45 protein-coding genes, 1 pseudogene and 1 CRISPR repeat array (1 of these 47 running past the window's edge) are annotated in these 57,671 nt (G+C 56.1%); of the genes and pseudogenes, 20 read left to right on the top strand and 26 right to left on the bottom strand.

Features of this window, described 5'->3' with window-relative positions; translation table 11 throughout:
• From cas3f to uvrA, 6 genes are all read right to left on the bottom strand, one after another.
• A protein-coding gene (gene cas3f / locus ABRZ26_RS12340; protein WP_319604434.1) for a type I-F CRISPR-associated helicase Cas3f crosses the window boundary here: on the bottom strand, positions 1–2,018 show its 5' portion. 1,261 nt of this gene lie to the left of the window's left edge; the window shows 2,018 of its 3,279 coding nt (coding positions 1–2,018); it begins with the start codon at positions 2,016–2,018; the stop codon falls past the left edge of the window.
• Positions 2,015–2,995 (bottom strand): type I-F CRISPR-associated endonuclease Cas1f, encoded by a 981-nt coding sequence (gene cas1f, locus ABRZ26_RS12335; protein ID WP_319604433.1) that lies wholly within the window; start codon positions 2,993–2,995, stop codon positions 2,015–2,017. The genes cas3f and cas1f overlap by 4 nt, the downstream gene beginning before the upstream one ends.
• A 123-nt stretch (positions 2,996–3,118) precedes the next feature.
• Positions 3,119–3,337 (bottom strand): hypothetical protein, encoded by a 219-nt coding sequence (locus ABRZ26_RS12330; RefSeq protein WP_319604432.1) that lies wholly within the window; start codon positions 3,335–3,337, stop codon positions 3,119–3,121.
• A 561-nt stretch (positions 3,338–3,898) separates the two neighbouring features.
• Positions 3,899–4,646: direct repeats of the CRISPR family, unit length 28 nt; unit sequence GTTCACTGCCGTACAGGCAGCTTAGAAA.
• Between the two features lie 170 nt (positions 4,647–4,816).
• The gene (locus ABRZ26_RS12325) at positions 4,817–6,490 is read right to left on the bottom strand and encodes a methyl-accepting chemotaxis protein (protein ID WP_319604431.1); all 1,674 of its coding nucleotides are present in this window, start codon (positions 6,488–6,490) and stop codon (positions 4,817–4,819) included.
• 445 nt (positions 6,491–6,935) lie between these two features.
• Entirely contained in the window at positions 6,936–7,355 is a 420-nt protein-coding gene (locus tag ABRZ26_RS12320; protein WP_319604430.1) for a secondary thiamine-phosphate synthase enzyme YjbQ, read from the bottom strand.
• 25 nt (positions 7,356–7,380) lie between these two features.
• Positions 7,381–10,218: an excinuclease ABC subunit UvrA gene (gene uvrA / locus ABRZ26_RS12315; protein WP_319604429.1), complete on the bottom strand. Its 2,838-nt coding sequence runs from the start codon at positions 10,216–10,218 to the stop codon at positions 7,381–7,383.
• A 324-nt stretch (positions 10,219–10,542) separates the two neighbouring features.
• On the opposite strand from uvrA, the gene ssb1 reads away from it, so the two are divergent.
• Complete coding sequence (gene ssb1, locus ABRZ26_RS12310) at positions 10,543–11,079, top strand: single-stranded DNA-binding protein SSB1 (protein WP_319604428.1); 537 nt, start codon at positions 10,543–10,545, stop codon at positions 11,077–11,079.
• A gap of 137 nt (positions 11,080–11,216) precedes the next feature.
• Here ssb1 and ABRZ26_RS12305 read toward each other — a convergent pair whose 3' ends face one another.
• The 8 genes from ABRZ26_RS12305 to ABRZ26_RS12270 all read right to left on the bottom strand — a co-directional run bounded on the left by ABRZ26_RS12305 (position 11,217) and on the right by ABRZ26_RS12270 (position 20,108).
• Positions 11,217–11,678 carry an RES family NAD+ phosphorylase gene (locus tag ABRZ26_RS12305; protein ID WP_319604427.1) on the bottom strand — a complete coding sequence of 154 codons (462 nt, stop codon included), beginning with the start codon at positions 11,676–11,678 and terminating at the stop codon, positions 11,217–11,219.
• Positions 11,675–12,118: a type II RES/Xre toxin-antitoxin system antitoxin gene (gene parS, locus ABRZ26_RS12300; RefSeq protein WP_319604426.1), complete on the bottom strand. Its 444-nt coding sequence runs from the start codon at positions 12,116–12,118 to the stop codon at positions 11,675–11,677. Before parS ends, ABRZ26_RS12305 begins: the two co-directional genes overlap by 4 nt.
• 114 nt (positions 12,119–12,232) lie before the next feature.
• Positions 12,233–13,285 carry a LacI family DNA-binding transcriptional regulator gene (locus ABRZ26_RS12295; protein WP_319604425.1) on the bottom strand — a complete coding sequence of 351 codons (1,053 nt, stop codon included), beginning with the start codon at positions 13,283–13,285 and terminating at the stop codon, positions 12,233–12,235.
• Positions 13,286–13,287: 2 nt separating this feature from the next.
• Positions 13,288–14,340: a carbohydrate ABC transporter permease gene (locus ABRZ26_RS12290; protein ID WP_319604424.1), complete on the bottom strand. Its 1,053-nt coding sequence runs from the start codon at positions 14,338–14,340 to the stop codon at positions 13,288–13,290.
• Positions 14,341–14,348: 8 nt separating this feature from the next.
• Entirely contained in the window at positions 14,349–15,350 is a 1,002-nt protein-coding gene (locus ABRZ26_RS12285; RefSeq protein ID WP_319604423.1) for a carbohydrate ABC transporter permease, read from the bottom strand.
• 51 nt (positions 15,351–15,401) lie between these two features.
• Positions 15,402–16,484, bottom strand: coding sequence for an ABC transporter ATP-binding protein (locus ABRZ26_RS12280; RefSeq protein WP_319604422.1), 1,083 nt, complete (start codon positions 16,482–16,484; stop codon positions 15,402–15,404).
• Between the two features lie 11 nt (positions 16,485–16,495).
• Positions 16,496–17,593 carry a beta-galactosidase BglB gene (gene bglB, locus ABRZ26_RS12275; RefSeq protein WP_319604421.1) on the bottom strand — a complete coding sequence of 366 codons (1,098 nt, stop codon included), beginning with the start codon at positions 17,591–17,593 and terminating at the stop codon, positions 16,496–16,498.
• Between the two features lies 1 nt (position 17,594).
• Positions 17,595–20,108 carry a hypothetical protein gene (locus ABRZ26_RS12270; RefSeq protein ID WP_319604420.1) on the bottom strand — a complete coding sequence of 838 codons (2,514 nt, stop codon included), beginning with the start codon at positions 20,106–20,108 and terminating at the stop codon, positions 17,595–17,597.
• 345 nt (positions 20,109–20,453) lie between these two features.
• Between ABRZ26_RS12270 and ABRZ26_RS12265 the strand changes: the two genes are divergently transcribed.
• The 11 genes from ABRZ26_RS12265 (at position 20,454) to ABRZ26_RS12215 (ending at position 32,873) form a co-directional block, all read left to right on the top strand.
• Positions 20,454–21,761 (top strand): ABC transporter substrate-binding protein, encoded by a 1,308-nt coding sequence (locus ABRZ26_RS12265; RefSeq protein ID WP_319604419.1) that lies wholly within the window; start codon positions 20,454–20,456, stop codon positions 21,759–21,761.
• The gene (locus tag ABRZ26_RS12260) at positions 21,758–22,309 is read left to right on the top strand and encodes a glucosamine kinase (RefSeq protein WP_319604418.1); all 552 of its coding nucleotides are present in this window, start codon (positions 21,758–21,760) and stop codon (positions 22,307–22,309) included. The genes ABRZ26_RS12265 and ABRZ26_RS12260 overlap by 4 nt, the downstream gene beginning before the upstream one ends.
• The gene (locus tag ABRZ26_RS12255; protein ID WP_319604417.1) at positions 22,306–23,217 is read left to right on the top strand and encodes a glucosamine kinase nucleotide-binding domain-containing protein; all 912 of its coding nucleotides are present in this window, start codon (positions 22,306–22,308) and stop codon (positions 23,215–23,217) included. Before ABRZ26_RS12260 ends, ABRZ26_RS12255 begins: the two co-directional genes overlap by 4 nt.
• Positions 23,218–23,238: 21 nt before the next feature.
• Positions 23,239–25,062: a metallophosphoesterase family protein gene (locus ABRZ26_RS12250; RefSeq protein ID WP_319604416.1), complete on the top strand. Its 1,824-nt coding sequence runs from the start codon at positions 23,239–23,241 to the stop codon at positions 25,060–25,062.
• A gap of 432 nt (positions 25,063–25,494) precedes the next feature.
• Positions 25,495–27,096 carry an ABC transporter substrate-binding protein gene (locus tag ABRZ26_RS12245; RefSeq protein WP_319604415.1) on the top strand — a complete coding sequence of 534 codons (1,602 nt, stop codon included), beginning with the start codon at positions 25,495–25,497 and terminating at the stop codon, positions 27,094–27,096.
• A gap of 267 nt (positions 27,097–27,363) precedes the next feature.
• On the top strand, positions 27,364–28,068 hold the full coding sequence (locus tag ABRZ26_RS12240) for a metal ABC transporter ATP-binding protein (RefSeq protein ID WP_319604414.1): 705 nt from the start codon (positions 27,364–27,366) through the stop codon (positions 28,066–28,068).
• Entirely contained in the window at positions 28,065–28,919 is an 855-nt protein-coding gene (locus tag ABRZ26_RS12235) for a metal ABC transporter permease (RefSeq protein WP_319604413.1), read from the top strand. The genes ABRZ26_RS12240 and ABRZ26_RS12235 overlap by 4 nt, the downstream gene beginning before the upstream one ends.
• Positions 28,920–29,040: 121 nt before the next feature.
• Positions 29,041–29,919, top strand: coding sequence for a metal ABC transporter substrate-binding protein (locus ABRZ26_RS12230; RefSeq protein WP_319604412.1), 879 nt, complete (start codon positions 29,041–29,043; stop codon positions 29,917–29,919).
• Positions 29,920–30,065: 146 nt separating this feature from the next.
• Positions 30,066–30,680, top strand: coding sequence for a TetR/AcrR family transcriptional regulator (locus ABRZ26_RS12225; protein ID WP_319604411.1), 615 nt, complete (start codon positions 30,066–30,068; stop codon positions 30,678–30,680).
• Between the two features lie 47 nt (positions 30,681–30,727).
• Positions 30,728–31,405: a type 1 glutamine amidotransferase domain-containing protein gene (locus ABRZ26_RS12220; RefSeq protein WP_319604410.1), complete on the top strand. Its 678-nt coding sequence runs from the start codon at positions 30,728–30,730 to the stop codon at positions 31,403–31,405.
• Positions 31,406–31,445: 40 nt separating this feature from the next.
• Positions 31,446–32,873 (top strand): coniferyl aldehyde dehydrogenase, encoded by a 1,428-nt coding sequence (locus tag ABRZ26_RS12215; RefSeq protein WP_319604409.1) that lies wholly within the window; start codon positions 31,446–31,448, stop codon positions 32,871–32,873.
• A 54-nt stretch (positions 32,874–32,927) separates the two neighbouring features.
• Here ABRZ26_RS12215 and ABRZ26_RS12210 read toward each other — a convergent pair whose 3' ends face one another.
• From ABRZ26_RS12210 to ABRZ26_RS12190, 5 genes are all read right to left on the bottom strand, one after another.
• Positions 32,928–34,010 carry an ABC transporter ATP-binding protein gene (locus tag ABRZ26_RS12210; RefSeq protein ID WP_319604408.1) on the bottom strand — a complete coding sequence of 361 codons (1,083 nt, stop codon included), beginning with the start codon at positions 34,008–34,010 and terminating at the stop codon, positions 32,928–32,930.
• 115 nt (positions 34,011–34,125) lie between these two features.
• The gene (locus ABRZ26_RS12205; RefSeq protein ID WP_319604407.1) at positions 34,126–34,965 is read right to left on the bottom strand and encodes a carbohydrate ABC transporter permease; all 840 of its coding nucleotides are present in this window, start codon (positions 34,963–34,965) and stop codon (positions 34,126–34,128) included.
• A gap of 36 nt (positions 34,966–35,001) precedes the next feature.
• Positions 35,002–35,886, bottom strand: a complete 885-nt coding sequence (locus tag ABRZ26_RS12200) for a carbohydrate ABC transporter permease (RefSeq protein WP_319604406.1) — start codon at positions 35,884–35,886, stop codon at positions 35,002–35,004.
• 151 nt (positions 35,887–36,037) lie between these two features.
• Positions 36,038–37,324, bottom strand: coding sequence for an ABC transporter substrate-binding protein (locus tag ABRZ26_RS12195; protein WP_319604404.1), 1,287 nt, complete (start codon positions 37,322–37,324; stop codon positions 36,038–36,040).
• 282 nt (positions 37,325–37,606) lie between these two features.
• Entirely contained in the window at positions 37,607–40,732 is a 3,126-nt protein-coding gene (locus ABRZ26_RS12190; protein WP_319604403.1) for an alpha-mannosidase, read from the bottom strand.
• A gap of 448 nt (positions 40,733–41,180) precedes the next feature.
• Between ABRZ26_RS12190 and ABRZ26_RS12185 the strand changes: the two genes are divergently transcribed.
• The 3 genes from ABRZ26_RS12185 to ABRZ26_RS12175 are packed head-to-tail and all read left to right on the top strand — an operon-like array spanning position 41,181 to position 44,197.
• Positions 41,181–42,137, top strand: a complete 957-nt coding sequence (locus ABRZ26_RS12185) for an ROK family protein (protein WP_319604571.1) — start codon at positions 41,181–41,183, stop codon at positions 42,135–42,137.
• A gap of 26 nt (positions 42,138–42,163) precedes the next feature.
• Entirely contained in the window at positions 42,164–43,192 is a 1,029-nt protein-coding gene (locus ABRZ26_RS12180; protein WP_319604402.1) for a LacI family DNA-binding transcriptional regulator, read from the top strand.
• Between the two features lie 21 nt (positions 43,193–43,213).
• Positions 43,214–44,197 carry an aldose epimerase family protein gene (locus tag ABRZ26_RS12175; protein ID WP_319604401.1) on the top strand — a complete coding sequence of 328 codons (984 nt, stop codon included), beginning with the start codon at positions 43,214–43,216 and terminating at the stop codon, positions 44,195–44,197.
• Here ABRZ26_RS12175 and ABRZ26_RS12170 read toward each other — a convergent pair.
• Positions 44,190–44,316: pseudogene (locus ABRZ26_RS12170) on the bottom strand (DeoR/GlpR transcriptional regulator); the annotation flags it as partial. The gene ABRZ26_RS12175 and the pseudogene ABRZ26_RS12170 overlap by 8 nt on opposite strands.
• A 335-nt stretch (positions 44,317–44,651) precedes the next feature.
• Here ABRZ26_RS12170 and ABRZ26_RS12165 point away from each other — a divergent pair.
• Together ABRZ26_RS12165 and ABRZ26_RS12160 are read left to right on the top strand one after the other, a co-directional pair.
• A complete protein-coding gene (locus ABRZ26_RS12165; protein ID WP_319604400.1) occupies positions 44,652–44,954 on the top strand; it encodes a type II toxin-antitoxin system HigB family toxin in 303 nt (100 codons plus the stop codon).
• A gap of 4 nt (positions 44,955–44,958) precedes the next feature.
• A complete protein-coding gene (locus ABRZ26_RS12160; RefSeq protein WP_319604570.1) occupies positions 44,959–45,339 on the top strand; it encodes a helix-turn-helix domain-containing protein in 381 nt (126 codons plus the stop codon).
• Positions 45,340–45,378: 39 nt separating this feature from the next.
• On the opposite strand, the gene yacL is transcribed toward ABRZ26_RS12160, so the two are convergent.
• The 5 genes from yacL to ABRZ26_RS12135 all read right to left on the bottom strand — a co-directional run bounded on the left by yacL (position 45,379) and on the right by ABRZ26_RS12135 (position 50,942).
• Entirely contained in the window at positions 45,379–45,741 is a 363-nt protein-coding gene (gene yacL / locus ABRZ26_RS12155; RefSeq protein ID WP_319604399.1) for a protein YacL, read from the bottom strand.
• Between the two features lie 258 nt (positions 45,742–45,999).
• Positions 46,000–47,397, bottom strand: a complete 1,398-nt coding sequence (lpdA, locus tag ABRZ26_RS12150; RefSeq protein ID WP_319604398.1) for a dihydrolipoyl dehydrogenase — start codon at positions 47,395–47,397, stop codon at positions 46,000–46,002.
• A gap of 8 nt (positions 47,398–47,405) precedes the next feature.
• Entirely contained in the window at positions 47,406–48,947 is a 1,542-nt protein-coding gene (locus ABRZ26_RS12145; protein ID WP_319604397.1) for a dihydrolipoamide acetyltransferase family protein, read from the bottom strand.
• A gap of 2 nt (positions 48,948–48,949) precedes the next feature.
• Positions 48,950–49,969, bottom strand: a complete 1,020-nt coding sequence (locus tag ABRZ26_RS12140; protein WP_319604396.1) for an alpha-ketoacid dehydrogenase subunit beta — start codon at positions 49,967–49,969, stop codon at positions 48,950–48,952.
• Between the two features lie 10 nt (positions 49,970–49,979).
• Complete coding sequence (locus ABRZ26_RS12135) at positions 49,980–50,942, bottom strand: thiamine pyrophosphate-dependent dehydrogenase E1 component subunit alpha (protein ID WP_319604395.1); 963 nt, start codon at positions 50,940–50,942, stop codon at positions 49,980–49,982.
• 213 nt (positions 50,943–51,155) lie between these two features.
• On the opposite strand from ABRZ26_RS12135, the gene ABRZ26_RS12130 reads away from it, so the two are divergent.
• The 3 genes from ABRZ26_RS12130 (at position 51,156) to ABRZ26_RS12120 (ending at position 56,977) form a co-directional block, all read left to right on the top strand.
• Positions 51,156–53,912 carry a winged helix-turn-helix domain-containing protein gene (locus tag ABRZ26_RS12130; RefSeq protein ID WP_319604394.1) on the top strand — a complete coding sequence of 919 codons (2,757 nt, stop codon included), beginning with the start codon at positions 51,156–51,158 and terminating at the stop codon, positions 53,910–53,912.
• A 318-nt stretch (positions 53,913–54,230) separates the two neighbouring features.
• The gene (locus tag ABRZ26_RS12125; RefSeq protein ID WP_319604393.1) at positions 54,231–54,695 is read left to right on the top strand and encodes a MarR family winged helix-turn-helix transcriptional regulator; all 465 of its coding nucleotides are present in this window, start codon (positions 54,231–54,233) and stop codon (positions 54,693–54,695) included.
• The gene (locus tag ABRZ26_RS12120) at positions 54,692–56,977 is read left to right on the top strand and encodes an ATP-binding cassette domain-containing protein (protein ID WP_319604392.1); all 2,286 of its coding nucleotides are present in this window, start codon (positions 54,692–54,694) and stop codon (positions 56,975–56,977) included. The genes ABRZ26_RS12125 and ABRZ26_RS12120 overlap by 4 nt, the downstream gene beginning before the upstream one ends.
• 44 nt (positions 56,978–57,021) lie before the next feature.
• Here the strand turns inward: ABRZ26_RS12120 and ABRZ26_RS12115 are convergent.
• Positions 57,022–57,671 (bottom strand): Rpn family recombination-promoting nuclease/putative transposase (locus ABRZ26_RS12115; RefSeq protein WP_319604391.1); only part of this gene is annotated, 650 nt, incomplete at its 5' end.

Raw genomic sequence — 57,671 nt, 5'->3', positions numbered from 1 at the left:
TTAAAGGTCTTGCCCGTCTGGTGATCGCTTTGCTGTGCGCCATGCTCATCAAACCAGGCGCAGCAAACGTTAACGGGCGTATCCGGCTGGCCCCATGCCTGCTGAAAGTCGGCCCGCCCGCTGCGATAGGCGTTAAATAGCGTTTGAATCAATGTCGGAGGCAAGGTAGCGGATGAGAGCAGTACGCGGGAACCGAGCATTCCGGCCCAGTTCACTAATCGACATAAAGCAGGCAGATCGTTAATGTCAAAGTCATCCGGTTCATCCAGCACCAGATCGGACGTTAACAACCGCAACATGGGCGCAATCTGTTTGCCGCCGCGCACGCCTTCCGTGGCGGGGATCAAATGATCGATCGTCGACACCAATACCGGCGCGCTCAACAATTTATGCAGCTTCGGACTTTTGTTTAGCCAGGCGCTGAGACGGCCATCATCCAGACTACCGTCATAGCTGACGTACTGATGCTCGGCGAACAAGGCATCGGCGGACTCACTCCCCGACCGTTCGGCGATATTGGCGGCGTCGCGGTTCAGTGTATGCAGTTGCGTCACGGACTGCGAACCAATCAGTACCGCTAAATCGTCATCCTGGAGCGTCAATTTTTCCCGTAGCGCATCGCCGGTTTGCAGCGTCAAGGTTCGCAGCCCCAGCGCGACGGAAAAACGGCAGCCCTGCTTTTCATCCGCTAACCCATACATAATGCGGGCATTGGCAAAGGTCTTGCCGCAACCGGTCGAGGCCATGTTTACCCCGAAAAAACCCTGATGCGCGGAACGCTCGCGCAGCGCGCCGGCCACGTCAAATGCGCGATCCTGCCAACGATATTTGGCGTGGGAACTACGCTGTTTAAACCCCTTATGCCGGGTAATGGACGGCAAGGTTTTTCTCAACTGCGGCAGGCTACGCCCCAGCAGCAAGGCATTTTGCCCGACGCCGATACAATGCTCGTCCAGCTTCTGTTTCATTTCTCCGCTCTGGCGATCGGTGTTGGCAATCGCGGCATAGCCGATATCCTGCCAACCCGCAACCGGGGTTAGTGAAGAGTAGTGATGGTCGGCCAGCATCAGGGTCAGGCGCGCCAGATGGCTGGAAAAACGCTGGCTGAGCAAACCGTAGTGCGTCAGCGATCCCAATTGTCTTGCGCGATCAGCAAATTTGCGTGCTTTGCCGCGCCATATCTTGCTGCGTATCGGCGTACCGTACGGAAAGCGCCAAACCGACTGTTTGTCCCGCTCGTTCCACACTTCCTTATCCACATTGATGGAGTTCCATAAGGCGGTAAGCTGCTGCGTGAGCCAGCTATCAGCCGCTTTCAGTTGCGGAGGAACGGTATAATTTTTTGTCGCCGGATAAGCAGGCAAACGATGATGCGACACGATCAGCCAGGCGACGGTAGCGGCCAGCGGCGGCAACGTTTTAAAAGGATTGCTGAACGGTTCAAGACCGTCTTTTTGCAGACGCGCCAGCAGCCGGGCTTCATCCGCAATATCAATCTGGCTAAGGGCCGTCAGCCAGCCGGCATCATCACGATCGCCGACAAACGCCTGAAACAGGCGCAGAGAGACCCACTCATGCCGATAGGGCTGGAAGGTTTTTCCCTTGCCGGACAGCCCTTGCTGAAATAACGCATTGGCTTTGCCAAAGTCATGAAACAACCCGGCAATCGCGGCCAGCAGACTAATCGCTTCAATGCTGTGCCACTGATTTTCATCCTGCGATTTCAAAATATCGCGTTCAGTGGCGTTCGTCGGCACGACGCCTTGCGCATTAAAACGACGCAGATTACCGACAATCCACAGTAATTCCGTTCGGTTGGCGCTTTTTATCCAGTGACAGGCAACGGCTGTATTACGCCGGGCCGTTTTACGCAACAGTTTACGTAACGTATTCAACCCTTCCAGCGTAATCGCCGTCTGCCAGGTACGTTCACCTTTGCGTTCGGCAAACTGATCCAATACGCGTCGGGTTTCGGTCAGCGCTCGTTTATTGCATTGGGAAACCAGCAGAATATTCATCGCCCGACCTGACTTAATTGCCCGGCAACCGTTTGCAGCGCATCGATCATGACATCCAGCGCCTCCGCCTGCTGAAAACTATTCAGGCAACGCTGGCGGAACTCTTGTTCGTCATCCCCGGCCATTGCCGCAATAAACGCCTGCGGCAATATCAGCGCATCTTTAATCAGATCCGCCACATCAAATACCAGTCCGCCGCGACGCGTTTTACCATGCAAAACGGCCAGCCCGTGCGGCAGGCCAATAACCCAGGTGGCAACCGCCGCCAACCCATAAGCCAGATAGTTGCCATGATCGAGAAAACGGTTCGCCAGATCGACGCCGCCACCCCGTTTCGCACGAACAAACTCGCCATAATTAACAGCATTGGCTGCCAGTTTATACAGCGCTTTGGTCATCACCGCCTCCTGCGCCAGAAGATCGTTGCTGTTGGTACACTGCGGCAAGCTGTGTTCATAACGGTCAAGCAAAGCCAGTAGCCTGTCGTTACTCAGCGTGAATCCCTGTTCTCTTTCCATACGGCTATTCAGCCAGTGACGACGGATCTGGGTAATTCGCACCTTTTGAAAAGCCACCGCCGCAGCCAGCCGTTTTTCATCATCAAACCAGAAACTCACCCAGTCCTGTAAATATTCTGTCGGTCGGTATTCACTCTGCGGCGTCAGCCATGAAACATCGACTTCCATTTCATTAGCCGAAAATAACGGCGTTCCGCCTCCGCCGCAAAAACCGATCATCACGCCGGCGCGAGCAAATTCACGCATGGCCGCCTGAGTAATTGATGTCCCGGTTCCCAACATAATAACGCTGGTATTGGCGATAGGGATATTCCAATATAGCGACTGCTTCCCTTCATCAGTAACATATTCAACCCGCCCGCCGTTGACTAAAATACGACAATATTGCAGGTAATAAATATTAGAGCGTTTGGAATGCAGAATAGTTTTTAGATCAGAGGGGCTAAATGCGTTGTCCATATGCAACAATCCTGAAAAATATATTTCACAAATAGAGTTTTTTATAGGTTAGGCGTTATTTATGAACAAAAATTTACGCCAACATTTAATATAGAAAAGAAAATATTTATAGCAATGATTTAATTAAAATAGAGAGAGCGGGTTCTGAATTTTATCGAAGAATGAAATGTCTAACATCGCAAAACCGCGCTCCAGCCCTTCCTTTTTGCTAACAAAGGGCAGGATAAGATCACGTACATAAATTAACCATTCGGTTATCAATACTTTGATATTACGTTCAAATATGACCTGATACTCGCTTTTAGGGGGCATCCCCGCCATATCCCCCATCGTCTGCGCCATAACCCCGTCATCCCCGCGACAGTAGGCGGGGATCTCCCACTGAAACCGTAAATAGTCATTGAGTGATTCCCGCCTGCGCGAGAATGACACAGAAGAGTACCCGTCATCCCCGCGGCAGTAGGCGGGGATCTCCTGCTGAAACCGTAATTATAGTCATTGAGTGATTCCCGCCTGCGCGAGAATGACACAGAAGAGTACCCGTCATCCCCGCGGCAGTAGGCGGGGATCTCCTGCTGAAACCGTAAATAGTCATTGACTGATTCCCGCCTGCGCGAGAATGACACAGAAGAGTACCCGTGATCCCCGCGGCAGTAGGCGGGGATCTCCTGCTGAAACGGTAATTATAGTCATTGAGTGATTCCCGCCTGCCTAGGGAATGACCAAGAATCAACACTCGTGCGGTCGCCCTGTAACAAAAGGAGTCCGTGTAACCCTTTTTCACGACACATTTCATATATCAATTAAATTCAATAGGTTATGTGTAGTGAAATAAAAAAGGGTATAGCGAGAACATTAACGATTGTTCTTTTGAAATCAATCAACTACTGTTGATTGACAACGGTTCACTGCCGTACAGGCAGCTTAGAAAAATACTGACGGCAGTCTCAATCATCTTGAGGTGTTCACTGCCGTACAGGCAGCTTAGAAACACGGGACTGCAAATCAGAGACGAGAGTTATCGTTCACTGCCGTACAGGCAGCTTAGAAATGAGAAAATCATGCCGGGCATGTATTTATTGCGTTCACTGCCGTACAGGCAGCTTAGAAAATGCAATCATATCCAGAAAAGACTGAAGGTTTGTTCACTGCCGTACAGGCAGCTTAGAAAGTCCGAGGATGTGCAGAGAGCATTTCAGGGACGTTCACTGCCGTACAGGCAGCTTAGAAAAAACCGCGTTCGGTCGAACAGCCGATGCATACGTTCACTGCCGTACAGGCAGCTTAGAAAAGAACGCGCCAGCGCTGATTTTCTCGCCGTTAGTTCACTGCCGTACAGGCAGCTTAGAAACCTGGTGCTGGGCCAGCGGTCTTATCGAAATTGTTCACTGCCGTACAGGCAGCTTAGAAACGTTGGGGCGGTCCATTCGGCAGCCGGCAGGAGTTCACTGCCGTACAGGCAGCTTAGAAAGGCAAACGCTGGCCGAGAAAAAAGAAGAGATCGTTCACTGCCGTACAGGCAGCTTAGAAAACATCAGGCCGGAGCGACAGCGCTGCCTGAACGTTCACTGCCGTACAGGCAGCTTAGAAATCCGCTGGCCAGACGATGTTGCCGGTGTCCGGGTTCACTGCCGTACAGGCAGCTTAGAAAGCCGGCAGCTTTCCGGAATTACCGGATAGTTGGTTCACTGCCGTGCAGGCAGATAACTGTAAGGCAAAGCTTCACCTTTGCAGTGAAACTTTGCCCGTTTTAATGGCGTGATTGAGTTGAAAAGAAAAACAGCGAAGCCATCCTCCAGCGGAGAATGGCTTCGGGCAGGGTTAGAACGAGGTCCAGTCCTGTGAACTATCCGCCGGTTTGTTCGCGGTCGGCGCTAACTTGCCGGCCGCCGGCAACGCGGAGGATTGCGAGAAGCTGCTCGCATCGGCGGGACGCATTAATGCAGGCGCGTCGCCCAGCTTAAACGTACGCACCGATTCGGCCAATATCGACGCCTGAGATTGCAACGAAAGCGCCGCTGAAGCCGATTCCTCCACCAGCGCGGCGTTTTGCTGCGTGGTGCTATCGATCTGACCGACGGCGATATTAATCTGATTAACGCCGTCGCTCTGTTCATTGCTGGCCTGGGCGATTTCGCTGATGATATCATTCACGTCCTGAACGTTAGTCGTCAGGTCGCTGATATTTCCTTCGGCATTATCCACCAACTGCATCCCTTCTTGGATTTTTCCGACGGAGTCATCGATCAGTTCCTTGATTTCTTTGGCGGCCGTGGCGCTACGCTGCGCCAGAGAACGCACTTCGCCCGCCACCACGGCGAAACCGCGCCCTTGTTCGCCGGCGCGAGCCGCTTCAACCGCCGCATTCAACGCCAGAATATTGGTCTGGAAGGCAATGCCGTCGATTACGCTGATAATTTCCGCCATTCGCTGGGAAGAATCGCGAATTCCACGCATTTTTTGCGTCACGGAGGTCATTACCTCGCTGCTGCGCTGTGCGGAATCCGACGCTTTGTTGGCGATCGACGTGGCATGGTGAGTATTGTCGGCGGTGTTTTTAATGGTCGAGGTCAACTCTTCCATCGAAGACGCCGTTTGTTCCAGCGAGCTGGCCTGCTCTTCCGTACGCGCCGACAGATCCTGGTTACCCGCCGCGATCTGGGAAGAGGCGGTGGTGATGGACTCCGCCCCTTCACGCACCTGGCTGACGATTTCCCGCAGACTGACATTCATATACTCCAGCGCCTGTAGCAATTGATTGCTTTCGTCTTTACCCTGCGCTTCGATTTTTGACGTCAGATCGCCTTTCGCCACGCGATTAGCCACCTGCAACGCCTGATTAATCGGTACGGTTATGCTGCGCGTCATCACTAGCGCAATCACGCCGCCAAACAGGATACAACCGAATAATATCCCCAGCAGCAACCAGCGGCTAAAGCTATAGGTTTGCGCCATATCGCTAACCGTATCGCCCATGGCGTCATCCTGATGATCGATCAGTTTGTTGATAGCCTGACGATATTTGCTCTGAGCGATATCCGTGTGGGTATTGAACTCATTAATAGCGGCGTCCTGATCGCCTGCCGCAACCAGATCGATGATTTTTTGTCCCGAATTTTTAAAATCAGTCCGATATTGTTTAATCTCATCCATAATGCGTTGAGATGTCGGGTCGGTCGCCGTGGTTTCGATTTTATTCATTAATGCGACAATATCGGCGGATACGTTAACAATCTCATCCAGTACCGCCTTGGTTTTATCCTCGCCTTTTACCACCAACAGTTTTTGATAGGCCAAAACCCCGGCATTCACATTATCAATCAGTCGATTTGACTCCACGGTCTGTGGATAGACATCTTCAACGATGCCGCGCGCATCATCATAAAAGTCGGATAATCGCGAAATCGAGATCAGGCTGATAAGACAAATCATAACAACAAGAAGAATAAACCAGGCCACCAAACGTGTGCCGATTTTCCAGTCGGATAAACGCATATCTCCCCCTTAACTACATAAAAAAACAAACTATTCCAGAGAACGACACGAGAGAGATGTCAACAAGATGTGCAGCTATGAAGGAGAGGGGTCACTATGAATAACATAAACAAATGCAAAAACAGCAACTCAGACAAAATCACTACCGCCGAGATTCAAAAACAATGCTTACAGCCTGAAGAAAATAGCTTAAACCAGATTCCTATATAGAAACGAAGGTAAGAAACATCCAGCCAGAAACACCTATCGGATATCAGTATCCTTTCTCAAATCCATCCGCAACAGTCACTCTCACTGTGCTAACTGTTCTATCGGCCTGACCGGATATATCTTTACTGCCCAATCGCTAAAACATGCGAAACAACGCATGGGATAACCCATAAATCCATATCATCAATGGGTTTGAATCAAAAAATTTTAAGGCCCAGAGAGACTGACTTTGACGCTACTCCCCTTGCAGGGTAACAACCAGTGTGCGGCCGCCGCCGTGATTGCGGTGTTCGCATAAATAAATGCCCTGCCAGATGCCGACGTTAAGACGTCCGTTGCTGATGGGGAGCGTCAGACTGCTCCCTAACAGACTGCCCTTCAGATGGGCGGGCATATCGTCGCTGCCCTCATCGACATGCCGATAATAGGGCTCATCCTCCGGCACCAGACGATTGAAGAAACGCTCGAAATCCTGCCGCACGGTAGGATCGGCGTTTTCATTCAGCGTCAGGGACGCCGAGGTATGTTGGATAAAAACATGCATTAGACCGACCCTGATGCGCCGCAGTTCGCTGACCTGAGCGAGCACTTCATCGGTAATCAAATGGAAGCCTCTGGCTTTAGGCTTCAGGCGAATTTCATGTTGTATCCACATAGCTACCTCAGCTTATCGGTGAAGGTTACGCAGGTTGACGCGCCAGCATCGGTTTCAGGAAACGCGCCGTATGCGACTGTTCGCACTCGGCGACCGTCTCCGGCGTCCCGGATACCAGAATTTCCCCGCCGCCGCTGCCGCCCTCCGGTCCCAGATCGACAATCCAGTCCGCGGTTTTAATCACATCCAGATTATGTTCGATCACCACGATGGTATTGCCCTGATCGCGCAGTTGGTGCAGCACCGCCAGCAATTGCTGGATATCGGCAAAGTGCAGACCGGTGGTCGGTTCATCCAGGATATACAGCGTCTGCCCGGTGCCGCGTTTCGACAGCTCGCGCGCCAGCTTGACGCGCTGCGCCTCGCCGCCGGACAGCGTGGTGGCGGATTGGCCCAGACGAATATACGACAGGCCGACGTCAATCAGGGTTTGCAGCTTGCGCGCCAGCGCCGGGATCGCATCAAAGAACTCGCGGGCTTCTTCAATGGTCATATCCAGTACTTCATGAATGCCCTTGCCTTTGTACTTAATTTCCAGCGTTTCGCGGTTATAACGTTTGCCCTTGCACTGGTCGCACGGCACGTAGATATCCGGCAGGAAGTGCATTTCGACTTTGATGACCCCATCGCCCTGACAGGCTTCGCAGCGGCCGCCGCGGACGTTAAAGCTGAAGCGGCCGGGATTATAGCCGCGCGCGCGCGACTCCGGCACGCCGGCGAACAGCTCGCGAATCGGCGTAAAGATGCCGGTATAGGTCGCCGGATTGGAGCGCGGCGTGCGGCCGATCGGACTTTGATCGATGTCGATGACCTTATCGAAATGCTCCAGCCCCTGAATGTCGCGGTAGGCCGCCGGTTCGGCCAACGTGGCGCCGTTAAGCTGACGCTGCGCCAGCGGGAATAAGGTGTCGTTAATCAGCGTGGATTTACCCGAACCGGACACCCCGGTGATGCAGGTAAAAAGCCCCACCGGCAGCGTCAGCGTCACGTCTTTCAGATTATTGCCCTTCGCGCCGATCAGTTTCAGCACTTTGGTCGGGTCGGCCGGCACCCGATGTTCGGGTACCTCAATCTTGCGTTTTCCGCTGAGGAACTGGCCGGTGAGCGATTCCGGCACCGCCATAATCTGTTGCATCGTCCCTTCCGCGACCACCTTGCCGCCATGCACGCCCGCGCCGGGGCCGATATCAATCACATGGTCGGCGGCGCGAATCGCGTCTTCGTCATGTTCAACCACAATCACGGTATTGCCCAGATTGCGCAAATGAATCAGCGTTTCCAGCAGGCGTTCATTATCACGCTGATGCAGGCCGATGGACGGTTCGTCCAGCACGTACATCACCCCGACCAGGCCCGCGCCGATCTGACTTGCCAGACGGATACGCTGCGCTTCGCCGCCGGACAGGGTTTCCGCCGAACGCGACAGCGACAGATAGTTCAGCCCGACATTCACCAGAAACTTCAGCCGATCGCCGATTTCCTTCAGCACCTTTTCGGCGATTTTGGCCCGCTGGCCGCTCAGTTTCATATTCTGAAAAAAGCTCATCGCATGGCCGATGCTCATATCGGAAATTTCCGGCAGCGTGGTCTGCTCAACGAACACATGGCGCGCCTCTTCGCGCAGCCGCGTGCCGCCGCAGCTGGCGCAAGGACGATTGCTGATGAATTTCGCCAGTTCTTCGCGCACCGCCGTGGATTCCGTCTCTTTATAGCGGCGCTCCATATTATGCAGCACCCCTTCAAACGGGTGACGACGCACCGAGGTATCCCCCCGGTCATTTATATATTTAAACTCGACGTTTTCCTTGCCTGAACCGTACAGGATCAGCTTCTGGACTGATTCGCCCAGGCTGTCGAACGGCGCATCGACATCGAACTTGTAGTGCTCCGCCAGCGAGCGCAGCATCTGGAAATAATAGAAGTTACGCCGATCCCAGCCGCGGATCGCGCCGCCCGCCAGCGACAGTTCCCCGTTCTGTATCACGCGCGCCGGATCGAAAAACTGCTGCACGCCCAGGCCATCGCAGCTTGGGCAGGCGCCCGCCGGGTTGTTGAACGAAAACATGCGCGGTTCCAGCTCATGCATGCTGTAGCCACATATCGGGCAGGCGAAATTCGCGGAAAACAGCAGCTCGGGTACCGTCGGGTCGTCCATATCCGCCACCACCGCGCTGCCGCCGGACAATTCGAGCGTCGTTTCGAACGACTCCGCCAGGCGCTGCGCCAGATCGTCGCGCACTTTGAAGCGATCGACGACGACTTCGATGGTGTGCTTTTTCTGCAACTCCAGCTTCGGCGGATCGGACAGATCGCACACTTCGCCGTCAATACGCGCCCGGATGTAACCCTGCGTCGCCAGATTTTCCAGCGTCTTGCTGTGCTCGCCCTTGCGATCTTTCACCACCGGCGCCAGCAGCATCAGCCGTTTGCCCTCCGGCTGAGACAGTACGTTATCCACCATCTGGCTGACGGTCTGCGCATCCAGCGGAACGTCATGCTCCGGGCAGCGCGGCTCGCCGACGCGGGCAAACAGCAGGCGCAGGTAATCGTGAATTTCGGTAATGGTGCCGACGGTGGAGCGCGGGTTATGGGAGGTCGATTTCTGCTCAATGGAAATCGCGGGCGACAACCCTTCGATATGATCGACGTCCGGCTTCTCCATCAGCGACAAAAACTGGCGCGCGTAGGCGGAGAGAGATTCAACGTAACGCCGCTGCCCTTCGGCATATAACGTGTCAAACGCCAGCGATGACTTGCCTGATCCGGATAATCCGGTGATCACAATCAGCTTGTCGCGTGGAATTATCAGGTTGATATTTTTGAGATTATGAGTACGGGCACCACGAACTTCGATCTTATCCATTCACACACTTCCCGGAATAAATACTGTTTTGCATTATCTCGTGGACGGAGACAACCGGTACGAAACATGCAATTATGGCACAAAAAAAACGTCAGGCGCGTTTTTAACGTTGACGGAAACAGCCGGTAAAGGCACCGAACCGGAATAGCCTACCACCAAAAAGACTGAATGGATATCCAGTTATTGGGGCGTTTTTTATGCAAGTGCTGTAATCAGCATTTTCATTGCTGAAGCTATTTCGCAGGTATGATAGAAATTCGTATCATGCTAAAATTGATCGTTTAGACTTAAGCTAAATTAAGTGATTCATCAGGAGAGACGAGCATGGCCAGCAGAGGCGTTAATAAAGTGATTCTTGTCGGCAATCTGGGGCAGGACCCGGAAGTCCGCTATATGCCGAACGGTGGTGCTGTCGCCAACATCACGCTGGCTACGTCGGAAAGCTGGCGTGACAAGCAAACTGGCGAGCAGAAAGAGAAAACCGAATGGCACCGCGTGGTACTGTTCGGCAAGCTGGCCGAAGTCGCGGGCGAATACCTGCGCAAAGGCTCTCAGGTTTATATCGAAGGTTCGCTGCAAACCCGTAAATGGACCGATCAGTCCGGCGTGGACAAATACACTACCGAAGTGGTGGTCAATATCGGCGGCACCATGCAGATGCTGGGCGGCCGTCAGGGCGGCGGCGGCGCGCCGGCCGGCGGACAGCAGTCCGGCGGTTGGGGACAACCGCAGCAGCCGCAGGGCGGCAACCAGTTCAGCGGCGGCGCACAGGCTCAGCCTGCTGCACGCCCGGCGCAGAACAACTCGCCGGCGGCAAGCAACGAACCGCCGATGGACTTTGACGACGATATTCCGTTCTGATCCGGCATTAAAATATCTTTAGTCATCTCAATAAAGCCCCGTAAATTCGGGGCTTTATTGTTTTATTCAGTAGATTGACAGCGACTTTTACTACCGGCATACCTTTCAGCGCCGGCGCATGGATAGCGCAATATCGACTATTTCATTAATCGCCGGTCAAAGAAGAATGGCAATTCTCTTGTACTGTTCAGGCATGGCGTAAAACCGGAATGGTTCGGATTAAGTATGGCGTTATTTTCGGCTGGAATGATGCTGGACGGTATAATCAGCGCCACCCCCTCAGCGGATTGCAACCACCCCGTTCCAATGTCCATCGTCGATACGGGCGCGGGATCCTGTCGCCAGTTATCAGGAAAAAATTCTGGCGCGAGGGAAGCCACCTCATCGTCAGGAATATCAATACTGAACAACGAATACTGCTCCAGAATGGCTTCTTTGGATACGTGTACCAGTATTTCCAGCGCGGCAAGCGAAATCGATGTGGAAACATAGATGGCCGGATATCCTTTATGGTTCCAGCGTCCGCCATATTGTTTGGCGCCATATCCGGTCCAGGCTTCTGAGGCATAAGCGGTTTTTATCAGCCGATAAAAAATCATGAAAAGACGCCGTGTTCCAGCCTGCCGATCAGATCCAAAACTTCCAGAGCGCCGCTCTCTGTGGAAATCAGAGAAATGGGGGCGACATGGCCTAAACCTTTAACCGGGAGGCTGAGCCAGCAGTATGCGTCTTCTTTATTCCCGTCAAAAAGCTGTACCGCCGCATCCATTACGCGAACAAAACGCGCGACCCGCTCGCTTTCATCGGGAGAGAGGTTTTTGCCCGCGTTCTTACGCCGCGCAACGTTACGCTCGTTGATGCCGGTGACTCTCATAATGTCTGCTTTGGACATTGCCGACCAGTGGCGAATATTGTCCAGCACATCGACAGGCAGACCGACTTTCAGTAGACGGGTGAGTTCAAGCCCGCGCGCCGGCAGGCCCGCATAGCGCCAGAGCGCATTATCATGCGATCGACTTTCAGGCACATAGGTTCTCATCGCTCCCCCTTCATTACTGACATTTGTCAGTATTCATTATGGACAATTGTCGGTTCTTTTCAAGGGCAAATGCTGAGCACATGCGGCGCCGTTTTCTCCTTCTTTAGTACAGTTCTATCCTGTAGCCGGCAATCCAATCGTCCGCACCGAATCGCGGACCACCACGCGCCCCGCCAGCTCGGTGCGCTGAGCAATCCCCAGCGCTTGTGATGGCGTCAATTGCTGCGTCAGCAGTTGCAGTGAAGCTCGGGCGATGGCCTCAAAGGGCAGATTTACGGTCGTGAGGGAAACGGGCAGCATGTCGATCGGCAAAATGTCGTCCATGCCCATAACGGAAATATCTTCCGGCACGCGTAGTCCATACTGATACAGGGCATCCACCACGCCGATAGCCTGATTATCCGCCGCACAAAACACGGCCGTTACGCCCATCCTGTCGGGATGGGCGGTCAACCAGCGTAATAAGGCATCCCGCGCGGTGCGCGGATGGAAGTCAGGCAGCGACAGAATCAGATCGTCATCCACCGCAATTCCCGCCTGGCATAACGCCTCACGGTAGCCCCGCTCGCGCTGTTTGATGGTTATGCGGGAAGTCCAGGTAAGATGAAGAATACGCCGATGACCCTGTTCAATGAGATAGCGCACGGCGGCGGCGGCCGAATAATGGTTGGCAGGCATCACGCAATTCAACCGCATAGCGGGGTCTTCCCCATTGATCAGCACCGCCGGAATGCCGCTTTCCGCAACGGCATTCAGCAACGTAGGATGATCATCGTTCACGATCAGAATGCCGCTTTCACGCCCGCCCTGTAGCTCACCCAACAGTTGTTGTTCGTTAATGGTATCGTGCTCTCCCAGGAAAGGACGCAGTTGGATATTGCGTTGCTGGCAGAGGTTTTTCAACGCGTTAATCAGCGTCAGCGAGACCAGGTTATAATCATTTTCCAGCATCAGATTGCGCGGCGTGGCCAGCATAATATGGCGCAGCGGCTCAGTATAAGGCGCCGCCGCTTTGCCCACCTTATGCAAGGGATAACCTTGCTCGGTCGCAATCGCCATAATCTGTCGTCTGACTTTGGCGCTGATGGGCGCTGTTCCGTTCAATGCGCGGGATACCGTGCTGATGGAAACGCCGGCAAGGTCGGCAATATCTTTGAGCGTCGACATCGTTATTTCATCCCCGTATTGGCAATACCCGTGGTGATGTATTTTTGCAAGAAGACAAATACCGCCGTCACCGGCAACAAAGAAAGCATGGTCATTGCCAATATATAGTGCCATTGCACGGAGAACTGCCCCTGGAACGCATTCAGACCTATTTGCAGCGTAAAATTATCCTGACTGGACAAGACAATCAGCGGCCAAAGGAAATCGTTCCAGCGCCAGATCACGGAAAAGATGGCTAAAACCGCCAGCGCGGGCGCCGTCAGCGGCAGAATGATCTTCCAGTAAATGCGAAATTCGCTCGCGGCATCAATACGCGCCGCTTCAATCAGTTCATCCGGGATAGTCAGCATATACTGACGCAGCAGGAAGACGCCCGTCGGCGTCGCCACGGTAGGAATAATGACGCCCCACAGGTTATCGCCCATATTCAGGCCGATCACCACCAGAAAGGTCGGCACCATCACCACCGACAGCGGAATCATCATGGTGGAGAGAAACATCGTTAATACCGTTCCCCGCCCGCGAAACTGGTATTTCGCCAGCGCAAAGGCCGCCATGGAACTCAATACCAAAGTCAACAGCGTCGCCATAACCGTTACGAATACGGTATTTTTCAGATAGGTGGTGAAATGGAACTTCGTCATCGGCGTGGTGTAATTTTCCATTTCCAGATGCAGCGTTTTCATCGGCACCAGATCCCGGGTCGGCACACGAACTTTCTCCTCCGGCGCATCAGGATTGACCAACTGGGCAATCAGACCGATACGACGCACCAGCGCCATGGTTTTATTACTGCCGTCCTCCTGTTTGACCTGCCACAACTCCAACGGTTTTGGGTAATCCGGCAAGGTGACGACGTCCGCCGCCTGCGGTAAAAAGCTGGGAGGGAAACGGTTGATCTCCGCAGGCGTTTTAAAAGACGACATCGCCGCCCACATCACCGGGATCAAAACCAACAGCGTACCCACCACCAGCCAGACCCAGCTCATGATATCCGTGATATGAACCCGTCCCGGATAGCGGGTGCGGGTGAGAAAGGTGATTATTTTCATCATGGCTCCCGTTATTTTTTACCTTCGAGACGTCGCGTCAGCAGGAATTGCAGCGCCGTCAGAATCATCAATACCACGCCCATCAATACAGACGCCGCTGACGCCAGCCCGTACAAAGACGCATTGGAAGCAAACGCCGTTTGATAAATGTACTGAACAATAAAGCTATTGGCCGTTCCAGGGCCGCCGCCGTTGGTCAGCACCCAGGCCTCATCAAAGATTTGTACGCTATTGATGGTCAACAGGATCACCACGACCAGAATATTCGGCGCCAGCAACGGCAACGTCAGACGATAAAAACCGCGCCAGCGCGATGTCCCATCGACGGCGGCGGCTTCATAAATATCACGGGGAATGCCCTGCAATCCCGCCAGCAATATCAAGGTATAAAACCCAACGTGAAACCAGACCGAGACAAAGACCACCCAGAAACGGGAAAACGTAGGATCGAGCAGAAAGGTAATCGGCTGTCCTCCTAATGAGGACAACACCAGATTCAGCAAACCGTTACGATTAAGAAACCACTGCCAGATCAGACCAACCACCACCGGCGACAGTAGCACCGGATAGAAAAACATGGCGCGAAAAAAGCCGCGGGCGATGATCTTCCGATTGAGGATCAGTGCGGTCACCAGCGCCACGCCTAAGGTACACGTCACGTTGAAGAAGGTGAACGAGACCGTGTTGTAGACCCCGGTCCAGAAGAGATCTTGTTCACAGCTGGCTGGCTGCGCATAGTTATCGCAGCTAAGCAGCGTGGTAAAATTCGCCACTCCGACATAAGGACGTTCCCACAGCAGAATATTGGTGCCGCCCGTAAAGGCGTAGCATACCGCCAGCAGGATCGGGATAAAGACAAAGACGGCGAACAGCAGCATATTGGGCGCGATGAAAAACCACGGCATGATCTTTCTGCCGCCCAGTTTTTGCAGCACGTTAACCGCTTTCTCCACTGGCGTCACCAGCATATCCACCAGTGAAAATGCGGACCGAGAGGCGAAATGTCTGGCCATGTTCTTTTCTCCATTAACGGATTAATTAACGCTCGTTATCGCTTTCATCTTTCAAATACGAGACAGGGCGTCATCCGTATCCGCATCAAACAAATGACAGTACGCGGCGGGAAAACGCACATGCACCAACGCGCCCGCAGCAAATTCGCGGTGTTCGGGCAAATGAACAATCATCTCTTCATCAATGCCATGCATACGTCCGTAGATAAAGGTTTCATGCCCCATCATTTCGCAACGATCGACACTGAGTGCAATCCCCTCCCCCTCAGGCACGATTTCACAATGCGACGGGCGAATCCCCAGCGTGACCTTCTGTCCAATCCGACCGATAAACGGCAACGTCAGAATATTGCCGGATGGACAGCGCACCGCCGCGCTTTCAGCCGTGGTCTCCGCAATCTCGGCGGGAAACATGTTCATTCGCGGCGAACCAATAAACCCGGCGACAAATTTATTTTTCGGTCGATTAAACAGCGTCAGCGGCGTGCCAACCTGCTCAATGCGTCCCGCATTCAGCACCACAATGCGCTGCGCCATGGTCATCGCCTCAATCTGGTCGTGGGTAACGTAGATCATGGTGGTGCGAAGTTTCTGATGCAGACGGGAAAGTTCGCCGCGCGTTTGCACGCGTAGCTTGGCATCGAGATTGGAAAGAGGTTCATCAAACAGGAATAAATCCGGATCGCGTACAATCGCCCGCCCTATCGCAACGCGTTGCTGCTGCCCGCCCGACAAGGCGCGAGGTTTGCGATCCAGATACGGCTCCAGCCCGAGCATACGCGCCGCTTCATTAATACGCTCAGCGATCTCCGCCTGCGGAAAGTGAAGATTTTCCAACCCAAAAGCCAGATTCTTGCGCACGGAGAGATGGGGATACAACGCGTAAGACTGAAATACCATGGCGATTTTTCGTTCCGCGGGCATCAGATCATTCACTTTACGATCGTTAATCCACAGTTCGCCGCTGCTGATGTCTTCCAGACCGGCAATCATCCGCAGCAACGTTGATTTTCCGCAGCCCGATGGCCCGACGAATACCATAAACTCGCCGTCGTGAATCGATAAGTCCACGCCTTTAATGATGCTGACCGCACCATAGTTCTTGTGGACGTTTTTCAGTTCCAGACTCGCCATTGCCAACCCCTTCAAACAGAATGTAATTGCGCCAATAACATCAGCATGACCAGTGCTTGTCCGTAAGGCACGGCAACATTGGGAATATCGCGATAAAACTGTAAGTCATGCCCCATGGCGGTGCCGTCAGAGACGCCGAGCACCACGCCCGCCTCGTCAATCTGTGCGACGACGGCGGCAAAACCTTTATCCAACTGCGCCTGCGGGAAGTTGCTCAGCATGCCGAGCCGTCGCGCCGTCAGAATCCCGGCGATAAAGCCCGCGCTGGCGGAGGTTTCGAGCGGGGAGTCAGGATCGTCGAGCAAGGTATGCCACAAACCGGAGTCGTGCTGACAGCGAGCCAAGGTCTGCGTTTGCTGTTCAAGAATGGCTTCCAGCGTGCGCAGCACGGGCGCGGACAGTTGATCCCGCGCCAGTACGCGCATCTCCGGCAGCACCAGCGTGATCCAGGCATTGCCGCGTCCCCAGAAAGCATTGGCGTAATGGTGTCGTCCGCTGAATGTCCAGCCGTGATACCACAGCCCGCTGCGGGCGTCCGCCAGATAACGGGCATGGGTTAACAGCTGATACTCCGCCTCTTCAATCAAATCGCGGCGTGACAACAATCGCCCCGCCGCCACCAGAAAGAGACCCGCCATAAAGAGCGTGTCATCCCACAACTGCCCGGTATTGGGACGTTCTTTCACCGTGTGCTGAAAGCCGCCATCTTCCGTTTTTGGCAACGCATGCAGCAACCAGTCGGCCCATTCGCTCACCGCCTGTCGCCATTGCGACGGGGCCTGCGGGTTATCCAGGCAGAGCAGCGCCAGCACCAGCATCGGGGCGGTGGAATTAATCTGACGCGGCGGCAGGCCCGCGCCCAGTTTCTGCTGATACCACTGCTCCAACGCCCGCACCATATCGCCGTCCTGCTTCAGGCGCGCCAGCTTCCAAAAACCGTATAGCCCGACGCCGACTTCCCAATCCCACTCTTCGAACTGAATCGTCAGTTCATTGGCCGGATCGGTTTCCTGCGTCACGCTGTCGATGGCCTTCAGGCGGCAGAATGCCCGCGCCACCCGCTCCAGCAACGCCTCGGTTTGTAATTGATCGAGCGAATCCGTCTGCATCTTATGCACTCCCTGTGGGTTGCGGGGGAAAGGGTTGTAATGGAGTGGCCGGTGAAGCGGCCGTTTGTTGCGGAACCACCGAAACGGATTCAGGGAAAATAAACCGCTGTCGTTGAATAAAAAATTCACCGGCCGGACTGCAAGCGAGTTCGCCGTAATCCGGATCGTCGATGCGCCAATGGCCGCTACCCGCCTCGCTATTCAGTTGCAATGACTGAAAACGCGCCACAAACGCGGCGAAACCGTCTGCGCCCTCTCCGCTGTCCACCGCGATAAACCAGACATTGCGCTCACCGTATGCCCGCAGTTCCCCCTCTGCCTGATGCCCTGTGACGGAAAAAGGCTGCAAACCAGCCGGGTTATGGAAAGCGGCATAGCCATTTCCTCCCCGGACAAAGCACCACGCCGCCATGATGATCGTCTCATCCAACGCCGTTTTTGGCAGGTAAAGGTGTGTCCACGGGCGAACATCCTGTTGCAGGTCAAATACCATCAGCGCACGGTTGCGATATTGCATCAGGTGCGGCAAACGCCCATTCCCGGCCCAATAGGAAGGACGATGAACACCATCAGGACGATCTTCGCCCGGATGATTCACCCATAGGCGCGCGGCATAATGACCGCCAAGGCGCACATCCAGCAGATGTTGCTGATGCCCCGGCTGGCCAGGGTGGTGGTCAAACACGGAGGAAAAAGCCACATCGGGCTGTTTCCAGGCAATGATCTTGGCGCTGCGGTTCAGCCCCTGAACCCAGCGAGCCTCCGCGCCCTGCGCCGACCGCCAGCGGGCAATGTGATTGGCCTCTTCCGGCGGCCGATAATCGCTCAGGCATAACAGCGGCAATGCGGCGCAGTGCGGGATCAGCCAACCTTCTCCCCACATCAGCGCGCACAGACCGGAAAGTTCGGTCAGCATGCCGGAACGGAGCTCCTTATCGTAAGCCCGCCCCATGGTGCCGACCGCGACGCCATGCTGATGAACCCATGCCGTCATCAGCATGATACGGTCAATGACGATGCGGGCCTTTGCGCGCAAATCGCTGTCTCCAGCCAGTTCATACAGCGCGACCAGCCCGATGAGATCGATGGGGTAATAGGCCGCCGAGTTCCACTCCACCAGGCCGTGCTCAAGAATGGAATCAAACCAGCGGGTCAGCCGTTCATGGGCGATACGCTGTTGTTCGTAACCGCGTCGTCCGCTGCATGGGAAAGTGTCGTCAGGGAAGTTTTGCCCGGCAAGATACTGAGCCACATGGAAGCACAGGCAGTGATTTTCACTCCAGAACCACATGGTGTCGTTGCCCGGCTCATCGATCCAATAGCGAAAGCCGAGAATGGCGCTGCGGATGCGTCGCCAGTCCTGTCTGGCAAGCACCTGGCCCTGATAGCGTTGCCAAAGCCAGATCAGCGGCACCTGTTGGAAATCCGCACAATCTTCCCGACGGCTAATTTTACGTAGCGCGCTGTCCAGAATAGCGGGAATGGCGGCTTGCCCTTCTCCCGACGCCACAATCGCCAGCAAGCGTCCCGTCCGTTCAAAACCATGTTGCGCGGTATGACGCAGCACATGACGGCGGCGGGCGGATAACGAGGGTAAATCCGGCATGGTTTGTCCCGGCAAACGGCCGAAACTCATGGTGCGCGTCAGCGTTACGCCGGCGCAAACCGCCGTACAGACCAGATCGTAATACCCGACCAATGACGGCGGCAGTCTGACCTGCCACCCCAGATTACCCGCGGACAGCGCTTGCGTTTGCCGCCACGCGGGGACGGATTCGTTGACATTGCCAATCAAATGGTGAGACATCGTTACCGATTCAGGCAGCGCCTCCCCGCTGCTCAGCGCCAGCGTCACCTCGCTAATCAAATTCTTTTCCAGCGACAGTCGATTGATCCATCCCTCCAGCGCGGTCAGTCGGGCGCTGCGCGCCTCATCTTCGTCAAGCCGCCAGGATAATTCGCGTTCGCCCTGATAACACAGGCTGAAAAGGTAATCCGTATCGCGTTCGCACAGTTCCTCGCTATGCACCACCAGCGTATTCAGTCCGGCTCTTAACGGAATGCTCACCTGACAAGACTGCTCGGTATTACGGGTAAACGGCGTAAAACGAGCGATGCGCTCGCCGTTAATCCACAGCGTCGCGCCGCCGCACGTACTGAGCAAGAAGGGGGCGTCTTGAGCGCTGTCGCTATGAATAATGCAACGAGAAAATCGCTGCGCATGAACGGGAGAAGGCCAGAAATCGCTGAAGCTCACGCTGCGGCATTCATCTCCGCCGCTCCACATTTCCGCAAACGTCAACCCTTCGGGCAGCGAGACGTCGCGTTCGGCATCTTCTTTCAGGAAACGGACGCGACAGGGTAATACGCCGACATCGACAAAACCGTTAATAAAACGGTAATTCACCTTATCCGGCAACGTAGCCGGTTCAGATAAATAACGTTTCTCAATTAACGAGGTAATCAGAAATCGATTAATGACGCCATTCTTCTTTAATATCCAACCGATATTCATGCTGAATCCTGTCAACAACATTCGTGAATTAAATAAACAACGCTTATCGTCAATTAATGCAAAATTTGCATTAACATCAATTTGCATTCAAATTTTGACAATTCACATTAATAAATAAGATTGTCGCACATTTATATGTGATGAATATCGCATAACCATTTTATTCGAATAAATATTTAAATTTTATTTAACCAGCTTCACATAAATAAAACCTTTTCCTAGCCATCATGACAGCGAAAAATAACAAAATAATGCAAATTTGCATGATTAAAATCCAATTTGATTACAGTAGCGGTTTTCCAGGAAATCTGCGAATTACGCGACATCTCACGATGGAGAAGTCTCATGATAGGTTCAAAAATCACGTTATTTATTTCTGTCATCCTACTGGGATTATTCAGCAACAGCGCTCTTGCGGCAAAAACACAAATAACGTTTTTGTATAGCGATGACGATCCTGAATTAGTGCATTTTATGGAGCAAAAAGTTAAATCCTTTTCGCAAAGTCACGATCATATCGAGGTGAATTTTGTCAGTACGGGTTATAACGCCCTACAAACACAGCTTCCCATGCAATTAGCCGCCGGGTTAGGGCCGGATATCGCGAAAACCACTCAGATGGGGTTGTTGTCTTATACGCTCGATTTGCGTCCTTACCTGACAGATGCCGCCGCGTTTGAAAAACGCTACCGCGCCGGTATCGAAAAAATCATGCGCGTCAAAGGGGTACATAAAGACGATGCGCTGCCGGGATTTGTGGCGTCATGGACAGCCGATCTGCCTTTTATCAACGTGACGCTATTTGAACAGGCGGGTGTTCCCGTACCTCAACCCGGCTATACCATTGATGACCTGATGACCGCGTCCAAACTGGTGGCGGAAAAAACCGGCGTACACATTCCCTTCACTATCGATCGCAGCGGCTTTCGTTTCTCAGGCCCGGCTTATTCCTACGGTGCGCGTTACGATAAAGACGGCCTGATTAATTTTCCGGATGCCGCCGCCCAACAGTGGATAAAAGATCTCAAACGCTGGTCGGATGAGGGCGTATTTCCACGTGAAATGTGGGGCGCGGCCGGCGGGGGTCAGTATAAAAGCATGGCGGACGACTTCGTTAATGGCAATATCGTGACCTATTTCTCCGGCAACTGGCTGTTGAACCAGTTCAGTAAGCAGATCGGCGATGGTTTTGACTGGCAGGTTCTGCCGGCGCCCTGTAAAGAAAAATGCATCTCCATGGGCGGCGCGACCTTTATCATGCCGTTCAACACCACCAAACATCCGCGGGAAGTGGCTGAATTTATGGCCTGGCTGGGCAGCGAACCGCTACAGCGCGAGATTGCCGAACGCTTTAATATTATTGTCGGCGCAGATATTCAGGACCTGCATTATCAAACCGAAGACCCCCACGTGATCGACGGCCTGAACACCGCACGAGAAGAGATCGGCAAAATACCCGCCTATGTTTTCGAGTGGGAGCGGATGGAAAGCCTGGGCGCCAACGAGCTATACCCGATTATCCTGACGCGTTTCACGCAATATCTGAACGATCAGGTCTCTTTTGATGAATATCTGCGTTTGACGTCCAATGATGTGAAACGGCTAAATGAAACCATCAGCGCCAATCAGCAGAAGCGGAAGATCGCGCCGTGAAATGCGTGCTGAAGGACATGCCGATTGATGCGGACCAACCGTTTGACGAGGCAAGGGAAAGCGGCCTGTGTCAGCAGCTTTGGCCCGGTCAAAGCCGGTTTATGATCGTAACCGGCGGTTTTACCCGCGTCCTCTACTGGCACGACGGCAAGCTCGCTTGTCGGGGCGGCGAGTGTTTTCCTATCGGCAATCCGGCCAGTTTGTCTCGACTCGGCCTGTGGGCAATACAGGAAATGCTACAAGCGGTAGAAAATATTATGCCGCTGAGCCCGCTCAGCGAATCGCTATTTGCCCATTTTAATAACAGCATTGAACAGGTGATCGACTGGTCGAAACAGGCTCGGCCGGAAGACTATACCCGCCAGGCGAAACGGCTGTTGGCTCGGCCGTATGACGTCTTGTCAATGCAACTGCTCAGGCGCTGTGCCGGTGAATTGAATGAACTACTATCTCATCCCCCCGTATCCCGGCCCGATACGGTCTGGCTGAGCGGAGAACTGGCCGCCGCCTGTTTCCCTTATCTTGACCCAGGGGGTCGGGCGCCATGACGATATTATGGTATGCGGGCGTCGATGGAGGCGGCAGCGGATGCCGGGCGCGCATTTATCAGGCGGATGGCGCGCCGTTGGGCCAGGGACACGGCGGCCGGGCCAACCTGTTGCTCGGCGTGGAAAGGGTACGTCGCTCGGTGGATGAGGCCATCGCCCAGGCGCTTAGTCACAGCGGTCTATCAGCCAACGACGCCGCCCGGCTGAAAGTAGGGCTGGCGCTGGCCAGTGCCGAGCATCGCCCTGCCTATGATGCTTTCCTTGCCCTGCCGCATCCTTATGCCGCTCAGGTGCTGAACACCGATGCGTTGGGAGCCTGTCTGGCCGTCAATCATGGACGGGATGCCGGCGTGGTCATCGCCGGTACCGGTTCATGCGGGTTGTTATGGCGCAATAAAACCATCACCGCCTATGGCGGCCATGAGTTTCCCATCTCCGATCAGGGCAGCGGCGCGCAATTGGGATTAGCCGCGCTACAGCATGCTTATCAGGTTGTGCAGGGATGGCGCGCCCTGTCGCCACTCAGCCAACAGCTCACTGCTCGGCTACATGATGACATCACGGACAGCCCGGTACCCCTGGATGACGCCGCAATCTTCCGGCATTGGAGCCTACAGGCCAAACCGGGAGATTACGCGCGTTTCGCGCCGTTGGTGTTCGATTGCGCTCGGCATGGAGACGAAACTGCCATCGCGCTGTTGCGGCAAACCGCCGCCGATATCAGCCGCCTGCTTCATGTCATCGCCCGCCATACGCCGCCGAAGCTGGCGTTGATGGGCAGCATTGGTTTGCATATTCGCCCCTGGCTACCCACGGTATGGCAACAACGTTTGTCCTCCCCGTCCGGCGACGCGCTGGATGGGGCGCGATTGATTGCCTGTCATGATTACGCGTTATATATCCAATAAATAATGCTTACGGAGATACCGATGACAACCCTCACCCGCAGAACGTTCGTCAAACTGGGCGCTGGCAGCGCCATCACGCTGGCCGGCGGCTTTTTTCACGCCAACGCGGCGCAACCTCGGACACAGCCGCTACGTATCGCCATCATTTCCGATGTCCACGTCCATAACATCTACGGCCACTATGATTTCGACGGGCTACCCGACGCGCAAACCGGGAAAAAGCTGACGATCCGCACGCTGAAAGATTCGGTGAACTCTACCCGTATCTTCAATGAATCTTACTTCGCCCTGTTTGCCGCGCTGGATGAGCTGGCAAAACAGCAGGTGAAATACGTCGTGCTGTCAGGCGACTATTCGGATGACGGTCAGCAGCCGACGGTTGAAGGTATTGCAGCCATCCTCGACCAGTATGAACAACAACAGGGTATGCGTTTTTTCGCCACGGTCGGAAATCATGACATTAACCGCCCACAGGGGGATGACTCGTCGGAAAGAATGCTTAACGCCGACGGCGGCAGCACCATGCTGAGCAGCAAATCGAACGTCAAACCGGGCGACGCCCAATCGCTGATCGTCACGCCGACCATGCAGGCGCTGGGTTATGACCGCGGTTTACCGCTGATGAAACGCTTTGGCTTTTTCAAGCGTGAAGATTTTCTGCATTGGGAAACCCCGTTTGGCGACAGCGACGCACTGGAAAAGCGCCAGTACCCGGCGCACTCACCGGACGGCGCCAAGCAGTGGGACATTGTGGATGCATCCTATCTGGTGGAGCCGGAGCCGGGTTTATGGCTGCTATCCATTGACGCCAACGTCTATCAGATCAAAAACGGCCCGGATACACGAGACAGCATCGGCGGGTACTCCACCAGCAGCGATACCGGCTGGAATGCCCTGCTGACGGAAAAACCCTTTATGCTGCCGTGGGTGAAATCGGTGGTGCGGCGGGCAAAAGAACAGCATAAACAGCTGCTGATTTTTTCACATTATCCGCTGGTGGATTTCCTTGACGGCACGGTGGAAAACGAAAAGCAGCTGTTTGGCACCAACAGTTTTATCAAACGCACGCCACGGCCGGACGTGGCCGAACACGCGCTGGATGCGGGTATTCGATTACACTTCAGCGGGCATCTGCATGTCAACGACACCGGCGTATATCAGGGGGCGCAGGGAACACTGGTCAACGTGGCGGTGCCATCGCTGGCGGCCTACCCGCCCGCAATGAAACTGGCGACGTTGCATGCCGATCGGGTTGATATCGATACGCTGGTATTGCGCGACGTACCCAATTTTGATCGTCTGTTCCCGTTCTACCGTAAAGAACTGGCACGCAGCGGTGAACCTCTGGGCGATATTCTCAATACCCGGGATTATTACGATTTCCTTTACCACCATCTGGCCCTGCTGGTGCGTCAGCGCTTTCTGAAAAAAGACTGGCCGGAAGATTTGGCCAACCTGATCAATTCGCTCAGTTGCGCCGATGTCATGTGGATAGCCCAGCAAACCGCCCCCCTCAGCGCGCAGACATTGCCTGACGCCGCAAATCGCAGGCTGGCCGACACGCCTGAAAACAACGCGTTACGGGCGCTCCCTCTGCTGACGCTGATCACCGACTGGTACTGCCTGCGCAACGGCAGCGATCTGGCATGGAAAGACATTCCCTCCGAACGAGTGCAATGCTATCGCGCCTTGCTCAGCGCTTATACGTCGGCATCCAGGCTACCCGAGGACAGCCTGCAATATCGTTTCGGGCTAATGATGAAAATTCTCGCCGGCTATATCAACGATCGGCCCGCCACCCGTTTTACCGTAAATATGCAGGGAGAACTTTCCGTCATCTCCTGATGGGTAGAGGGCTGCGTCAGCACGCGATACGCGCGTAGCCCATTTTTTTAATAACGATATGAATAATTGATATGGCAACGAAGATTCCATCGTTATCCGTGTCGTTATACACTGAAGTATTATTTCATTTAAATAACGACATAACGTTATCAATATAAATAATCACCACACTCCCCGTATTAACGGTTATTTCCATCTCGTTATTCATACTGCGCCAACAATCGACAACGATGCTAAAAATACCCGGCGTCGACACCGAATAAACTTATTTCTTTTGACGCTCATTTTATTGATCTAACTCAGGATTCCATTTTCATCATCTATGGGATAGTGCATATTCAACAATAACGTACAGCCTACGTGAATACGCAGCGGACTCGCCTTTCCGTGCATGACGATATCTTTTTCTGATATTTAACCGGGATATTTAATATGAAAAACTTAACCAGACTCCTGCCGGCGGCAATAATGCTGGCGCTGGCTTTCCCCGCCTTTGCGGCTAAAACGCTGGTGTTCTGCTCCGAGGGATCGCCCGGCAGTTTTAATCCATCGCTGGGCGCGGATAGCACCACATTCGACGCCACGTCCGCCACCGTTTACGAACGTCTGACCGAATTTAAACCCGGCACCACGGAAATTCAGCCCGCGCTGGCGCAAAGCTGGGAAATCAGCGAAGACGGCAAGGTCTACACCTTTCATCTGCGTCCGAATATTAAATTTCACAGCAATAAACAGTTTCAACCTTCACGCGCATTGAATGCGGACGACGTCATCTTTTCATTTATGCGCCAGCAGGATCGTCAGCACCGGTTTTATGGCGTATCCAAAATAGGTTACCCGCTTTATCACACCTATTTCGAAGCCGGTGAGAAAAACCTGATTGCCCGCATTGAACGGTTAGATGATTTAACCGTGCGCTTTACGCTGAACAGCCCGCGCGCCGCGTTCCTGTCGCTGCTGACGTTACCGCTGACGTCGATATATTCCGCCGAATATGCGGAAAAAATGCAGGCGGCCGGTAAACCGGAGCAAATCGACCTTATTCCAGTCGGCACCGGTTCCTTCCAGTTCGTCAACTATAATAAAGACGCCCAGATCCAATATAAAACCTTTGCCGATTACTGGCGGGAAAAACCGGGAATCGATCGGCTGGTATTTTCCATCACGCCGGACGCGTCGATTCGCTATGCGAAATTAAGAAAAAACGAGTGCCAGGTTATGGCCTTCCCCAATCTGGCCGAGCTGGATGATATTAAAAAGAATCCGCAGGTGACATTGCTGGAAAAATCCAGCCTCAACGTGGGTTATCTGGCGTTCAATGTGGAAAAAGCGCCTTTCGATAACCTGAAAGTCAGGCAGGCGCTGTCGATGGCGATCAATAAGCCGGATATTTTAGCGGCGATTTATCAAGGCCATGCGGTCAACGCCACGACGCTGATCCCGCCGGCCCTATGGTCGCACAACGCCGCGGTGAAGGACGCGCCTTATGATATTGCGCGGGCGAAAGCCCTACTGGCCGAAGCGGGCTATGCCGACGGCCTGACAGTTGAACTGTGGGCGATGCCTATCCAGCGACCTTATAACCCGAACGCTCGCCGTATGGCGGAAATGATCCAGAGCGACTGGGGAAAGCTGGGGGTAAAAACCACCGTAGTCAGCTATGAATGGGGGGAATATCTGGCGCGATCCGGCCGGGGGGAACATCAGGCCATGCTATACGGCGGCACCAATATCATGGGCGATCCCGACAATACCTTTTCCGCCCTGGCAAGCTGCGCGGCGGTGAAATCGGGAACCAACCGGGCTCGCTGGTGTGATGAGGACTTCGATCGGCTGATCCTCAAAGCCGGACAGGTTTCCGAGCAGTCGGCGCGCAGCGAGTTGTATCAACAGGCGCAGGCGACCATGCGCCAACAGATCCCGTTCTTACCGATCGCCCATTCGATCATTTATGAAGTCACCCGCAATAACGTCGCCGGTTATCGCGTCGATCCGTTGGGTTTACACCACTTCAACCACGTTGATCTCAAGTAATTCCCCCCTCTGAGCGTCCCTGCACGATAGCCGTTGCGGGGGCCGCCCCATCACGGATCCGCCATCCCGATCGCCAACGGCAATTGAAAAACTTTTTTACCTCTTTCTTTTTCACCTTTACTTGATATGTTATATCATAACATTTTTAATCAATAAGCCGATGATAATGACCAGTCTATACTCCCTCTCCACCGCCAAACGCGTACTGCTGGTATTCGCGCTGCTGTCGCTGCTGTGGCTACTGGTTGGCTGGGCGGTGATGTTGCCATGATCGCATTGCGGGAACTTTCTTTTGGCTATCAACGCCAGTCGCCGCTGGCAACCTTGAATGGATGTTTTCACGCCGGATCGCTGACGGCGATTATCGGCGCTAACGGCAGCGGAAAATCGACGCTGCTGAAAACGCTGGCCGGCCTGTTGCCGCCGCTCGCCGGCGCCTTCAGCATCAATAACGCGGGCAAAAACGCGATTGGCTATCTGCCGCAGCTCTCCGAGTTTGACCGACAATTTCCCGTCAGCGTCTGCGATCTGGTGCTGATGGGTACGCTGCCCCATCGCGGCATACTGCGCGGCATTGGCGCCGAGTGGCAGGACAAGGCGATGCGGGCGCTTGACGCGGTTTCCATGGCGGAATACGCCCATCAGCACATCGGCAAACTGTCCGGCGGACAGTTGCAGCGCATCCTGTTCGCCCGCCTGTTGCTTACCCAATCGCCGATCATTTTGCTTGATGAGCCTTTTACCGGCATCGATAGCCAGACAACGCAGGCGTTACTGAAGATTATCCGCCAGTTGCATGACGAAGGCTGCACCATTCTGGCGGTGCTGCACGATCTGGATCTGGTTGCCGCGCATTTCCCGCAGGTCTTGCAATTAGCCAACGGCGGCTACCGCTGGGGTACGAGCCGGTCGATTCTGTCTGACGCGCCGGCAGACCACGCCTTCCCCGCCTTGCGGAGCGTGGCCTTATGACGATCTTCGATATCGTCGCAACGCCTTTTGCCGATTTTGGCTTTATGCGCCGGGCGTTGATCGGCTGTTTTTCACTGACGCTAAGCGCGGCGCCGTTAGGCTGTTTTCTGCTGCTGAGAAGAATGAGTTTGATCGGCGACGCGCTTTCGCATGCGGTATTGCCCGGCGTGGCGATCGGTTATCTGGTTTCCGGCATGTCGCTGCTGGCGATGGGGATCGGCGGATTTATCGCCGGACTGGCCGTCGCCATGCTGTCCGGGCTGGTAAGCCGCCGCACGGAACTCAAAGAGGACGCCAGCTTCGCCGGTTTCTATCTGGGATCGCTGGCGCTGGGCGTCACGCTGGTCTCGCTGCGCGGCTCCAGTATCGATTTGCTGCATGTGCTGTTCGGCTCCATTCTGGCCATCGATCGATCCGCGCTGATCGATATCGCGCTTATCGGCTCCGGTTCGCTGGTCGCGCTGGCCGTCATTTATCGGGCGCTGGTGATCGAATCCTTTGATATCACCTTTTTGCGTATCGCCTCCGGCCGCTCGCGCGCGGCGATCCACGGATTGTTTCTGTCGCTGGTGGTGCTGAATCTGGTGGCGGGCTTCCAGCTTCTTGGCACGCTGATGGCCGTCGGCATGATGATGCTGCCGGCCGCCTGCGCCCGCTTCTGGACCCAGAGGCTGCCCGTGATGCTGGCGACGGCGATGGTTCTCGGCTTGCTGTCCAGCCTGATTGGCCTGCTGTGGTCATACTACGCCGACCTGCCCGCCGGCCCGGCCATTATTCTGACCATTACGCTGTTTTTTTGTTTCTCGGTTTGTTTCGGCCAAAACGGCGGCATGTTACGCGCCCGCCGCTGACGGTTATACCCAATAGATTTCGAGTTGCAGGAAGGCGGCCAACGCACCAGCAACTTGAAAGATGACGGGTATATTTATATCAGGGCTTGATGCCCGACAATGATGGGGATATGAGGGAAAAATGAAACGTTCAATAATCGCAATGGCTTTATCCGGCTTGCTGTTAAGTCCGCTGGCGATGGCCAGAAATCTTGATGTCGTCGCCAGTTTCTCGGTGTTGGGCGATATGGTGAGCCACATCGGCGGCGATCGCGTCACGGTAACCGATTTGGTTAAGCCGAACGGCGATCCGCATGAATTCGAGCCTTCGCCGCAAGACAGTAAAACGCTGGCCAAAGCCGACGTCGTTTTCGTCAGCGGCCTGGGGCTGGAAGGGTGGATGGATCGCTTGATTACCGCCTCCGGCTATCAGGGGAAAACGATCGTCGCCTCTGAGGGGATCGCGGCGCTGCATATGGAAGAAGACGGGAAAATCGTCACCGATCCCCACGCCTGGAACAGCATGGGCAACGGGGTTATTTATGCGCATAACATCGTGGAGGCATTGGCCGCCGCCGATCCCCAAAACGCCGACTATTTTCGCCGACAGGGCGAGGCCTATATTCAGCAGTTACAGGAATTGGATCGCTATGCGAAAAAAACCTTTGCCGCAATTCCCGCGGAAAAACGCAAGGTGCTGACCAGCCACGATGCTTTCGGCTATTTCAGCCAGGCTTACGGCGTGACGTTTTTATCGCCGATGGGCTATTCCACCGAGTCTGAAGCCAGCAGTAAAAAAGTGGCTGCGCTGATCACGCAGATAAAAAAAGAGAAGATAAAAGTGTACTTCATTGAAAACCAGACCGATCCGCGCCTGGTTAAACAGATTGCCAACGCCAGCGGCGCGCAGCCTGGCGGAGAGCTGTACCCGGAAGCGTTGACCGATGCCTCCGGCCCCGCCGCCACCTACGCCGCGGCCTTTAAGCACAATGTCGATACCCTCGCCGCCAGTATGCGGTAAACCGCTGCGCCGGCCCGTGAAAGGGCCGGCGCGCTCCCGCTCCTTCCCCATGCCTTTCAGACAAACGCCACGCGCCGATCGCAGGCGGATAAATTTTACCAGCTCGCAACTAGACGACCGGTCTATTCTGATCTACACTGCAAGACATGAACACAACAGACAAAGGCGAACTCACTCGCCGACACATTCTGGACACCGGCCGCAACCTTGTGCTGCACAAGGGCTTTGTCGGTGTCGGACTCAAAGAAATTCTTGATGCCAGCGGCGTGCCGAAAGGCTCGTTCTACCACTATTTTTCATCCAAGGAGAACTTCGGCTGCGTACTGCTGGAACAGTACGTCGACGACTACCAACAACGCCTGGATACCTTGCTGCGCGCCGAAGACGGCAGTGGACGTGAACGACTCATGCGTTACTGGAAAGCCTGGATTGACGATCCGGTGCTGGGCGGCTGGGCCGAACACTGTCTGGTGGTCAAGCTGGCCGCGGAAGTGGCGGATCTGTCCGAGAACATGCGCCTGATACTGTGCGAGGGCGTCGTCCAACTGGTGTCCCGCATCGCGGAAACGGTGGCGGACGGTCAACGTGACGGTTCATTGCCTGCCGCGCTGCAAGCTCAGTCTCTGGCTCAGACTCTCTATCAACTGTGGTTGGGCGCCGCGCTGTTGTCCAAATTGGCGCGCGACAAAGCGCCGCTGCATCAGGCGCTGGCGACGACCGAACATTTACTGTCCCCGCTGGGGACGCAGGCGGACGTCTGATCCGCTAAGCATGATTTTTCATTTACACTGAAAAAGGAATCCGCAATATGAACGTCCTGATTGTACTGACTTCGCACGATCGCCTTGGCGACACCGGTAAGAAGACCGGTTTCTGGCTCGAAGAATTCGCCGCGCCTTACTACGTTTTCAAAGACGCCGGCGCGCGCATCACGCTGGCCTCGCCGGCCGGCGGTCAACCGCCGCTCGACCCGAAAAGCGACGAGCCCGACGCCCAGACCGCCGCCACCGAACGCTTTCGTCACGATCCGCAAGCACAGGATGCGCTGGCCCGCACCGAAAAATTGTCGGCGCTCAATCCGGCCGATTTCGACGCGGTGTTCTACGCCGGCGGTCACGGCCCGCTGTGGGATCTGGCTAACGATCCAGCCTCCATTCGTCTGATCGAAACCTTTGATCGCGCAGGCAAACCGCTGGGGCTGGTCTGCCATGCGCCCGGCGCGCTGCGTAACGCCAAAAGCGCCGACGGTCAGCCGCTGGTCAACGGCCGCAAAGTCACCGGCTTTTCCAACAGCGAAGAAGATGCGGTACAGCTAAGCGACGTGGTGCCGTTCCTGATCGAGGATGAATTCAAACGGCAGGGCGGCCGGTATGAAAAAGGCGCCGACTGGCATCCCCATGTGGTCATCGACCAACATCTGGTCACCGGCCAGAACCCGGCCAGTTCCGAAGGCGTGGCCGAAGCCTTGCTTAAACAACTGGCTTGAGTTGCCGCTCAGACCGTCTCAGTTTATTTCGGAGCCTATAATGAATACGCCTGTTACATTACAAACGCTGGCGACGACCGTCGCCGCCATGAAGCGCGCCCATATACAAGAGGGGCCGGCCAGCCTTGAGCTGCGTCACGACCGTCTGGAACGCGCCGCGCAACTGCTCACCCGCCACCATCAGGCGCTGGCCGCCGCGGTCAGCGCCGACTACGGCCACCGCAGCGCCTACCAGACTCTGCTGGCCGACGTGCTGTCTTCCGTCGGCGCGTTGCGCCACGCGCAGGAAAACCTGGCGCAATGGATGCGGCCGGAAGAACTGCCGGCGCCGGTTGCCGGCATGCAGACGCGGGTGGAATATCAACCGCTCGGCGTGGTCGGCATTATCAGCCCGTGGAACTTCCCGCTCAATCTGGCATTCAGTCCGCTGTCCGGAGTACTCGCCGCCGGCAACCGCGCGCTGCTCAAACCGTCCGAACTGACGCCGCGCACCGCCGAACTGCTGGCGGAGCTGATCGGACGCTATTTCGATCCGCTGGAGCTGAATACGGTGCTGGGCGAAGCCGAAGTCGGCGCGGCCTTTAGCGCTCAGGCGTTCGACCATCTGGTCTTCACCGGCAGCACCGGCGTAGGCCGCCACGTGATGCGCGCCGCCGCCGAGAATCTGGTGCCGGTAACGCTGGAGCTGGGCGGGAAATCCCCGGTTCTGATCGACAGCGACGCCGATGTGAAAACGGCCGCCGAGCGCGTGCTGACGGTGAAAACCTTCAACGTCGGTCAAATCTGTATTTCGCCGGACTATGTGCTGATAGAGGAATCTTCCCGCGATGCGTTTGTGGCGCAGGCGCGCCAGTTTATCGCCGGCGCGTTCCCTACCATACAGACCAACCCGGACTACACCGCCATCGTCAGCGATCGTCATTTCCAACGCTTGCTGGCGCTGCTGGACGACGCCAAAGCCAAAGGCGCCACGCTGGTCGAACTACAGCCGGAAGGCGAACCCCGTGCGGATGCGGCCACCCGCAAGCTGGCGCCGACGCTGGTGCTGGACGTCACCGATGACATGAAACTGATGCAGGAAGAGATCTTCGGGCCGATTCTGCCGATCAAAACTTATCGCAGCCGCGATGAAGCGCTGGCCTACATCAATGACCATCCGCGCCCGCTGGCCGCCTACTACTTCGGTCAGGATCCGGCGCGCCAGCAGTGGTTTAGCCAACACACCACGTCCGGAGCGCTGGTGGTCAACGACGTCATGACCCATGCGATCGTCGAAAGTCTGCCGTTCGGCGGCGTCGGCCCCTCCGGCATCGGCGCCTACCACGGCATCCACGGGTTCCGTCGTTTCAGCCATGCCAAAGCCGTCGTGGTGCAAAGCCAGAATGGCGAGCTCAACCTGAGCATGCGCGCGCCGTACGCCAAGGGAATGACCGAGGTCGAGTCTTTGCTGGCCGCCGATAATAAATAACGTCAAAGAGCCGGCCGGATAGCGGCCGGCTCCCTTTATTGCGATGTCACCCGCCTACGGGTTCAAGCGTTTGCCGCTGGCCTGATCGAAAATATGCACCGACAGCGGTTTGGGACGCAGATAGATCTCATCGCCGACCTTAATCGGCAAACGGCTTTTCAGGCTGAGGGTGATGCGTAAGCGTCCCCCCAGTTGACAGAAGATATGCAAATCGCTGCCGGTATTTTCAATGATCTCCACGCGTACTTTAATCGCCTGTTCCGGACTGTCGACGATATCAAACTGTTCCGGCCGTACCGCATAAACAATCTGCTGTCCGGTTTGTACGCTGACATCGCCCGGCAATGGCATCACGGTATGTTCATCAAGCTGCGCCACCAGTTCCCCTTGCTGCTCCACCACCCACGAAGAGAGCTGGTTGATTTCCGGCGATCCGATAAATCCGGCGACAAAACGGTTCGCCGGACGATCGTAGAGATCCAGCGGCGTGCCCGCCTGTTCGATGATCCCGTCGCGCAACACCACGATCATTTCACCCATCGTCATCGCTTCGATCTGATCGTGCGTCACATAAACCGACGTGGTGCGCAGACGCTGGTGCAACTCGCGGATCTCGGCCCTGACCTGGGTGCGCAGCTTGGCGTCAAGGTTAGAGAGCGGCTCGTCGAACAGGAACACCCGCGGATTGCGCACAATGGCGCGTCCCATCGCCACCCGCTGACGCTGTCCGCCCGACAACTCTTTCGGCAAACGGTCAAGCAGTTTCTCCAGCCCCAACAGCGCCGCGACTTCCTCCACTTTCCGGTTGATTTCTTTTTTGGGCATTTTCGCCAGCTTCAGCGCAAAGCCCATATTTTCTTTCACCGTCATTTGCGGATACAGGGCGTAGCTTTGAAACACCATCGCAATGTCGCGTAACTTTGGCTCCTGATCGGTCACGTTCTGATCGTTGATGTAGACCTCGCCGCTGGTCACCTCTTCCAGACCGGCAATCAACCGCAGCAGCGTCGATTTCCCACAGCCGCTCGGCCCGACCAGCACACAAAATTTGCCTTCCGGGATCGCCAGCGAGACATCCCGGATAATCTTCGTGTCGTCAAAGGACTTACTGACGTTTTTCAGCATGACAGAACCCATAGTAACCCTCAGTATTCTATTCCTTCATGCAGCGCCAGCGCGCTGCCGAGGTAGATGACAACCCCATTGAGCGCCCCGGCGATTCTCCCGGCGACGCTCTGGATATTGGCCGGTCTCAGCCTTTTACCGCGCCGGACATAATTCCGCGGTTGAAGTATTTTTGCAGGCCAAGGTACACAATGGCGCTTGGCAGCATGGCCAGTAACGTGATGGCGATAAATACGTTCGGCGAACTGTTTTCATCAGAACTGAGCACGCGCAGCATGACCTGAATGGTGTACATGTCCTCCTGATTAATGACGATCAGCGGCAGCAGGTACTGGTCCCAAATCATAATGAAACCAAATATCACCACCGTTCCCAGCGCCGGACGAACCAGCGGCAGGATGACGTGGAAAAAGATTTGCCATTCGGATGCGCCATCCATTCTGGCGGCATCTTCCAGATCTTTGGGGATGGCGGACATAAACTCGCTCAGCACGAAAATGGAAAACGCCCAGCCGACTATCGGCAAAATCATGCCCAGATAGGTATCGGAGATAGAGGCATCGACAATCGGCAGTTTCCAGTTGATGATCACGTACAGCGGAATGGCGATCACCTCTTCCGGCAGCATCATGGTGGAAAGGATGATCAGCCCGACAATCGCCGCCCCGCGGAATTTCTTGCGCGACAGCGAATAAGCCGCCAGCGCGCTAACCGACACCTGCAATATCAGCCCGAACGCCACCACCACCAGCGAGTTGAATAGATATTTCCACACGCCGACGCTAAACCAGGCCTGGCGGAAATTTTCCAGCGTCAGATGCGCCGGCCATAGCAACAGCTCGCCGGGTTTAACCGTTTCGCCGCTGAATGCCGTCATTACAATCCCCAGAAACGGGCCGACGAAAATAATCAGTACGGCGGCGTAAATAATGACGCTGCCGATACGATCCCCTAGTTTCATTTTCATATTTATTACCCTGCTTAATGGTTTCTGACGCCCGGTTTAATACTTCACATAGCGTTTCTTCACGGCGAAATGAATAAGCGTGAGCAAGACGGTAAAAATAAATAAAACGAACGACACCGCGGAGGCATAGCCATAATCGAACTGAATAAATCCGGCTTTATATATCTGCGTCATGATCATTTCCGTCGCGTCGGACGGCCCGCCGCCGGTAGAGGCATAGACCTCGGCGAAGACGCGGAAGCCGCGGATAAACGACAGCATGATGATGACGGAAATCGCCGGGATCAGGCCGGGCAGCGTGACATAGCGCAAACGCTGCCAGCGGCTGGCGCCGTCCACGTTCGCGGCGTCATACAGTTCGCGGTTAATCCCTGCCAGACCGGCGATGAAAATCACCATGTTATAAGGCACCGCTTTCCAGATTTGCAGCAGCATCACGGTCATCAGCGCCTGATTGGGATCGGTCAAAAAGCCCTGCGGCGCAATATCAAACCAGGAAAGAATATGGTTCATCACCCCGTTATCGGTGGGATTGAACAGAATTTTCCACATTTCCGCCACAATGGCGGCGCTGGTGATGGCCGGCAGAAAGATCGCCGTACGGATGAAACGCAAATGTCTGGCCGGCCCTTCCAGCGCAATAGCCAGAAAAAACGCGATAAACGCCGATGCCAGCGATGTGACCACCACATTGATCAAGGTATTTATCGTGGCATGATGTAAATCGCCGTCGGAAAATAAACGCGAGAAATTGTCCAGCCCTACCCAGTCATTCGGCTGACCGAAATTAACCTGATAAAAGCTCATGATCATTCCCTGAATCATGGGAATAAATTTAAACCAGGTGAAAACAATTAATGCCGGCGCCAGAAATAGCCAAGGCGTTAATAATCGTTTCGCTCTTGGGTTAATAATACGCATAGTAACCGCCCTGAGTTAACACAACGCAATATGCCGTGACGGCAATCCCACCGCAGGCAGGTCCGGGGCGAAGTATCCCCACGGAAAACGCCTCCCCGAACTTGCCGTCATCCCGCCACGGTTATTCCGTCATTTCAGCCTTGCCGAAGAACTAATTGACCAACACCTTCTGTTTACGCAATTCGAGATTCACTTTCGCGTCGAGCTTTTTCAGTTCGGCCGGAATATCGGATGAGCAGTCGGAGAGGATTTTATTGAACCCGTCGGCGGTCACCTGACGAATTGGCGTCCAGTTGGGAACGGCGGGAACATAATGTCCGTTATTGGCGTATTGCTCGGCAAAGACCTGCCAGCGTTCATCGTTATACACCGCGTTGGCATCCACCTTTTTGTTAACCGGCAAACGGACAATCGGTTCATTCGGCGTACCGACGGCGGTGCCGATCTTTTGCCCCTGCTCTGAAATCATGAAGTCAATGAACTTCGCGGCCTGCGCTTTCTGCTTACCGCTTTTCACCAGATAGATGGCTTCGCCTTCCGCCATGCTGTCTTGCCCTACCGGGCCGCGCGGCGGCTTCACCACTTCAAACTTATCCGGACCGGGTTCATCGGAGAATACCGGCATGCTGTAGGGGCCGGAAAGCACCATACCGACCTGACCGGAACGAAACGCATTGGAAATATCGGACGTCACCGCGTTGATGGCGCCGGGTTGGACGAATTTCGCGCATACCAGGCCGCGCATAAAGTCCAGCGCATCCGCCACGCCCTTTTCGCTCACCGTGGATTTGAATCCTTCATCGACCGGGCGAACAAACTCCCCACCCGCCTGCCAGACAAAGGAGGCCAGAATCCAACTGGTGTAGCCCCGGGTTGAAGAACCGGGCAGACCAAAACCGTAGGTATCATTTTTCTGGTTGCCGTCCGGATCTTTCAGCGTAAAGGCTTCGGCCAGCGCTTTCAGATCCTCCCAGGTTTTTGGCTGCGGCAGCCCCAGCTTTTCCCGCCAGTCTTTGCGGATATACAGTGCGGAAGCCTGCACCGAGGTCGGAATACCGTAGTATTTCCCATCGCGATATTTCAGGCTGTTCAGCGCCGTCGGCTGTAAATCCTTACCGTTATCCAGCGATGCGGGGTCGATTTCATCGACGATGCCCAGTTGGATCAACTGCCCCATATAAGCCGCGTCGTTAATGATTAAATCAGGCAGCGTATTGCCCACCGCCGCCCGAGCCAGACGTTGTTCGAAGTCGGTACTGGCGCTGAAGTAGCTGATTTTAATACCGGTGTTCTTTTCAAACGCCGCCGCTTCCTGCTCATAAATCACACGCGCATTGTTGTTGGCGCGGATCCATACGTTAAGCGTATCCGCCGCCTGAACGGCCAGCGTACTGCCGGCCAATAGAGTGGTAATGATGGCCCTGGTTAATATTTTCATTTTTGTTGTTCCTCGTTTCCTGTCTGGCCCTGGTGTTGGCAAAAAGTCCACTTGCAGCAAAAACCGTGTAGAAACTGTAATTCAACTCTTGATTACTAAACATGTGTTTTTATAGTAAACAAAATGCGATATCAGTAAATCGTCCGGCATTCGATTTGTGATAGAGATCGTGATGTATACGCCAAATAATTCGAGTTGCAGGGTAAAACATGGTCGTTTTCAACAACGCAAAGCGTTGGCCTCTGATGGCCAACGCGCAGGCAACCTGGATCATTTGTCTGATCATTCCCCGGCCAGACACAGGGCGAGGGTTTTAATCTCATAAGGCGTGAACGTCAGCACGATCGGCCCCGCCGCAGCCTGCGTTTTCCGCTCTACGGTTTCCATCAGATCGCATTCGGCCCACCAGCTCAGCGGGAGTCCGGTATCCAGCGTCACGGTCTGTCGCCCGCCGGCAAACTCATGCAGGCGGACAATGATCCAGTTTTCCTGTTCGGCCTTTTTAATGGCGTCCAGTTGAATAAACGGATGATCGACGGTGACGATGCCCCGTTCGGATCCCAGCCAGACTCCCGGCATCACGCTCAGCGGCTCATTGAGATAAAACGCCTGCTGAACGACGGCGGCGTCGCGCCAGTCCCCCGCATGCGGCAGCAGCGAATAGGTAAAGACGTGTTCCCCGCGATCGGCATGGGCATCCGGGCTGACGGCGGATTTAATCAGCGTCAGTTGCATAACGTTGTCTTTAATGGCATGACCGTATTTGCAATTGTTAAGTAAACTCACGCCATAACCATATTCCGAGAGATCGGCCCATTGGTGCGCCACGCTTTCAAAACGGGCGTAATCCCAACTGGTGTTCCAGGTGGTCGGGCGCTTAACATTGCCGAACTGCACATCATAGGTGGCTTCCGTGGCGCGAACGGCGACGGGGAATGCCACTTTCAGCAGTTGGTTATAGTCCTGCCAGTCGACGCGGGTATGGAAATCGATACGCCGCAGCCGGCTGTAGAGCCGGAGCTGCTGCGTAATCCGGCTGTGCTGATAACGCCAGACAAACTCAATCACACAGCGCAGTTCGCCCTGTTCCACCACCCTGACCGACTCAAGCTGCGTTAGCGGCTGCCGCTTCTGGTAGTAAAAGATCTCAATATCCCAGGCATCGTACTTAAGCGGTTTATCTTCATAGACGGTCAGCACATTGCCGCAGTCCACCAGCACGTCACGCTGATGCTGGCGGTCATAAATGCGCGTCAGGTGGCCGTGCTCATTCCAGCTAATGAGATAAAACGGCGTTTCCAGTTGATTGGCGCCGAGCGAAAAAGGAGAGGTATCGGCCGGTAACGCCGACGTACTGTCGTGGAACAGCGTAACGCCGGTCAGCGGCGGCACGTCTTGCAGCGCAACCAGCCAACCGTCGGCGATACGCTGCGCGGTTACGGGCTCGCCGCCGGCGCTGCGCCAACCGCCCACGCCGTCGCCGGGAATAAACGCCATATCGCTGCGCGCCCAGGACGCGCTATTCATCACGCTGACCGCATCGTGACGATGCTGCACCAGATGGCGGCGGCTTTCCGTCAGAATGTCTTCGGCAATCTGTTGCGCCTGCCGATATTCACGCTCCGCATCGCGATAGACTTCCGCAATGGACGAACCGGGAATGATATCGTGGAACTGATTTCGCAACAGAATCTTCCAGCCCTCGGTCAGCGCCTGCTGCGGATACAGCGCCCAGTCCCCCTGTCGCAGGGCCGCTAGCAGTTGCAACCACTCGATGCGGCGATACAGCAGTTCCGCCCGGCGGTTTGCCTTTTTCACCTGCGCCTGGCTGGTGTAAGTGCCGCGGTGGCTTTCAAAGTAGAGTTCGCCGTCCCAGGTGTGTTGATAGCCATCGCTGGCTTGCAGCCGCGCCTCCAGACGTTCAAAGAAGTCATCAACGCGTCCCATGCGAATTTGCGGCAACGCGGGCATTTTTTCAAAACGGCGCAACAATTCGAGCATCTCTTCCGTCGGGCCGCCGCCGCCATCGCCAAAACCATAGGCCAGCAGCAGTTCCTGATTCAGCGGCTTATCCTTGTAGTTATCCCACAGCCCCTGAACCGACATGGCGTCGACCATCCCGTTATAGGTATAGCGCGGGTGTCCTTCCTCCGGCGTGGTAATGAAATGCGCCAGCACTTCGCTGCCGTCGATGCCGCGCCAGGTAAAGGTGTCGTGCGGCATCTGGTTAAATTCATTCCAACTGATTTTGGTGGTCATAAAATAGCGGATGCCGCTTTTTTGCAGAATCTGCGGTAACGCCCAGGCGTAACCGAAAACGTCCGGCAACCACAGGCAGCGGGGTTTTACCCCGAACTCATCCTGCATAAAGCGACTGCCCAGCAGTATCTGCCGGACGAAAGATTCGCCGGAAGGCAGGTTGCAGTCGGCCTCGATCCACATGGCGCCGTCCACTTCCCAGCGCCCTTCTTGAACCCGCTGTTTTATCTGCCGGTAGATAGCCGGGTAATCCTGTTTGATGTAGTCATACAACTGCGGCTGGGACTGGAAAAACGTGTATTCGGGATAGCGCTCCATCAACCGCAATACGGTGGAAAAAGAGCGGGCGCACTTCTCGCGCGTATGTTTGAGCTGCCATAGAAACGCCACATCGATATGGGTATGCCCCACGCAGTGTACCGTTACCGGGTGCGCCTTATCCGCCAGCGGATACTCGCGTTCCAGTTGGTCAGCCGCGGCGGCGATGGATTGGTAAAAGCTCTCGCTGCCGGGATCCCGCCAGTCAATCAGACCATAGGCGCGGTCTGTCTGCGTCAGTAAACGTACGCGGTAGGGATCGTTTTGCGGCAGAATCGTCAGCGTTTGCAGAATCGCCTTCGTGGTGTAGCAGAGGTTGTTTGTCGGGCCGTCAAGCAGCGCAAACGACACGCTGTCAAACGCATTGCCGACATGAAAAGCCTGGAAATGTTTGCGCACCTTCCCTTCCAGAATCCCCGACCAGATGCGGAAACAGAACTCGACGCGCTTTCCTGCATACTCCGCCGGGATCGTCACCTGCGCGTGGTTTTGATCGATGCCGTGAAACGGTTGACCGTCGATAAACATCAGCGCTTCAAAATCCTGCCGCTGCGACCCCAGGCTGAAATTAAATCGGCCAACGATGGTGTGCTTACGCCATTGCGCCGGGAAGAGGTAACTCAGCTTCAGCCAAACATAGATATCCCGCTCCTGCCAGCGAACCCCTTGCGTACAAGGCCGCCAATCCGCCGATGCCGGCGGCGGCGATGCGCCATTCAACCCTTCACGGTCAAAGCAGAGCTCGGCCTGTTGCACCTGATGCGCCTCGCGCAGCCGGTATTGGGCCACTTCGTCTAAACGCTGACTGAGCTTTTCCTCGGTAAAAAACATCGTTTTCTCACTCTGACGGCGGGAAGAATGGCGCCGGGCGACAAGGGTTCCGCACGGCTATCATCCCTCTCCTGGTTCGCTGACAACGGCCTGGGTTTATGTACTGCGACCGGAATAATCGCTATGTAATAGCACTCGTCATATGTTTAGTAAACAAATCCATATTTATTCGTACAGGTTGCGTGACAACCTTCACATTCCTGATTTGTTTTTTCTTTCCGCTTCAACCGAATTATTTTATTTCCATGAAATACCTAGAGAAAAACAAACATTGCCTGATAGAAAAAACGAACAAATAAAATTGAGTTTAGTAAACAAAAAGAAGTAAACTTCCGCAACGTCCGATGCCGAAAATGGACATAGCATGACTTCCCAGGCAGCTTCCCGCCTGCGCGGGAATGACCAGTGGGCGGGGATGACCGTAGCGTTTTTAGCAGGAGCGATAAATATGTTAAGTCTGGGTATTGATATCGGTGGGTCAAAAATCGAGGCTGTCGTGCTTAATCCCCAGGGAGAAGTGGCGTACAAGCAGCGTTACCCCACGGAAAAACAAAGCTATACGGCCTTTTTCGGCGAGCTATGCCACGTCATCGACGACGTCCGCCAGGCGCTGTCATCCCCATTCAGCATTGGCATCTGCCTGCCGGGAACGGTGGAAGCCAGCAACGGCAAAATCAAAAACTCCAATATTCTGGTGATTAACCAACAGCCGTTGCCCGCCATGCTGGAAGCCCACTGCCGACAACCGGTCGCGATCAGCAATGATGCGAACTGCTTCACGCTTTCAGAAGCCATTGACGGCGCCGGGCAAGGCTACGACAGCGTATTCGGCGTGATCCTCGGCACCGGTTGCGGCGGCGGCATCGCCATCCGTCAACAGGTTCTGGATGGGCGCAATCGCTGCGCCGGAGAGTGGGGGCATAACAGCCTGCCGCGCTATACGCCGGAACGGGACGGCCCGTCCGTAGCCTGCTACTGCGGCCAAACCAACTGTATCGAATCCTTTATTTCCGGCACCGGGTTAGCGGAACGCTATAACCTGCGCTATCATCGGAAATTGACCTCGAAAGCGATCATGGATGCCGTCGAAGCGGGCGACGTTGAAGCCTGCGAGCATTTCACCCTGTTTCAGGATCAGTTGGCGCGTTCGCTGGCCGGCGCGATCAACCTGATCGATCCCGACGTGATCGTCATCGGCGGCGGATTGTCGAACCGTAAGGCGCTGTATCAGGGCCTGGAGGCGCAGATCGCCCGCTATATCTTCAGCAATACCTTCACGACCCCGATTGTTCAGGCGCGACATGGCGATAGCAGCGGCGTGCGCGGCGCCGCCTGGCTGGGCAAAAAACTGTTATCGACATCCTGCGGGAAACCGCTTTGTGATAGCATTTCCAGACATCGTTGAACCGCGAACAGGAACCAGGGTAACGCATGACCAAGCGTATAAGGATAAGAGATATTGCCGTTGAAGCCGGCGTTTCAGCGGGCGCCGTTTCCCGCGCGCTTAAAGGACAGCCGGGTCTGAAGGACGAAACGCGCCAGCGTATTCTCGGCATCGCCCAGCAGCAGGGATACGACTTTACCCGGTTGCGTAACGATAAAATCCGCCGGGTTCTGTTTTTACTGCACCGCCAGCACAACATTTCCAGCGCGCTGTCGTTCTATTCTCCTTTACTGCTCGGCGTGGAAAACGCCTGCCGCGAAGCTGGCGTCGCCCTGAGCTTTCTGGCGATCGGCCCTACCGATGCCGTAGAAGAGCAGGTTCGGCTGCACGATCCCGATGCCCTACTGTGCGCGGGTTTTTTCGAGCCTGAGCTGCTCGCCGTGTTGCAAAACACGCAACGGCCGCTGGCGCTGGTTGATCTGTGGTCGCCGCATCTTCCCTGCATTAACCCGGATAACTTCCAGGGCGGCTATCTGGCGACCCGGCACCTGATCCGCCAGGGAAGAACGCGCATTGCGTTTCTCGCCAGCAGCCTTGCCCATTACAGTATTCGCCTGCGGGAAAAAGGTTATCGTCAGGCGCTGTATGAGGCCAAGCTACTCACGCCGCCGGAGTATGAAGCCATTGCCCCGCCCATTCTCGATACGGCCGCGTCGCTCACCAATGCCGTGGAAGAATTGCTGGGGTTGCCGCAGCCTCCCGACGCCATTTTTGCCTACAATGATTCCGCGGCGCTGATCGCCATGCGCGTCTGTCAGGAACATGGCTTGAACGTACCGCAGGATATCGCCATCGTGGGGTTCGATGATATCGAGGGCGCGGCGGTGTCCAACCCGCCGCTGACGACGATCGCCGTTGATAAAGCGGCCCTGGGACGGCAGGCATTGCAGCTATTGCTGGCGCCGCAAGGGGAAAACGAGCAACAGCAGCTTGCCGTCAAGCTGGTGAAAAGAAAAAGCGCCGGTGAAGGCGAAACCAAAAAGCCAATAGCAAATCCGGAACCGATAAACCCGTAACCTAACGCAGCAGGAGCCATCATGAATGCTCATCGCGTTTCTTCTCTGAACAGCCATGACGGCCTGCTGCGCGCGCAGGTCAGCAGCGCGGGCGGCATATTAACCTCACTGACTTATCAGCCCGCCCCCGGTTGCTCTCATGCTATTTTTCACCGGGCGCACTGGCTGGACGACCCCATCGCCTGCGCGGGTCAGCCGCCGCTGATGCGCCGGCTGGCGGGAGAGTGGGTCGGCGTGCCTTTCGGCCACAGCGAAAAAGAGGCCGAGGGCTATTTTAGTCAGGCGCCGCACGGTTTACCGGTGAACGGCCAGTGGGAGATGGACGATAGCCACGCCAACCATATCCGGCTAACGTTCAACTACCCTGACGACTACCCTCTTGCCCGGCTGCAACGCACCATCACGCTGGCCGATAACGGCGAGGTCGACTTTAGCCTGACCATCGCAGCCCGGCGCTCATGCCGTTTCCCGGTGGGGCTGCATCCTATCTTTCCCGTGGGCGGCGAGGCGGGCGAAGTGCGGCTCAGCGCCGAAAATCTGCAACAGGGCATTGTCTATCCCACCGCTACCGAGCCGAATATCAGCCAGCTACAACCGCTGGCGCGCTTTACCGATCTGGCCGCCGTGCCGGCATTGAACGGCGCGACGGCGAACCTGAGCCGGCTTCCCCTGCCCTTCCCAACCGAAGAAATCGTTCAACTGCTTAGTCCGGTATCAGGCATTAAGCTGCACTATCCGGCGCGTCAGATAACCGTGTCTTTGCATTGGGATACGCAATGGCTGCCGCACTGCCTGCTATGGTTCAGCAACGGCGGACGGGCTATGCCGCCGTGGGACGGTAAAAACCATTGCCTGGGGGTTGAACCCGTCTGCTCCGCCTGGGATCTCGGCCCCGGCAGTCGCGCGGATAATCCTATCAGCGACCTCGGCTACGAAACCAGCCTGGCGCTCACGCCAGACCAGCCGATAACCATTGGCTACCGGATCCGCTGCCAGACGGCGTGAAGCAAAGAGAATAGGCGCCATATTTGCTGCTGTCGGCCAGTAACACCCCGACGGCTGGCATTCAGGCCGAGATCCTGTTTCACGCCGGCTTTTTCTTCCGTTGGCGTGGTAATGCCTTGCTTATGGCGGCAATCATGGCGACCGAAGACAACCCCCACAGCCCTTCAGCCCCAAACCATCGCTCGACGCCAAAACCTCGCGCTTATGATTTGATTAAATAAATTCAAAAGGGAGGGAGTACAGACACTACGTTCACAACGAAATTGCCATGTTGGCACTCATCTGTTTCCGCCTTGTCTTATCCGCTAGACGGCAAATATCACATTCCCCAGGGCAATTTGCGAAGCCATACCCATAAACAGTACCAGCAATAGGCTATCTATCGACGCATCCAGACGCTCTCGCCATAATGGGATTTCACTGTTATAATCCCAAATTGGGACTAAGAGTTCACATGAAAATTATCGCTATCGGCAGATTACGCAAGTTCTGGGAATTGCATCCGGATGCGGAGCAGCCGCTTAAAGCCTGGGTTGATGAAGTCAGAAATGCCCATTGGCTTACGCCAAATGAGTTAAAAGCGCAGTTTCGCCACGCCAGCATCCTGAAAAGCCGCCGGGTGGTTTTTAATATCAAGGGCAACGAGTATCGTCTTATCGCGTCTGTCGCCTATCGTTTCGGCGCCATGTACATCAAATTTATCGGTACGCATCGGCAGTATGACGCCATTGACGCCAATACCATTGAAGGGGAATAACATGATGACGATTTATCCTATCCGCAATGACAGCGACTATCAGACCGCGCTTGGACAAGTCTCTCCTTTATTCGATAATCCACCAGAACCCGGCACGCCAGAAGGCGATTTTTTTGATGTGATGGTCACACTTATTGAAGCCTATGAGGCCAAACACTTTCCTGTGGATCTCCCCGACCCCATTGAAGCGATTAAATTCCGTATGGAACAATCGGGATTGACGCCCAAAGATCTTCAGCCGGCTATCGGTCGCTTAAATCGCGTTTATGAAATACTCAACGGCAAGCGAAATCTGACGCTGCCGATGATCTGGAATTTACATACGATGTTCAATATTCCTGCCGAAAGTCTGATAAAACCGGGCCGGGTTACGCCGTCAGCTTAAACAACGACGCCCGGAGTCCAACGTCCCCAACGAACCCGCTCAACGTTGCCGCACAAACTCCCGGTATTTCGCCACCAGATCGAGAAAGTCCTCCAGGCCGCACAGCGACAGGCTTTCTTCATCATAGTAGCTCATGCCCTCTTCCATTTCATCGACGACGAATTCCAACTGATTGGCCTGAATCAGCACTTCTTCGGCATCCAGCAATAGCGTGTATTCGTGGCCGACTTTTTGCCACTGTCTTTCGCTTCCCGCCACCGAACGCGCCGCCGCCTCCACCTCGTCCAACAGCGTCAGTTGCCCTTTGACCTCTTCATTAAACCAGTGACCGACCGCCTCATGTCCCATCGACATTCGTACCATTACCTGCCCGGTAACGTCCCGCAAGAATTCATAGTCCATGATGCCGCCCTCTGTGATAGTGCTTGTTTTTCAGTGTAACCATCCTCCTGCCATACCACAGTGATATACCCGTCATACTTCAAGCATGACGGACAGAGAAGAAAAAAGATCTGCCGGTCTGATACAGGTCGCTCGTTTCTAATGCCGAAAGAAATGCAGGCGCAGCGCAGCCGGACAACCAGCAATCCTGTCAATATCAGAAACCTGTCGAACGATAGCAGGTTATCCGGCGCCGGGAAAGATTGCGCCGGATTACGCTTATTGATGCAGCGCTTTGCCGCCGGCGGCCAGCACCGCCTCGTGCATCGCTTCGCTGAGCGTCGGATGGGCGAAAATCACCTGGCTGAGCGATTCTTCCGTCGCTTCAAGGTGATGAGCGATGGCGAATCCCTGGATCTGCTCCGTCACCTCCGGCCCCACCATATGCGCGCCGAGCAGTTCGCCGCTCTCCTTGTCAAAAATCGTTTTCACAAAGCCCACGGCCTCGCCCATCGCCAGCGCTTTGCCGTTGGCCCGATAGTCGAAACGACCGACCGCAATCGCCCGCCCGCTGGCCCGCGCCGCCGCCTCGCTCAGGCCGAAACTGGCCACCTGCGGACGGGAGTAGGTACAGGCCGGGATGGCGCGTTTGTCCAGCGGCGCGACATCAGCCACGCCCGCCAGTTTCTCCACGCAGATCACCGCCTCGTGACTGGCCTTGTGCGCCAGGCAGGGCGCCCCCGCGACATCGCCGATGGCATAAAGACCGAAGACGTTGGTTCGGCACCACTCGTCGGTTTTGATGTAACCGCCGTCGATCTCGACGCCCAATGCTTCCAGCCCCAGATCCTCATAGTTGGCCCGCACACCGACCGCCAGCAGCACCTGGCTGACATCCACCGTTTGCTGGTCGCCGTTCGCCAGCCGAATACGGCATCTGGCGCGCTCGTCGTCCGTTTCCACCTCGGTCACGCCGGCGTTGGTCAGAATGGCGATGCCGCGTTGGCTAAACTGGCGGGCGACCAGCGCGGAAACATCGGCATCCTCCAGCGGCATGATGCGTTCGGCGATCTCCACCAGCGTCACCGCGCAGCCCAGATCGTTATACAGGCTGGCGAACTCGATGCCGATGGCGCCGGTGCCGACAATCAGCAGCGACGACGGCACCGTTTCCGGGATCAGCGCGTTCATATAGTTCCAGATACGCTTGCCGTCCGGCGTGATGCCGGGCAGCCCGCGCGGCCGCGCGCCGGTGGCCAGAATAATATGATTGGCCCGATAAGCGCGCGCTGCGCCGTCGGCGTCGACGCTCACCTCCCCTTTGCCGGTCAGCGTCGCCGTGCCGGTAATGACAGTCACGCCGTTTTTTTTCAACAGCGAGGCAATGCCGGCCGTCAGCCCGGCGGAGACGCTGCGGCTACGGGCCACCAGTTTGGCGATATCGAAATGGACCGCCTCCGCGCTGAATCCGAACTCATCCATATGCGCCAGTTGATGAGCCAATTCAGCGCCGCGCAGCAGCGCCTTGGTGGGAATACAGCCCCAGTTGAGGCATACGCCGCCCAAATGCCGCTTCTCCACCAGCGCGGTATTCAGCCCCAGCTGCGCCGCGCGGATAGCGGCGACATAGCCGCCCGGTCCGCCGCCAATAACCAAAACATCATAGTTATCTTTCATTTCCGCTCCTATACCAGCAGCGTGGCGGGGTTTTCCACCAGATGCTTGAGTTGGCTAAGAAACTCGGCTCCGCTGGCGCCGTCGACCACCCGATGGTCGCAGGACAGGGTCACGCTCATCAATGTGCGCACCACCATCTGATCCTGTTCCGCCACCACGCGGCGCTCCCCGGCGCCGATCGCCAGAATCGCCACCTGCGGCGGATTGATAATGGCGTCGAACTGGCGCACGCCGTGCATCCCGAGATTGGAAATACTGAACGTGCCGCCCTGGAACTCTTCCGGCTTCAGGGTGCCCGCTCTGGCTTTGGTCGCCAGCGTTAACATCTCCCCGGCGATCTCGGCCAGCGTCTTGCGGTTCGCCGCCCGCACAATCGGGGTGATCAGACCGTCGGGCAGCGCGACCGCGATCGAAATATCCGCATCGTGATAATGCTGGATCGTCTGGCGATCCTGATCGAACAACGCGTTGACGCCGGGAACCTTAACCAGCGCCAGGCCGCAGGCTTTGATCAGCATATCGGTGACCGAAAGTTTGACCGACGGCACCGCCGCATTGATCTCTTTACGCAGCGCCAGCAGACGATCCAGCGCCAAATCCACTTGCAGACGGAAATGCGGCGCATCGCGTTTGGACGCCTGCAAACGCGTGGCGATCGCCCGGCGCATACCGCTCATGGCCGTCACTTCGTAACCCGGCGTCACTGCTTCTGCCGCCGTGGCTTCCTCTCCCGCCAGCGGGATAGCCAAACGCGCCGCCGCCTGTTCGACGTCCGCCTGACACACCCGTCCCCGACTCCCCGTCGTCCGGCAGTCGTGCAGATTAATCCCCAGTTTGGCGGCCAGACGGCGGGCGACCGGCGTCGCCGCGACCTGACCGTCATCCTGACGCGACGCCGGTTGATGCGTCGTCCGCGCCTGGCGCTCTGGCGTTTTAACCTTGCCGCCATGCTGCACGATGGCCGCATCGATATCGGCGATCGAGATGCGTCCGCCGCGCCCGCTGCCCGCAATCTTGCTCAGATCGACGGCAAGCGAGGTCGCCAGACGCCGCGCGCGCGGCGTGGCGAAACTCTCCTGGCCGCCGTCGCCAAGCAGCGCCGCCGGCACCTGATAAGCGGTGGAAGCTTCAGCCGGCGCAGCGCTCTTTTTGGCGGCGGCGGATGGCGGCGATGCGACGGGCGGCGTAACAACCGGCGACGCTGGCGGCGGATCTGCCGCGACGGCCTGCGGCGGCGGCGAATTATCGGCGGCGGCAGCGCCTTGCAGTCCGGCGACGAAGCGATCCAGCTCGTCATCGCCGACGTCAGCGTCGGCCGCCAGCGCCAACGGCGTGCTGACCGGCACCGTCTCGCCCGGCTGTACCAGAATGCGTCGCAGCACGCCGGCGAAAGGCGCTTCCAGCACGTTGGTGATCTTGCTGGACTCAATCTCGCAAACCTCCTGCCCGGCGGTAAAACTTTCCCCCTCTTTAATCAGCCAGACATTAAGCGTTCCCTCTTCCATCGACAGTCCCCACTTAGGTACTTCGATTACCCGAATGGCGCTCATAGTCAGTCCTCCATCACTTTACGAACCGCGGTCTTGATGCGATCGACGCTGGGTATCCAGGCCTGTTCCAGCACGTTTGAGAAGGGAACCGGCGTATGGGGCGGCGTGACCATCACAATCGGCGCTTTCAACCGATAGAACGCCTGCGAGGCAATCAGCGCGGCGACGTCGTGGGCGAAACCAAAGCGGGCCGCCGACTCGTCAACGATAACCACGCGGCCGGTGGCGGCTACGGACTCCAGGATCCCCTCTTCGTCCAACGGCGAGACGGTGCGCGGATCGACGACTTCCACCGAGATCCCCTCTTTAGCCAGCTGATCCGCCGCCTGATTGGCTTTATGCACCATCGCGGACAGCGCGATAATGGTGACATCGGTGCCTTCGCGGGTGTAATTGGCGACGCCGAACGGAATGGCATAAGCCTGTTCCGGCACCTCGCCTTTGATGTCGTATAAAATTTTGTGTTCGCAGAACATCACCGGATCGTCGTCGCGAATGGACTGGATCAGCAAGCCCTTGGCGTCATGGGGCGAGGAAGGCACCACCACTTTCAGACCGGGCGTCGAGGCAAAAATGTTATAGGGGGATTGCGAATGTTGCGCGGCGGCCGAAAAACCCGCGCCGATCATCCCGCGCACCACCAGCGGCGCCTTGGCCTTGCCGCCGAACATGTAACGGAACTTCGCCGCCTGGTTGTACAGCATGTCGTGACTGACGCCGAAGAAATCCATAAACATCAGTTCCGCCACCGGCCTTAAGCCGGTCAGCGCCGCCCCCGCCGCCATACCGATAATGGCGGATTCGGTAATCGGCGTATCAATCACCCGCGATGAACCAAACTGCGTCCACAGCCCTTTGGTGACGCCCAATACCCCGCCCATCGCTTCGCCGCGAGAGCCGACTTCCACCGTCCCCGCCTGACCGCCGCACACATCTTCACCAATCAGCACCACGCGTTCATCCCGCTCCATTTCCTGCGCCAGCGCTTCTTTTATCGCTTCACGATACGTTTTGATTGCCATGGTCGAGCCCTCAGTAAGAGACATAAACGTCGGTAAGAACCTGATCCACCGTCGGGAACGGCGCGGCCCGGGCTTTCAGGACTGCGTCATCCACCAGCGCCTGAACCTCGCTGTCGATAGCGGCCAGTTCAGCGGCGGAAATCTGCTTTTTCACTTGCTTACTGAAGATTTGCAGGGGATCTTTTTCTTTGCGCAGGCGGTCGACTTCGCCTTCCTGGCGGTAAAGCATCGGGTCGCCCTCGAAATGCCCGTGCCAGCGGGGCGCAAACGCTTCGATAACGCTCGGCCCCCCGCCGCTGCGCGCGCGCCGCACCGCCTCTTCGGTGGCAGCGTAAACGGCTAAAAAGTCGGTGCCGTCCACCTTCACCGCCGGCAGACCGAAACCGCCGGCGCGACCGGCGATATCCCGGCCGGCTACCGCATAGTCATGACCGGTGCCTTCGCCAAAACCGTTGTTTTCAAATACGAAAATGGCGGGTAATTGTAATACCACCGCCATATTGATCGCTTCGAACACCAGTCCCTGGTTGGAGCCGCCATCGCCGGTAAAAGAGACGGCCACATCCGTCGTACCCAGCGTTTTCGCCGTCAGCGCCGCCCCGATAACCAGCGGCGGCGCGCCGCCGACAATCGCATTGGCGCCGAGCATGCCTTTGCTCAAATCGGCGATATGCATCGAACCGCCTTTCCCCCGGCACAGCCCGGTTTCCCGGCCGAATATTTCCGCCATCATGCCGTGAATATCACAACCTTTGGCAATGCAATGCCCGTGTCCGCGATGGGTGGAGCCGATATAATCCCGATCGCTCAGGTTCTGACAAACGCCGACGGCAATTGCTTCTTCACCGCTATACAGATGGATAAACCCCGGAATATCCCCGGTGGTGTTCTCCTGATGCAGCCGCTCCTCAAAAACGCGGATCTCGCGCATTTTGCGATAGGCCTGCAATAACGCCTGTTTGCTTAACGACATGATTTAGCCCTCATTTGCTTGGTTTTACCGTTGTTAACGGTGACCCCTATCACGGGATCCACCCTCGCCAGAGACTAAGATAGAAAGATAAAACGGCGGGGATAACTACCCGAACGGGTAGTCAAGGCGGCTAAATTGGGGGGGGTAAAAAGCGCAGCCATTACGCCGGCGAATCACAACCTGGACAACAGGACCACATGAGGATCGCGCCCCATGAATGAGAACCTTTTGTACCCGACGCTCACGTCAGCCATCGATTATCGTCAGAAGTCATTTACGCTCAGCCACGGACTGCCGCTGATAGCGACAAAACTGTCTCCGCCGCGCACTTCCGGCGCCGTTTTACGCCGCGATCGCCTGTTATCTCATCTGGATAGGATTCATCAACTCAGCCTGGCGCTGGTGTGCGCCGGCGCCGGATTCGGGAAAACCACCCTGCTGAGCCAATGGCAGCAGGACATGATCGCCCAGGGGTACTGCGTGGCCTGGCTGAGTCTGGACGAACAGGACAATGCCCTGCATGATTTCCGCCGCTATCTGTTGGCCGCCCTGCACCCTTATTGCGGCGCGCTGTTCAGCCAGCTTGAACCCATTGCGCCGGGCGCCTCGCTGTGTACCGAAGACGGGTTTATCCGCAATCTGATCAACAGCCTGAGCCAGCGCCAGACCCCGCTGTATCTGGTGATCGACGACTTTCATCTGATACGTAATCCGGTGATTTTGCAGGATATCAACGAACTGGTGAACTACGCGCCGGCCTGCCTGCACCTGCTGCTGGGAAGCCGCAGCCTGCCGACGTTGCCGCTGATGCGCATGCTGGCGGGCAACCAGATGGTGATGATCGATATCAACGATCTGCGCTTCAATCCGGCGGAAATTCTGGCGTACTTCGCCGAGACCGCCCATCAGAATCTCGATCAGGCCGATATCCAGCGGCTGTTGGCGATCACCGAAGGCTGGATCATCGGCATCCAGGTAGCCGCGCTCTCCGCGACCGGCAGCGGCGACACCCTGTTTCAGACCCTCGAAGGCCCGGCCGGCGCCAAACAGATGGCGCGCTATCTACAGGAAGTGGTGCTGAATCCCTTGCCGCCGGAAATCCAGCAGTTTTTATTACAGACCTCGATTCTCAATCGCTTCACGCCGGAGTTATGCAACGCCGTCACCCTGCGCAGCGACGGTAAACAGATGCTGCATTTTATCGAACAGCATAACCTGTTCATTTCGCCGCTGGACCAGCAGGGGGGCTGGTTTCGCTACCACTCGCTGTTTGCCGAGGCGCAATATGAGCGCCTGGCCAACGGGCCGGTAAAAATCGCCGAACTGCATGAGCGCGCCAGCAACTGGCTGGCGGCCAACGGCTACTGGGCGGAGGCCATTCGCCATGCGCTGGCGGCGGGCAAGCTGGACAACAGCGCCGCCTACGCCGCGCCGAGCGCGCAATCGTTGGCCGAAGAAGGCGATCTCGATACGCTGGTGCGCTGGCTGCAACAGTTGCCGTTAACCGAGGGCGCCCGCGAAGAACGCATTGAGCTACAGTTGAACCTGGCATGGGCGCTGGCCCACTACTTTCGTTTTGATGAAGCAAAAGCGCTGCTGAACCGGCTACAGTCCGGCTTCGCGCTTCATCAGTTAAGCGAACGGTTGCGCATTAAATGGCAGGTGATCAGCGCCATCGCCGCCTCGTTCGCCGAAGATATTGTGACCAGCGAAGCCTTGGCCAGACCGCTGCTCAAGCGGGTTCCCTGCGGCGACAGCTGGGTGGATGGTCTGGTGTGCAATATCCTCAGCTACGACTATCTGGTGCAGGACCGCTATCAGGACGTCGCCGCGGTGCAGCAACATATGCCCTCGCCTTGCGCGCCGCAGGATAATTTGTTCGTCAGCGTCTATCGGGCGTTCATTCTGGGGCTCCATCATGTGCGTCAGGCGGATTTACGCACCGGCGAAGTATATTACCGGCAGGCATTAAAGCAGGCCGAGCGTCTGACCGGCGTCGACTCCTGCGGCAGCGCGACGTTACAGGCCCTGCTGGCGGAAATTCATTATGAAGAGGACAACGTCCTGCTGCTGGATTCGCAGGTCGCTCCGCATTTAGCCAAAATCGATATTTTCGCGCCGCCGGACGCCTTGCTAAGCGCCTATCGGGCGCTGGTCCGGCGCGCCTTGCCGCACGACCCGGCACAGGCCAAAGTGCTGCTGGAACACGCGCAACAGGTGGTGATCGGCCGGGGCTGGCCGCGGCTGCAAGGCATGCTGCTGGCGGAACAGATCCGGGTCGCCGTGCTGCAAAACCAGCGATGCCAGGCGCGGGAGTTGATGGGGCAATTAACCGCGCTCAGAGAAAAATACCGCCGGACCTTGCCGCACGCCAACTACCTGCAAACCAGCCATCTCACCGCGCAGGCTCTGATACTGATGGATGAAGGCCAGCCCGGTAAGGCGGCGAGTCTGCTGTGGCCGCTGGTGCGGCAACTGGAGGAACGCCGCTGCATACTGGAAGCGCTAAGGCTACGCGCGCTGTGTGCGGTAGCCTGGTGGCGGGAAGGCGAGCGGCAGCAAGCCGCAGACGCGCTGTCGCCGGTGATAAAACTGGCCAGAAGTCAAAATCTGAAGCGCAGCCTGCTGGATGCCGGCGCTGAAATCCACCCGCTGCTTCAACACATGCAGAGCCGGGCGGACGCCGACGAGCGCGGCTATATCGCTAATCTGTTACGCGCCGCGCCGCAAATTGACGTCGGCCCGATTGCCGATTGGCGCCCCTTGCCTCCGCTGACCGAACGCGAAAATCAGACGCTGCTGCTGGTCGCCCAAGGCCGCTCGAACAAAGAGATCGCCCGCAGCATGGATATCTCGGTTGATACGGTCAAATGGCACTTAAAGAATCTCTACGGCAAGCTTGACGTCACCAGCCGTACCCAGGCGATGGGGCGGGCCAAAATGCTAAGCGAAGCCGATTGCTCCGAATAAAAAATCGCCAGGAGCGATTTTAAACGTCGCCCCGCGACGGCCCGAAGGGTGGCGGGCAGGGATTGCCCGTCATAAAAAATCGCCAGGAGCGATTTTAAACGTCGCCCCGCGACGGCCCGGAGGGTGGCGGGCAGGGATAGCCCGTCATAAAAAATCGCCAGGAGCGATTTTAAACGTCGCCTGCGACGGCCCTCAACCATCACATCAGGAGAATACACGACAAATACTTTCTAAAAAGAAATCAATTTGCTAAATTAAAGCCAATAAATCGCAAATATGATTTCCACCCGGAACTTAACAGAAGAAAACCTCGCCATCATGACCATACCAGACTCTTCCCGTTCGCCGGGAGCGTTAGAAAACGCCTTATCCAGACTGCAATGCGTCCTCGTCGCTCGTCGTTCCCGTTACACGCCGGAAACCGTAACCTGGGGACAGTACGATATCCTTGAGCTATTGCGCCTGCACGGCGCGGCGACGCCGACGCAGTTAAGCGAGCGGCTGGGTATTGCCCGAAGCGGCGTCTCCAAAGCCTTACGGGTGCTGAAAGATCTGGATCTGGTGACTCAGGCGTCCGCCGACGGCGATCGCCGCGAACAAGTTACGCTCCTGACCGAACACGGGCTGGACTTTCTGGCGCGCGCCGCGATTGGCCGTCAGGATGCGGCGCAACGGGTGATGGCGGCCCTGACGCCGGGCGAGCAGGCCATCTTCAGCGAATTATGCGACAAAGCCAGCGTAGCGCTGGAGAGTCCCGATCTGCATGAGACAAATCGCTCATGAGTCATGAAAAAACAGATTACCGGGATATTGAGATCATCGGCGCCCGTAACAATAATCTGCGTGATGTGAGCCTGAGCATCCCGAAACACCGCATCACCGTCTTCACCGGCGTATCCGGCTCCGGCAAGTCATCCCTGGTTTTTGACACCATCGCCGCCGAATCACAGCGGCAGCTTAACGAAAGCCATAGCGCCTTCGTCCGCCATCGGCTGCCGCACTACGGTCAGCCGCAGGCCGACGCCCTGCGCAACCTGCCCGCCTCCATCGTTGTCGACCAAAAGCCGTTAGGCGGCAACGCACGCTCTACCGTCGGCACCGTCACCGATATCCAACCGCTGTTGAGGCTGCTATTTTCACGGGCCGGGCAGCCGTTCGTCGGCTATGCCAACGTCTTTTCCTTTAATCATCCGCAGGGCATGTGTCCAACGTGCGAAGGATTGGGCGTCGTCAATCATCTCGATCTTGAGCGCTTGTTCGATCGCAGCAAGTCGCTGAATCAGGGGGCAATCCGCTTTTCCACCTTTGCCCCCGGGACGTTCCGCTGGAAACGTTACGCCTGTTCCGGCCTGTTCGATTGCGACAAACCATTGAAGGATTACAGCGAAGCGGAATGGCAAATGTTGCTGTCCGCCGACGATCTGCCGGTGTCCCATCCTTTGCCGGGCTGGCCCGCCAGCGCGCGCTTTCAGGGCGTGCTGCCGCGCTTTCGCCGCGCCTATCTGGATCACGAACCCAGCCGACTGACGCAGGCGGAACGCCAAGGTCTGGCTCGCGTGCTCGTCCGCCAGACCTGCCCGGACTGCAATGGCGCGCGACTCAACCCAAGCATCCTGTCTTGTCGGATAGCGGGTCAATCCATTGCCGATTGCGCCGCCATGGAAGTATCCGATCTGTTGCCATTCATCCGCAGCATCAAGGCCGCGCCCGTCGCCACCGTGATCGCCGCCATCGCTGAGCGGCTGGAACAAATGGTCGCCATCGGGCTGGACTACCTGAGTCTGGATCGGGAAACCGCCAGCCTGTCCGGGGGAGAATCGCAGCGGGTAAAAATGGTGCGCCATCTGGGCAGCAGCCTGACCGATATCGCTTATATTTTCGATGAGCCCAGCGCGGGGCTGCATCCCCGCGACGTGCATCAGTTGAATACGTTGCTGCGCCGGCTGCGTGATAAAGGCAATACCGTGCTGGTGGTGGAACATGATCCGGACGTCATCGCCATTGCCGATCGGGTGGTGGATATGGGCCCGAAAGCCGGCGCGGAGGGAGGAAATATCGTCTATCAGGGAACGTATTCCGGTCTGCGTCGCGCTGATACGCTGACCGGCCGCTGTTTGTCCCGCCCGGCAAAGATCAAAACCAACGTTCGTCGCCCTACCGGCCAACTGTCATTGCACGATGTCTCGCTGTATAGCCTGAATCACCTTAGCGTCTCTGTGCCGACCGGGGTTTTCACCGTCGTGACCGGGGTCGCTGGCTCCGGCAAAAGTACGCTGGTCAATCGCCTGCTGCCCCGTTATTACCCGCATGCCGTCCTTATCGATCAACGCGCGCTGGGCGGGACGCGGCGTGCCTCCATCATCAGTTATCTTGGCGCGCTAGACCCGGTCAGAGCGCTGTTCGCCCGCACCAGCGGGAAACCGGCCGCTCTTTTCAGCCACAATGCGCAGGGCGCTTGCCCGTTATGCAAAGGGCTGGGCCAGGTGCAAACCGATCTGGCGTTTATGGACGATGTGGAAACGCCCTGTGAAGCCTGCGCAGGGACAGGATTCAATGAGGCGGCCCGAGCGGTGAATTGGCGCGGTTACAACATTGCCGGGGTATTGTCCTTACCGGTTATCGAAGCCGTGCATTATTTTTCCGGACAGGAAGATATCGTCGCGCCTTTACAACGCTTGGTACGCGTCGGGCTGGGATATATCCAACTCGGGCAACGGCTCACTACGCTTTCCGGCGGAGAACGCCAGCGTCTGAAGCTGGCCGCCCAACTGAAAGAAAACGGCAATCTGTATATCTTTGACGAACCGACCGCCGGGCTGCATATAGCGGATATTGAACGCCTGCTGAAGGTGTTCGATGATCTGACCCGAAAAGGGCATACCGTTATCGCCGTGGAACACAATCTGGCGGTAATCGCCCACGCCGACTGGCTGATCGAAATGGGACCCGGCGCAGGCAGACAAGGGGGAAAAATCATTTTCTCGGGAACGCCTGCGGACATGCTGGCCTCGCCCACATCGATTACCGCGCCGTTTCTGGGAAAATACGTTCGTCAACAGAGATAACGTCAAAATCAAGCGCACTATCAAGTCCTGCGGATGGCGAGCCGTCAGTTTTCGTTAGCGGAGAGCGCCAACTGCGCCATCTCCTCGTCGGAAAGCCGGGTAATTTGCTGAACCTGCTCGCGCGCCATGCCGGTCAGCAGTAACTGGCGCGCAATCTGCCGTGCGCTGGTTTTCATACCTTGCTCTATGCCTTGTTCTATGCCTTGCTCTCTTCCCTGTATTACTCCGGCCTGCAACCCCTCTTCAAATCCAATTTGTTTCAATTGCTGCGCAATCGTCATTATCTCCTCCCGATCCATTGACAACGGCTCCGCCACTATTTCGATAAAATCGGCTGGTCTGGATGTATTGCCGGTTTGCGCGATGTAGTACAGCAACGCCTTTTTCTGCCTCAGCGGCACCTGCCAGCGTTCAAATAATAACCCGATGTCTCGCGCCAGTTCCAGCATATCCCGCGTACGGATATGCTTTTGCACCAACTCCAGCAGCGCCGCCCGCCGGTGGGTTTTAATCTCCTCATCAGAAGTCACGGTCAGATCAATCAGCGGAAAAGCCTTGCTGTATATTCGGGTCGCCAAAAGCGGATCATCAAAGGCATCCAGCCAGCGCAGGCTGTACGGATACGGACTGCGTTCTCCCTGATAGAACAGCAGCGGCACCACCAGCGGCAACTGATCATGGCCCTGTTCAAGAT

Origin of the sequence: Brenneria sp. L4-2C, assembly GCF_040240335.1 — a bacterium.
In the GTDB taxonomy this organism is placed as follows: domain Bacteria; phylum Pseudomonadota; class Gammaproteobacteria; order Enterobacterales; family Enterobacteriaceae; genus Brenneria.
The sequence above is the reverse complement of the archived record's forward strand: the minus strand, read 5'-3'. Positions and strand labels throughout refer to the sequence as shown.

Excerpts from the sequence above, each read along its gene's own strand:
- cas1f (WP_319604433.1), bottom strand. The coding sequence starts at position 2,995 with ATGGACAACGCATTTAGCCCCTCTGATCTAAAAACTATTCTGCATTCC.
- ABRZ26_RS12330 (WP_319604432.1), bottom strand. The coding sequence starts at position 3,337 with ATGGCGCAGACGATGGGGGATATGGCGGGGATGCCCCCTAAAAGCGAG.
- ABRZ26_RS12325 (WP_319604431.1), bottom strand. The coding sequence starts at position 6,490 with ATGCGTTTATCCGACTGGAAAATCGGCACACGTTTGGTGGCCTGGTTT.
- ABRZ26_RS12320 (WP_319604430.1), bottom strand. The coding sequence starts at position 7,355 with ATGTGGATACAACATGAAATTCGCCTGAAGCCTAAAGCCAGAGGCTTC.
- uvrA (WP_319604429.1), bottom strand. The coding sequence starts at position 10,218 with ATGGATAAGATCGAAGTTCGTGGTGCCCGTACTCATAATCTCAAAAAT.
- ssb1 (WP_319604428.1), top strand. The coding sequence starts at position 10,543 with ATGGCCAGCAGAGGCGTTAATAAAGTGATTCTTGTCGGCAATCTGGGG.
- ABRZ26_RS12305 (WP_319604427.1), bottom strand. The coding sequence starts at position 11,678 with ATGATTTTTTATCGGCTGATAAAAACCGCTTATGCCTCAGAAGCCTGG.
- parS (WP_319604426.1), bottom strand. The coding sequence starts at position 12,118 with ATGAGAACCTATGTGCCTGAAAGTCGATCGCATGATAATGCGCTCTGG.
- ABRZ26_RS12295 (WP_319604425.1), bottom strand. The coding sequence starts at position 13,285 with ATGTCGACGCTCAAAGATATTGCCGACCTTGCCGGCGTTTCCATCAGC.
- ABRZ26_RS12290 (WP_319604424.1), bottom strand. The coding sequence starts at position 14,340 with ATGATGAAAATAATCACCTTTCTCACCCGCACCCGCTATCCGGGACGG.
- ABRZ26_RS12285 (WP_319604423.1), bottom strand. The coding sequence starts at position 15,350 with ATGGCCAGACATTTCGCCTCTCGGTCCGCATTTTCACTGGTGGATATG.
- ABRZ26_RS12280 (WP_319604422.1), bottom strand. The coding sequence starts at position 16,484 with ATGGCGAGTCTGGAACTGAAAAACGTCCACAAGAACTATGGTGCGGTC.
- bglB (WP_319604421.1), bottom strand. The coding sequence starts at position 17,593 with ATGCAGACGGATTCGCTCGATCAATTACAAACCGAGGCGTTGCTGGAG.
- ABRZ26_RS12270 (WP_319604420.1), bottom strand. The coding sequence starts at position 20,108 with ATGAATATCGGTTGGATATTAAAGAAGAATGGCGTCATTAATCGATTT.
- ABRZ26_RS12265 (WP_319604419.1), top strand. The coding sequence starts at position 20,454 with ATGATAGGTTCAAAAATCACGTTATTTATTTCTGTCATCCTACTGGGA.
- ABRZ26_RS12255 (WP_319604417.1), top strand. The coding sequence starts at position 22,306 with ATGACGATATTATGGTATGCGGGCGTCGATGGAGGCGGCAGCGGATGC.
- ABRZ26_RS12250 (WP_319604416.1), top strand. The coding sequence starts at position 23,239 with ATGACAACCCTCACCCGCAGAACGTTCGTCAAACTGGGCGCTGGCAGC.
- ABRZ26_RS12245 (WP_319604415.1), top strand. The coding sequence starts at position 25,495 with ATGAAAAACTTAACCAGACTCCTGCCGGCGGCAATAATGCTGGCGCTG.
- ABRZ26_RS12240 (WP_319604414.1), top strand. The coding sequence starts at position 27,364 with ATGATCGCATTGCGGGAACTTTCTTTTGGCTATCAACGCCAGTCGCCG.
- ABRZ26_RS12235 (WP_319604413.1), top strand. The coding sequence starts at position 28,065 with ATGACGATCTTCGATATCGTCGCAACGCCTTTTGCCGATTTTGGCTTT.
- ABRZ26_RS12230 (WP_319604412.1), top strand. The coding sequence starts at position 29,041 with ATGAAACGTTCAATAATCGCAATGGCTTTATCCGGCTTGCTGTTAAGT.
- ABRZ26_RS12225 (WP_319604411.1), top strand. The coding sequence starts at position 30,066 with ATGAACACAACAGACAAAGGCGAACTCACTCGCCGACACATTCTGGAC.
- ABRZ26_RS12220 (WP_319604410.1), top strand. The coding sequence starts at position 30,728 with ATGAACGTCCTGATTGTACTGACTTCGCACGATCGCCTTGGCGACACC.
- ABRZ26_RS12215 (WP_319604409.1), top strand. The coding sequence starts at position 31,446 with ATGAATACGCCTGTTACATTACAAACGCTGGCGACGACCGTCGCCGCC.
- ABRZ26_RS12210 (WP_319604408.1), bottom strand. The coding sequence starts at position 34,010 with ATGGGTTCTGTCATGCTGAAAAACGTCAGTAAGTCCTTTGACGACACG.
- ABRZ26_RS12205 (WP_319604407.1), bottom strand. The coding sequence starts at position 34,965 with ATGAAAATGAAACTAGGGGATCGTATCGGCAGCGTCATTATTTACGCC.
- ABRZ26_RS12200 (WP_319604406.1), bottom strand. The coding sequence starts at position 35,886 with ATGCGTATTATTAACCCAAGAGCGAAACGATTATTAACGCCTTGGCTA.
- ABRZ26_RS12195 (WP_319604404.1), bottom strand. The coding sequence starts at position 37,324 with ATGAAAATATTAACCAGGGCCATCATTACCACTCTATTGGCCGGCAGT.
- ABRZ26_RS12190 (WP_319604403.1), bottom strand. The coding sequence starts at position 40,732 with ATGTTTTTTACCGAGGAAAAGCTCAGTCAGCGTTTAGACGAAGTGGCC.
- ABRZ26_RS12185 (WP_319604571.1), top strand. The coding sequence starts at position 41,181 with ATGTTAAGTCTGGGTATTGATATCGGTGGGTCAAAAATCGAGGCTGTC.
- ABRZ26_RS12180 (WP_319604402.1), top strand. The coding sequence starts at position 42,164 with ATGACCAAGCGTATAAGGATAAGAGATATTGCCGTTGAAGCCGGCGTT.
- ABRZ26_RS12175 (WP_319604401.1), top strand. The coding sequence starts at position 43,214 with ATGAATGCTCATCGCGTTTCTTCTCTGAACAGCCATGACGGCCTGCTG.
- ABRZ26_RS12165 (WP_319604400.1), top strand. The coding sequence starts at position 44,652 with ATGAAAATTATCGCTATCGGCAGATTACGCAAGTTCTGGGAATTGCAT.
- ABRZ26_RS12160 (WP_319604570.1), top strand. The coding sequence starts at position 44,959 with ATGACGATTTATCCTATCCGCAATGACAGCGACTATCAGACCGCGCTT.
- yacL (WP_319604399.1), bottom strand. The coding sequence starts at position 45,741 with ATGGACTATGAATTCTTGCGGGACGTTACCGGGCAGGTAATGGTACGA.
- lpdA (WP_319604398.1), bottom strand. The coding sequence starts at position 47,397 with ATGAAAGATAACTATGATGTTTTGGTTATTGGCGGCGGACCGGGCGGC.
- ABRZ26_RS12145 (WP_319604397.1), bottom strand. The coding sequence starts at position 48,947 with ATGAGCGCCATTCGGGTAATCGAAGTACCTAAGTGGGGACTGTCGATG.
- ABRZ26_RS12140 (WP_319604396.1), bottom strand. The coding sequence starts at position 49,969 with ATGGCAATCAAAACGTATCGTGAAGCGATAAAAGAAGCGCTGGCGCAG.
- ABRZ26_RS12135 (WP_319604395.1), bottom strand. The coding sequence starts at position 50,942 with ATGTCGTTAAGCAAACAGGCGTTATTGCAGGCCTATCGCAAAATGCGC.
- ABRZ26_RS12130 (WP_319604394.1), top strand. The coding sequence starts at position 51,156 with ATGAATGAGAACCTTTTGTACCCGACGCTCACGTCAGCCATCGATTAT.
- ABRZ26_RS12125 (WP_319604393.1), top strand. The coding sequence starts at position 54,231 with ATGACCATACCAGACTCTTCCCGTTCGCCGGGAGCGTTAGAAAACGCC.
- ABRZ26_RS12120 (WP_319604392.1), top strand. The coding sequence starts at position 54,692 with ATGAGTCATGAAAAAACAGATTACCGGGATATTGAGATCATCGGCGCC.